Below are 54,889 nucleotides of genomic sequence, written 5' to 3'. Positions count from 1 at the left end.
GACGGGTTCTCGCGTTCGAGAAGGAGCCGGTAGGCGTCATCCACATGGCCGGTGCGGCTGAGCGCGTCCGTGATGAACGGGGTGCCGGCGAACCCGGTTGAGATGCGATAGCCGGCCTCGGCGGCCAGCTCGGCCAGGCGGTTGCCCGCAAACGTCTCGTCCGCCGGGTCGAGCAGATCGAACACGATCGCCAGAGCGTACACGGTCGTGCAATCGCTGCGGATGATGCCGTCGGCCACATACTCGTCGTTGAACGCGGCGCGCAGCCCCGCCGCGATGTCGTCGAACGCCAGTGCCTCCGCCTCGCGGCCCAGCACGCGCGCGATGTCTGCGACCAGCGCGGCCGACCGGTACGCGCACGCTGTCGCCACGACTCCCTTGTCCGCCTTTGCCGCGGCCGGATCTTCCGGTGGCGCGTCCGGGTCGAGCCAGTCGCCGAACTGGAAGTCACCCTCCCAGACCCCGGCGGGTGAGAGCCTGCTGTGCACCCGCCGCACGTGTCCGGCCATCGAGTCGAACTGGCGGCGCAGCACCTCCTCATCCCCGTACGCCTGATACAACGTCCATGGCACCCATACGGCCGCGTCGCTCCAGATTGCGGTGGAGTCGATGGGGCCGATCTCCTCCGGGACGCCGATCATCGTCAGGATGTCGGGGATGACGTATCCGACGACGCCGTCGTGGTGTTTCTGTTCCAGGTCGAGGTCGACCAGCCAATCGGCAAGGAATCCATCGACGTCGTAGAGGAAGGCAGCGGTCGGGGCGAAGGCGGCGATGTCACCCGTCCAGCCGAGGCGTTCGTCCCGCTGCGGGCAATCGGTGGGCACGTCGATGAAGTTGCCGCGCATGCCCCAGACGACGTTCTCGTGCAGTTGGTTCAGTAGCGGGTCGGAGGTGCGGAACTCCCCGATGCGAGTGAGTTCCGAACTGATCGCGACCGCCGTGAGGTCCTCGGGCTTCAGCTCTCCCGGCCAGCCCTCGACCTCGGCGTAACGGAACCCGTGGAAGGTGAAAGTCGGCTCGAACTCATCGACGCCGCCCGAGAGGATGTATCGGTCGGTCGCTTTCGCGCTGCGCAGCGGCCGCACGCCGAGCTCGCCGTGCTCGAGCACTTCGGCGTGCCGGATGACGACCTCGCTCCCCGCCGCCCCTTGGACCCTGACCTTGATCCAGCCGACCAGGTTCTGGCCGAAGTCGAGCAGCGTCTTTCCCGACGGAGATGTGGTGATCTCCTGCACCGGCAGCGCAGCCCACCGCTTCACGCTTGGGCCGATGTAGGGCTGCAACGTTGCGGTGTCGAAGTCGAGCACGCGTACGCCCGTCCACCCGGTGCCGTCGAAGCCCGGGCGCAGCCACGCGTCGTCACGCAGCCGCGCGTCGATAGTCTGCCCGTCGTACAGGTCGTTCGCCAGCACTGCGCTCGGGCCGCTGGACCACTGCTCATCAGTAGTCACGAGTTGGGTCGATCCGTCCTCGAACGTCACCTCGAGTTGGGCGAACGCGCCAAGCTCGTCGCCGTAGTAAGACCCGCCGCCAGTCCAGCCGAGGCGCCCGCCGAACCAGCCCTTGCCAAGCGCGAGACCCAGGACGCTCGTGCCCTCCAGCAGGGCGGTGACGTCGTAAGTCGCATAGCGGAGCCGCCACTGGTAGCTGCTCCATCCGGGAGTCAGCAGGTCCTCGGAAACGGCGCGCCCGTTGATCCACGCTTCCACTATCCCCTGCGCGGTCAAGGTGAGCCGAGCGTCCCTGACAGCGCCATGCCCCTCCTCGAGCGCGAACTCGCGCCGGAGCAACGGTGCCCCGTCGAAGGCGGCGTCAGGGGCGATCATGTGGGCGTGCCAGGTCATGTGTTGGTTCTCCAGTCGGTTGTGCATTCGGAGTGGATGAGGTCAGCCTTTGACCGCGCCGCTGGTGATGCCGGCAACGATCTGGCGGTTGAAGAAGATGTACGCGACGAGGGGCGGGATGGTGATCAGCAGAATGTCCATGAACAGCAAGTTGTAGAAGCTCAGGTTCTGCCCGGCGAAGGTGTACAGGGTCGTCTGCACAGTCGCGTTGTCCGACCCGGGGAGGAAGTACAGCGGGCCGGCGAAGTCGTTGAACACGAACACCGACTGGACGACGATCACCGTCACGATCACCGGGCGCAGCAACGGCAGGATCACCTGGAAGAAGAGGCGCACCCGGCCCGCGCCGTCCAGCACCGCCGCCTCGTCGAGCTCGCGCGGAACCGTGTTGAAGAACGCCCGAAACAAGAGGATGCAGAACGACAACCCGAAGGTCGTCTCGATCAGGATCATGCCCGGCATGGTCTTGAACAGCCCAAGGGCCTGCAGCACCCAGATCGTCGGAACCACCGCCGGGGGACGATCAGACCGGCGAGCACGAAGAAATTGACCACCGGCCCCCACTTGCTGCGCTTGCGGGCGAGAACATAGCCGGCCATCGACGACAGGATCACCATCAACGCAACCGAAGCGACTGTGAGCACTGCGGAGTTGAAGAACGCGCGCCAGATCTGGCCGTCACCGCTCTGCAGCACCGCGACGAGGTTGTCGAAGAAGTGCCATTCCTTGGGCCAGGTGAAGGCCAGTCCGGAGGCGTCCTCGGGCGTCTTTGCCGCCTGCAGCACGACGAAGGCGAACGGGACCAGGAAGACGACGATCGAGACCAGGATGGCAACGATGCCGACGATCCAAGCGCGAGTGTGCAATCTGTTCACAGCTCCACCTGCTTCCGGTTGAGGAGGTACGACAGCGGCACCATGATGATCGTCACGACCAGGAACAGCACCACGTTGCCCGCGGTCGACAGCCCGTAGAAACCGGCCTGGTACTGCTTGTAGATCACTGACGCGATCACGTCGCTGGTGAACCCGGGGCCGCCTCCGGTGGTCGCCCAGATGATGTCGAACGACCGCAGGCCGCCGATCAGCGACAGGATGATGACGGTCGCAGTGGCGCCGCGGCTCAGCGGGATGGTGATCCGCCGCAGGATCTGCCACGAGCTCGCCCCGTCGATCCGTGCCGCCTCGAAGTACTCGTGCGGGATGGCGACGATGCCGGCCATGAAGATGAGGGTCGCGATGCCCACCCCCTTCCAGATGTCCACACCCGCGATCGAGTACAGCGCGAGATTCGGGTCCGTGAACCAGCCCGGCTGCGCCAGCCCGAAGAAGCCGAGCACGCCGTTCACCATTCCGTGGAACGGGTCGAGAAGGGACTTCCATAGGATGCCTACGCCGATCGTGGACAACAGCACCGGGAAGAACACGACGGCGCGCAGGTACCCGCGGCCGACAACCGGGGCGGTGAGCAGCAGTGCAAGCAGGAAGCCCACGACGACCTTCACGCCGGACGTGAGGAACGCGTAGATCAGCGTGTGGATGAAGCTCGTGTAGAGCTGCGGGTCTTGGAAGAACTGAACGAAGTTCGCGAAGCCGATGAACTGCGAGTCGAAGAGCGACCAGCGAGTCAGGGAGAAGTAGAAGGACGCGAGGGTCGGCACCGCGAAGAACACGACGTAGAGCGCGATCGCGGGGATGAAGAACCACGTCGGGTAGATCGAGCGCACGCGTGAGCGCGGTCGGCCCGGGGGCTTGCGAACATCGGTGATGACGTCGCTTTCCTGCAGAGCCGTGGCGGGGCTGGSTGTCGACATGTCACTCCTCATCGAGTAGTCGGATCAGTAGGGCGCCCGGGTCGGCCGCCGACGGCAGACCCGGGCGGTGGACGGCTACCAGCCTTTGAGTCCCAGTTGCTGAGCCTGAGCCTTCACGTCTTGGTCGTAGAGCGCGGCACCCTCCTTGGCACTGGAGATGCCGGAGCCGACCTGAATAAGGATCTTCTCGAGGTTCGGACCCTTCACCGGCGACAGGAACTCCAGCGCAAGGCCGGTCTTCTTGTCCTCCTGGTACTTCAGCACGTCCTGCACCAAGGCCGGAGCATCGGACGGGAGCTTGCACGCGCTGGTCGGGAACGGGCCGGCCGGGACGCCTGCGCTGTTCTGAATGTCGCAGCCTTCGGGGGAGCTGAGGAAGGCGACGAGCTTCTTGGCAGAGGTCAGCTTGTCTCCCGTGGTGGTCTTCGGGATGTATGCGCCGTTAGGTTCCCACACCGTCGCGCGCGGGTCGCCGGCATCGCTGGGCAGTGCGAAATAGCCGATGTCGTTCACCTGGTCCGGGTTCGTCTGCACCACGTTGCTGATGAACAGCGTCAGCATCGGGTATTGGGCACCAGCACCGGTAGCGAGCATCTTCAGCGCGTTGACGTTGGTCAGCGACGCGTAGTCCGCGTTGGTCAGGCCCTTGTCGTGGATCTCCTGAGTGTGAGTAAAGCCCGCGAGCGCAGGAGGGTTGGAGTACTTGGCTTTGTTGTCCGTGTACTTCTCTGCCCAGTTCTCGTCCTGCGCGGTGACGTTGGCGAAGTCGGCGAGCACCAGGAGCTGGCTGGTGAACGTGTCACCATACGCCTGGATGATCGGCGCGATTCCCGCAGCCTTGATCTTCTCGCTGTTAGCGATGAAATCATCCCACGACGTGGGAACAGACAACGCCAGCTTCTCGTAGACCTTCTTGTTGTACAAGACGCCGCCGCCGAAGGTCGTACCCGTCGGGGCACCATACAGAGCCTTGTCTGTGCTGACCGTCTTCTTGAAGTCGTCCGTCAGATCCTTGGCCCACGGCTCGTCCGTCAGCGGCGTCAACTGGGAGTCCGGCTTGAGCGCCTGGAAAAGGGAACCGGAGTTGTACAGGAACACATCATTCATCTCCCCGGTCGCGAGTCGGGTCTTGATCAGGTTGTCGCCGTCGCCGCCGCCGGGTCGGGTTTCCACCTTCACCTTGATCGATGGATTTGCCTTCATGAAGCCCTTGGCCAGGTCGTTGGCGAACTTCGTTGCTGCGGGGTCGTTGCCGGCCGCCAGCAGCGAGATCGAGTCGCCGGATGAGCCGCCCGACGAACTACACGCCGCGAGCGCGCTGCCGATAAGGGCGACACCTCCGATGGCAGCGATCAGACGCGCCGCCTTCTTACCTGTGAACATCCAAATACCTCCTCGTATTTGCAGGGATCGATTCAGGATGCAGAACTATTAAATCGATTTGATAGGACCGTAGGCGACATCGCCCGACCAGGTCAAGGACGAAGTTGTATCGATTCAATCACGGCTGCGTGCTAGCGCGCCTGGAGCTCTCCCGGACGACGAGCCGTGGCGGAAGAGAGACGACCGCGATCCCCTCCCCGACGGCGTCACGTCGCTGCATCAATCCGAACAGCATCTCAACCGACTGACTTGCAAGTTCTGACACCGGTCTGCTGACCGAGCTCAGCGGAATGATGGCTTGCGCGGCGAACTCGATGTCGTCGAAGCCGACGATCGCTAGCTCTTCAGGTATGCGGACGCGGCCGAAGACGCCGTTCAGCACACCCACCGCAACCAGGTCATTGACCGCGATGACTCCCGTGGGCCGCTCCTGCTCGGGCAGAGAGGCCAGTTCGTCCCCGACCGTGCGCCCATTCGCGATGTTCCGCGTCTCGAACGGGTAGAGCTGCAGGGTGGCGCCGACCACCTTGGCGATCTCTTCCCGCACGCCCTGCACGCGCCGCGCGATGATGCCGATCTCGGGGCTGTAGCCCACGAACGCGAGCCGCCGGTGGCCGGACTCCAGCAAGTGGGCCGCCGCCAACCGCCCACCCTCCACATCGTCGTACGATACCGACGACGCCGACTTGTCCAGGCTGTCCGTGAAGATGAGCGGGATGTCGTGGTTCGCCAGCCGTGCCGCCGCGTCCGACATGTCGCCGACGGGGCTGAGCATCACTCCGTCGACTCGCTGCCGCGCGAAGAGATCGAGCAGCTCGGCCTGCAGCGCCTTATCGCCCTCGCTGCTCACGTTGAGGACAGTCAGGCCAAGTCGTCGTGCCTCACGCTCCACCGCGCGGACGAACTCCGCCGAATACGGGTTGGCCACCTCGAACGCGAGATGGCCGATGATCTTCGTCTCACGACGACGCAGCGATCGGGCCGCGTCATTCGGCACATAGCCGAGCTCGTCAATGGCTGCGCGGATACGTTCCGCAGTGGCCTCCGCGACTCGCCCCGGGTTGTGGAAGAAGTTCGAGACCGTGCCTGCAGACACGCCTGCGACCGCCGCCACATCTGCTGCTCGCACGAATCCCACCTGGCCATTGTCCAGCATGACCGCTGTCTTGCTCGGTGAGCATTGGCGGCAGCCCGCGTAGTTCGTGATGTACGCGTCGTCGATGCGGTCGTTCAGAAGACCCGTATCGCAACCGTGATCCTGGCACTGGCACTGGCACTGGCACTGGCACTGGCACTGGCACTGGCACTGGCACTGGCAACAGGCTGCACCAGAAACCCGGCCTCGCCCCCACCCGTCCACGCCCTCGGCATTCGCCTCTGCCTCCGCCGCACAGCATGGACAGGCCGCCACCTCACCACCGGAGATCGCCACGTCTGCAACCACCATCACCATCACCGTCGCGGGGCAGACCGTGACCGTCAGGCTCGAGGAGAGCGCCTGAGGCGAGGAGGCCGCCGACGGTCACGGGTGCTTCGTCGCGGGTGCGACGGTGGAGCCCCTGATCGTGGTCACCGATGCGGTTCCGGGATCCGTTCCGCGCTGGCACGGACCTGGACGGATGCCGCGATCCAACGGGGCAGGGCGAGATCTCCGCACACTCAGCCTCGCGCTCAGCGACGTCCACACCGTCGATGACGCCGTCACCTGCCGGCTCGGACTCGAAGCATGGTGGCATCTGCCTATAAGTCCGAGATGGGCGCATCCGGGCAGAAAAAACCCCCCGAAAATCAGTGGGATTCCGGGGGACACGTGGCGGAGACGGAGGGATTTGAACCCTCGGTCCCCTTAAAGAGGACTCCACCTTAGCAGTGCCTCGTCAGACACACGCGCTGCGTGATTCTGCGAGTGAATGCAGATCATGCACCCGACTTTTCGGCGTGCCCAGAGGCCTCCACTCCCCTGACGCTCCCCAGTTCGGCTGTACGGTCGATGGACCTACTGATCGTGGGTCGCGAGTTCTACAAGCCAGATCCGAGCCATTACTATGCCCGACCTCCATAACGCCCAGCACCAGCGCAGCTCGCGCGGTCGCTTGAAATGAAGTTGCGATCTACCTGCGACGTTTGGTGGTGACAAGCCGAATTCCGAGTGTGTGCAACGGCATCTGTCTGGCGCGGCAGTCCCTTGTACGCCGCATCGTTCCTGGATAGAGATTCGCGGCCCACTGCACTGTTGGCTCCGGATCCGAGTCCCGTCGACTCCCTCTCGCGCAGTCGTTTGCCGCGGCGACCCCGTCATGTCCGTGGCCCGCTCCACCATGGGGACTGCGCTGTGGCTATCCTGACGCGCACATCCAAAGGGGGACGAATTTGGTCGAGTTCTGGAATCATTGGTGGGCGCTGCTTTATTTCGCCTCCCTGTTGTTTGGCCTGCTGTGGGCATTCTGGGTGTACATCTCGGCACCTCCCGTCGAGAAGCCGGGGTCGTCCGCCCGTCTTACGGCGGCGGAGCTGCGATGGAATCGTTGGTGCGGTTGGCTAGCGGTGGTCGCCGGCCGTGGCGTCCGGCTGCGGGCTATCTCGAGTGGCGAGTGGGCTGCGCTGCTGCAGGAGAACGAAAAGAGTCTGAGTCAGGCAGAGAAAGCCAACCGGGCACGATTTGCCATCCCCATGGGGCTCGCGTGGCTGACGGGGATCTTCGGGATCGCGCAGGGAGCGCTTTCGATCATCTGCCTGGCCTTTGCACCCCTCACACCTTGGCTCATCGTGTCTGTGCTTCTTACCGCATGGGCGGCCGTGCCGTCCTGCGTCACGGCCGTCGTGATGTGGCGGTGGTGGGCGCGGAGGCGAACGTTCGAATGGCAGTTTCTGCAGGATGCAGGCCGGCTCGTGCGAGCATGTGAGCGGGCGAACCGGCGCGACGGCGACATCGGCAAGGCCACGGACGCGATCGAGGAGACCATGGTGTCTCGGCTCGCACGGACGCCTGTCGACCTCCCTTCCTACGCCGCGCGTGCGCGACGCTGGCAAGCCCGAAGCACACCAGTGCTGGAAGCCCGTCCACCGATCACTAGCGACGATACCCGCGCGGTTCTGGCTTGGGTCGAGCGGTGCAGCGAGATCATCCGCTCGCGATGGGATCGTCCACGTTGGACCCCCCGCCGCACGACGACAGAAATCACACGGCGAACTGACTTGCCAACAGGAATCCACATTCGATTCGGCTGGTCCATCACTGTGTTGTTCGTCAACACGATTCTCATTGCTGTCGGGATCGTCGCGGACGGTCTCCCGCCACGGATACATCTACTTCTCGAAGCACTCAAAGATCCGGCTCTCATAAATGGGGTCACGCTCGCCGCTCTTGCGCTCCAAGGAGCTGCGTTCGCGGCGCGGATGATCACACGCAGGCTCACGGCGCCGCCAACCATGGGCTGAGATTCTTTCGCGCGATCGTGATGACCTATCTATTCACTTTGAGGGCAGAATGCGTCCATGACAGTTTCCTCCAGTGCAGTCGATCCGAGTGTCATCGTCGTGATGCCAGGGCTACCAGGTTCGCTCTCGAGTCCAGAGAGCGGGCACCCCGGGTATCCGTCTTCGACTCTCGTCTTCGAGAAGGTTCTGCGCAGCGCAGGGTATCCGATCCGCGTCGCGCCACCTGAAGACATTCGGGAGCTGAGTCATCACGCGGCGGACGTATGGTTTCCAATCGCCGAGTTCGGCCTTCAGGTCCTCGCGGGTGGTGCGGGTAACGTGCTCGCCGACGTCCTCATGCGGGTGTTCGGGGCGTTCCCGCGCCGCAGGACAATTGCCCACATTCAATGGAAGGTACAGGCCCCGGATGGATCGAGACACGAGTTCAAGTTCGACGGCGATGGAGAGACAGCAATCGAAACCGCACGCGCCTTCGAACGCAGTCTGGGCTACGGCAGCGATGAAAGCTGACGACGGCGCTGCCGGCTTGCAGAGATTCAACGGCGACTTGCTGCGTTCCACGCACATCCGATGGACGTCTCGGACGACGATCTGCTCGCTCTCCGGCGGGATGCGAGAGCAGCGATCGATCGCCTAGACGATGAGCCTGAATTCGAAGAGGCTCATGTGACCCCGGATGAGGTCGGCCGACTCATACGGAGCACTCGACCGCATCTGTGCGTGATGACCGAAGACGGCGACGACTTCATGCAGGAGTGTCCCGTAGCCCTTGGTCACATCCGGCTCGGATTCAGCATCGGTGCCGAAATCGAGGAGAGCCACTGTTCGATCTGCGAAGGGGATCTCTGGGAGTGCCCCCACATCCCAGGACAGGTGTACGACGGCCAGCGGGCCAGTCGCATCATCACGAAGGCGAAGCTGTTTGAGGTCAGCCTCGTGGACCGGCCCGACTTTCCAGACGCCCGCATAACGAGTCGGCCGGTAGCTCGTGCGGACGTCGAGGTCGCGTTTGGTGGCCCGCTCCCGGCCAACGCGCGACCAGTATGCGACCGGTGCCTGACACCCTGCCCCGGAATCTAGTGATCCACTCTGGCGTAGCACCTCGCCGCGCGCCGCGCGGGGCAGTCAATAGTCCCGAGCAAAGATCCGTATCCGGTGCGACTCGCCCAGCTCGAAGTTCTGGCCATCAATCGTCAGAAATCGTCCCGCTCCTCTAATGGCTGCCAAGTCGACCATGTGGGGAGTATCAGCTGGCCCCTGGAACACGTGCCCCTCCGGGTGCCCATCGGCGAGCAGGTCGACACCAAGATAGAGCTGGACCCGCTCGGGCCATGGCGCGAAGAGAACTCCTCGGGTCGGAGCTCCGCGATCTCGCGAGGGTACCGATCTTGTAGGGTTGCTCTGCGGGGAGAACGCCGCCATTGGCTTTGGCGAGCTCGGCACGGAYCGCGCCGGGCGTGCTGCCCGGGCCCATGGACGTCATGTCACGGACAACCGCCCGTGCGCGGCGACCTGTGATCTGGGTCACGGGATGTCCGAACATGAGGATCAGCACCCGACGACGCCGCATCCAGGGAACGAGGAAATTGCGCCAGGTCAAGACAACGACCGCGCCATCTGACCTTCGGCTAGATCCCCATCGCGCTTCGTTAGATCTCACCTCGCCAGACCACTCGTGGACCTCCGCGTCGAAGATGTGCACGTAATAGCTCTCGCCAGGGTAAAGCGCCTGTACCAGCGGGACAGTGCCATCGCCCGCAAGGGGCTTGCCCGTCCGGGTGATCCACGCCCGGTGATACGCAATCTGCTGAACCGGATTCGAACCGGTGTCTGACAAGGTCAAAGAGAACGAACTTGAATTCGGCTCGCCATACACACCGATGCGAAGCTTGCCCCGCGCCAGAAAGGCTGAGAGCAATCCGACCAGTGTGATGACGAACGCGCCGATCGTGACCCAATCAGCGATTCCACCAATGATGCGTCCGACGTCGACAGAGGAAAGTCCGAGAGCGGTCGAAAGCACTGAGTCCATGACAGTAAGTTACGGTGACCGCCACTCATCGCGGCCGTGTACAACCCTTCCATGACCGGTCACCGATCCTACAAAGCCGTGCGTACCCGCCAGCGCCGCGGGTACGCCTCCCCGGCGGTACGCGCCGAGTGGGAGCGCGCGCCACACGGTGACGAGGGTGCCGGTAGCGCCCAGGGCGCCTGACCATCGGCCCGTGGTGAGCTCAGTCGAGCGATGCGGAAAGCCTGCACAACACGCGAGTATGTGCTGGGGCATCCTCGTTGACCTGCTCGGCCTGCAAGTTCAGATTCCATCCCTCACGGATCAGGTCGCTGACTTCGTTGCAGAGCCAGTCCGGCACCCAGCCCAGTTGAATCCCGTTCTCGACATCGACAATCACTGCGTTCGAGTTCTTCGGGTTCTCGGGGTCAGGGCGAAGCTCGAGCATATCGCCGGCCTTGACCCTGCGGAGCAAGTCTTCGGAAGCCTCCACGTGACGAAGTCCAGACACGAAGAATCGGCTCTCAAACGAATGCTCGCCCCGCACTGGCACATCGACGATGTGGAAGGTGTCGGTCGCACGCGCACCTCCGGTGCGCGCGAGAACCTCGATCGGAAGAAGCTTCGGGTCAGCAGTATCGAGCCCCAGCCATTTTAGGTAGCGACCATACGATGGCCGTTCCGAGGACATAACCCTGTTCGCGAAGAAGACTGGGAGAGAATCGCTCACATAGGACCGCTCAAGATCGGGATACTCATCCAACGCGAAGAAACGAGGGTTCGAACGCGCCTCGTCTCGATAGGTGAAGCTGTAACGACCGTCAGTGAGATGATCCAACACTGCGACAGGAACGAAACGTCGATCCGATGGGTCTTGCCACACGAGCAAGAGCGCGCGCTGCACCTGCAACTGAGGCCCGGGTCGGGCATCAACAGTCTGGGTAGTCACGGAGAACCCTCTCACGATTGGCGAAAATAATGCTGGTAGCGAAGGTACGCGTGGGGTCGGACATTACGTCTTTCGGAACGGATTCAACGATACTCCGCACATCCTGTGGCGAGAGCGAACGAAGTCTCTCCAGCCAGAAGCGTCTCACCTCCGCAGGAGTAGCGTTCAGTGCCTCCTGCGCGACCGTCAGCAGGGAAGGCTTACCCGCGAAATGATGGCTCTTCCCGCGCGCGAGCCAACGGTCGAACGCCGCGGCGTTGACCAGCAAGGAAGCGCGTCGTTCATCGTTCTCTTGAAAGCCGAGCGCGTTGCCGTGGTCAAATGACGGAGCGAGCCTGCGACCCGTCTGACTGCTGATGATGCCCCAGTTCTCATGATGACGGTCTCGACCCGCCACCAAGGCATCCATGACGAGGTAGCCCGCCCACACATCGAACCCGGAGAACTGCGGAGGGCCCGCGAACTCTGTGGGAGCTCCGACTCCCGTCAGCGCACTTCGAACAGCGCTTACCGTGTATCGAGGGTTAGCTCGCATCAGCTCGCCGTCATACGCGGGATCCACCTCGCTGAGGAGACTATTGCCGTGGACGAGTCGCTCTAGGTTGACGTGGTTCACGACAGACCGTGACACGATCCCTCGGTGACCTTCAGAGTGTGCTGGCCTGACGACCGCGGTCGGCACACCGATGAGGCTCGACACTTGGTGAACCACCCACTCGGCCCAGTCCTCACCACGCACGATACCGTCGCGCTCCCGTGTGAACTTAAACAGCCACGGGCGGTCATCGTCAGGGTTTGTGACCCAGAACTTGACTTTGGTACCCATCGGCTCGTCTTGGAGCTCGCTGCCCCCGATCACCTCAACGGGGTTCCAAGAATCAGGCACGCGCTGAGTGTATCGATGGAGGCGGGATCAGCCACGACGGCTCGCGACGGGTCCGCGAGCAACGCCGCAGCGGCGTTCGCGCCTAGGATCCGCAACCGCCGCGTGATCGCCGATGTCGCTTGAGACAAGCTTGCCGTCCAAGAACACAGCGTGCCGCAGCTCTGGATCCCTTAAAGGCTGCATCACCCCGGCGGCGAGGTGCACGCCGATGCCAACCAGGGATCGAAACCGCATGATTACGCGGCACGCTGCCCGCGCAGCGCGAGCCTTTACTCCCCGTCGTTGCCCTAGGGGAGTCTGCATGACCATTCCTCACGCCAAACAGAGCTCCGAATGGGCCGGACCAAAGAGCAGAAAAACCCGACTGACCAGGTAAACAGTGGCGGAGACGGAGGGATTTGAACCCTCGGTCCCCTTAAAGAGGACTCCACCTTAGCAGGGTGGTGCACTAGGCCACTATGCGACGTCTCCAGATGTCCGGCACGCCGAACACCAGGGTCCATCCTAACCGGTCCGCAGGCACCGCGCGAACCAGGCGCGTGCGCCCCGGGAGCGCTGCTCGATCCGTCGACGCCCCCTCTGAGCACCGACGCCCCCTCGCAGAGACGTCACCACGAGGGGGCGTCGGTGCTGCGAGGGGGCGTCGAGGCGGATGCGCCGAGGCGCCCGGGCGGAAGCGCCGCGCGCGTCAGCCGCTGAAGCCGTTGCCGTTCGAGCAGGTCTGCTGTGCGGCGGACTGGCCCGAGACGTTCTTCGGCAGCTGGACCGGGCCCGACGTCGCACCGGGCGTCGGCGTCGAAGATGGATCCGTCGTCGCGGGATCGGTCGTCGCGGGATCCGTCGGTGCAGGCGTCGCGGAGACGACGGCGTCGTCGCGCTGGCCGGCGACCTGGATCGCCTGGTTCGCGGCGATCGCGGCCCAGAGCTGGTCGGCGCTGTCCGTGTCGGGCACGACCTTGTTCGGGTTGTCCGGATCCGTGAGCACCGGGTAGTTCACGAAGTTGATCTGGTCCAGCGGCACGTCCTTCATCGCCAGCGCGATCTGCACGAGCAGGGTCGGGCTGGTCAGGGTCGTGCTGGGCGTGACGTTCGACATCACCGTGTTCGCGAGCTTCAGCAGCGTGCCGGGGTTGCCGAGCACTTCGCTCGAGACCATCTTGCGCGCGAGCGAGGACATGTACACCTGTTGGTTGCTGCCGCGGCCGAGATCGCTGCCGTCACCGACGCCGTGCCGCGTGCGGAGGAACTGCAGCGCCCAGTAGCCCTGCAGCGTGTGCGTGCCCGCGGTCAGCTCGAGCCCCGTGTCGGGGTCGCTCATGCCGTTCGCGACGCAGACGTCGACGCCGCCGATGGCATCCGTGATCTTCATCACACCGCCCCAGGTCACCTTCGCGGCGAACTGGATGTCGAGACCAGAGACCTCGTGGATCGTGCGCGCGACGCAGTTCAGGCCACCGGTCTCGAGCGTGACGTTGATCGGCTGCTTGGACATCTCGCTGGTCGCGTTCCCCTGCGCGTCAGTGCAGGACGGGATCGGGACCATGAGGTCGCGCGGGAAGGTGATGACCGTCACCCGGCGAGGACTGTCGGAGATGTGCAGCAGGAGGTTCGTGTCGTTGCGCTCGCCGGCGTTCTCCGGGTCGGAGCACCGGTCGCCGAACTCGGCGGCGAACTCCGGCTCGCACGCGTCACTGCCCACGAGCAGCATGTTCACGCCGCCCTTGATCGCGCCGATGTCCGGCGGCACCGACTTCTCGCCGTCCAGGGCGACCGCGTTCGCGCTGAAGGTGGTGCCGAGGTCGTAGGCGACGTAGGACGCGACAGCGACGCCGGAGACGAGCACCACGATCGCGGTGATGCCGAGCATCTTCATCAGCTGACTCCAGGCGCTCGGCCGGCGCAGCTGGCCGTGCCCGGCGACGGGGCGTCGGGATCGGGACGTCGCGCTCACACGGTGCCTTTCAGGATTCAGCGGGTGACCCGCGCCACCCTGCGCTCATTCAGCGGAGAGTGTGGGATTCGAACCCACGGGACATTGCTGCCCACTGGTTTTCAAGACCAGGTCCTTCGGCCGCTCGGACAACTCTCCTCGATGCGCATGCACACACCGAACAGGCGTCGAGTCTAACGGAGAACCGGGTAGCGCCCTGTGAGCGCTTCTCCATTGTGCCGCGAGCCCCTGGGCGGGCGCTGAGTGAAGGCCTGATCACGCCTGAGAAGGCGTCCTTCGTCTCGCTGCGCTCGCTCAGGAACCGGGGGCGTCGTCGCACAGGAACCGGGGGGCGTCGTTGGTCAATGAGCGGTGGGCGCGGCGGGAACGGTCAGCACGATCCGCTCGATCACGGTGGCGAGCCCGCCGTCCTCGACGTCGTCGGTGACCTCGCCGGCCGCGGCCTTGACCTCGTCCGGGGCTTGGCCCATCGCCACGGCGTGCCCGCCGAGTCCGCGCGCCCAGGCGAACATGCCGAGGTCGTTGCGACCGTCGCCGGCCACCAGCACTCGGTCGTCCAGCTGCCCGCGCGACTCCCGCACGCGCGCGAGCGCCGTGCCCTTGTCCACGCCGCGCGGAGCGATGTCGAGCCACGCGGTCCAGCCGATCGCGTAGGAGACCTCGTTGAGCCCGGCGTCCTGCACGAGGCGGTGGAAGTCGTCCTCATCGTGGCCCGGTGAGACCACGACCACGCGCGAGACCTGCTGGGCGCTCAGTTCGGCGAAGCCGACCTGACGTCCGCCGTCGAGCGTCCAGTCGTCGAGCTCCGCGGTGTACAGGCGCTGGCCGGATCCGAGCTCGACCATGTACCGCGCGTCCGGCAGGCGGTCGTGCAGCAGCCCGAGCACGGCGGAGGGGTCGAACGTCTCCACGTTCCAGCGCTCGTATGCGTCCGCCGCGGGAACGCCGTCCGTCGCAGTCTCATCCGGGGCGGATCCGATGCGGCGCATCGTGACCGCACCGTTCGAGCACACCACGAACTCGGGACGGATCTCGAGCTGGTCGAGGAAGCGGTGCGTGCCCATCCAGCTGCGCCCGGTCGCGAGCATGACCTCGTGCCCGGCGTCGCGGGTCCGGCCCACGGCGTCCACCACACCAGGGCTCATCGTCTCGTCCTGCAACAGGATGGTGCCGTCGATGTCGAGGGCGACGAGCCAGGCGTGCGTCATGCGCCCGCGCCCTCCCCTTCGACAGCCTGAGCGGCCGAAGCGCCCAGCGGGCGCAGCACCTCGAGTCCGCCGAGATAAGGGCGCAGCACCTCCGGGACGCGCACGGATCCGTCCTCCTGCTGATGCGTCTCCAGGATCGCGACGATCCAGCGGGTGGTCGCGAGCGTGCCGTTCAGCGTGGCCACGTGCTGCGTCTTAGCCCCGCCCTCGGACGCCGAGCCCGCCGAAGCACCCGGACGGTGCCGGATGTCGAGGCGGCGCGCCTGGAACGTGGTGCAGTTCGAGGTGGAGGTGAGCTCTCGGAACGCGCCCTGGGTGGGCACCCACGCCTCGATGTCGTACTTGCGCGCGGCGCTGGATCCCAGATCCCCTGCTGCGACGTCGATCACCCGGTAGGACAGGCCGAGCGCGGTGAGCATCTCCTCCTGCAGCGCGACGAGGCGGAGGTGCTCGGCCTCGGCGTCCTCAGGGGTCGTGTAGACGAACATCTCCAGCTTGTTGAACTGGTGCACGCGGATGATCCCGCGGGTGTCCTTGCCGTACGAGCCGGCCTCACGGCGGTAGCAGGTCGACCAGCCCGCGTAGCGCAGGGCGCCGCGGGTCAGATCCACGATCTCGCCGGAGTGATAGCCGGCCAGTGCCACCTCGCTCGTGCCGACGAGGTAGAGGTCGTCGTCCTTGTCGAGGTGGTAGACCTCGTCGGCGTGCTTGCCGAGGAAGCCGGTGCCCTGCATGATCTCAGGGCGCACCAGGGTGGGCACGATCATCGGGGTGAATCCGGCGGCGAGTGCCTTGTCCAGCGCGAGGTTCATGAGCGCGATCTCGAGACGGGCGCCGATCCCGGTGAGGAAGTAGAACCGGGCGCCGGAGACCTTCGCGCCGCGCTCCATGTCGATCGCGCCGAGCAGCTCGCCGATCGCGAGGTGGTCACGCGCCTCGAAGTCGAACGTCGGGGTCTCGCCGACCCGGCGCAGCTCGACGAAGTCGTCCTCGCCGCCTGCGGGCACCCCGTCGATCACGACGTTCTCGATCGCGGAGAGCGCGTCGGCGGCGATCTCCGCGGCCTCGTTCGACGCGGCCTGTGCCTGCTTCACGCGCTCGGCGAGATCCTTCGCCTGCGCGACAAGAGCGGCCTTCTCGTCCTTCGGCGCCTTCGCGACCTGCTTGCCGAACGCATTCTGCTCGGCACGCAGCTCCTCGAACGCCGCGAGCGCGGCGCGGCGCGATCGGTCGGCCTCGATCGCCGCGTCGACGGTCGAGGCGGAGTTGCCGCGCGCGGCCTGGGACTGGCGGACGAGCTCTGGCTCGTTGCGGAGAAGGGCGAGGTCGATCACCCGTCAAGTCTAGCCAGGCGGCGCACCGCGGTTCTCCGGGCCCGAGACCACCCGGACGGCTTCAATTCACCGCGCCCGCATTGCTGGATTCTCGGCCCCGATGCCGCCATTCACGCGCTGTGAATCCGGGATGCGGTCCCCCGGAATAGGCTGAGGCCATGAGTGACGATGACGGACGCCCGCGCGCCGCCCTCGTCGTCAACCCGGTCAAGGCCGATGCGCCGAAGCTCGTCGAGCTGCTGCGCACGCTGTCGGGGCAGGCGGACTGGGACGCTCCGCTCATCATCGAGACCTCCGTCGAGGATCCGGGTCAGGAGGCCACGCGCATCGCGCTGGCCGATGGGGTCGCCGCCGTGCTGGTCGCCGGAGGCGACGGCACGGTCCGCGCCGTGTCCGAGACGATGGCCGGCACCGGTGTGCCGCTGGCGATCGTGCCGAGCGGCACGGGCAACCTGCTCGCGCGCAACCTCGGCCTCGCCCTGGACACCCCGTCGGCCGTGATCGACGCGGTCTTCCACGGCGACCGCCACCCGGTCGACATCGGCTGGGCCGAGCTGACGCGTGTGGACGGCGCGGTGCAGAAGTACGGCTTCGTCGTCCTCGCCGGCATCGGTCTGGATGCGCACATGATCGCGAACACCCGTCCCGGCCTGAAGAAATCTGTGGGCTGGGTCGCCTACGTCGACGGCGCAGCGCGCTCCCTGCCCGGCGCGAAGCCGTTCCGGATCATGTATGCGGTCGACGACCTCAAGCTGCACTCGGTCAAGGTGCACAGCATGCTGTTCGCGAACTGCGGGGCGCTGCCTGCAGGCATCGCCCTGATCCCCGACGCCTCGATCACCGACGGCAGCCTCGACGTCGCCGTGATCCAGGCCCGCGGCCCGTTCGGCTGGCTCGCCGTCTGGCGCACCGTGTGGTGGCAGAACTCCGTGCTGCGGCGCAGCAAGGCCGGCCGGCGCGTGATCGAGCTCACCGGATCCGGCGGGTCGATCCGCTACCTCCAGGGCAGCGACGCGGACGCCGCGACCACCGAGCCCGCTCCCGTCGAACTCGACGGCGACGGGTTCGGAGAGGCCGTGCGGATCCGGTGCCGCATCGATCCGGGCGCGCTTCTGGTCGCCGTGCCGGCCGGGCACGTGATCAGCCCGGCCTGATCCGGCGTCAGCCGATCACCGTGACCTGGCCGTCCAGGTTGTCGCCCTTGAGCGTGAGGACGTAGCCGGCCGGATCCGCGGGCGCGTTGACTCCGAGCACGGTGACGCGGGGCACGAAGTCCTTGGTGCAGATCGCGGTGGCGTCGGTCTGGAACGTGACCGCCGCTCCCTTCTTGTCCTGGTTCTCGGCCAGATCGCTCACGACGGGCCGGCACGTCGAGGAGCCCCAGGTCAGCAGCAGGATGCCGGTGTCGGAGTACCAACCGGCGCTGGGCTTGCCGTCGCTGGTGCCACTGGCCGAGAGCGCGCTGTTCCCTGCGAGCGGCAGCCGCCCCTGGAACCCCCCGCCGTCGAACGACACCGTCACATCCTTGCCCGGATCCACGCTCTCCGGCACGTCGATGAACGTCGCCCGCGGCGCGAGGTCCGCCGTGCAGATGGCGTTCTGATCCGGCTCGGCGAGCATGACCGAGATCGTCTGCCCTTCGGCCTTGACGTCCTGAACCACCGGCGTACAGGCGAGGGACGACGAGCCGAAGGTGACGAGGCCGATCCCGCGCCCGCCGTCGAGCCAAGCCGCCGCCGGATCCATGGACGGCTCCGGGGCCGACGTCGACTCGGCCGTGGGGGCGGGAGCGCTGACCGGCTCGAGCTGGGCGCAGCCCGCCAGTGCGATCGTCGCGGAGGCGGCGAGAGCCGCGATGGCCAGAGCGGTGCGGATCCTCATGCGCTCATGCTATCCAGCACGGATGCCCGTCACCATGCCTCGGCGGCGACGTTCTCGGCGAGGTCTCGACGGCCGCACCCGCACCCGCGCGTGGCTACTGCAGCGACGAGGTGAGCCGGGCCAGGTTGTCCAGCACGGTGGAGCGCAGCGGCTGCTGCATCCACTCCTCGAGCGTCAGCTCGCGGCTGAGGGAGCGGTACCGGTCCTCGACCTCGCGCAGCTCCCGCACGAACTCCTCGCCGCGCACGAGCATCGAGATCTCGAGGTTCAGACCGAAAGAGCGCATGTCCATGTTGCTGGATCCGATGACCGCGACGTCATCGTCGATCGTCAGGCTCTTGGTGTGCAGGATGTACGGCTTGCGATACATCCAGATCCGCACGCCCGCCCGCAGCAGCGCCTCGTAGTAGCTGCGCTGTGCGTGGTAGACGATCGCCTGGTCGCCCTCCTCTGACACGAACAGCTCGACCTGCAAACCCCGGTCGCACGCCGTGGAGACGGCGAGCAGCAGCGCCTCGTCCGGCACGAAGTAGGGGCTCACGATCATGATCTTGCGTTTGGCGCCGTACAGCAGCCCCAGGAACAGGCGGAGGTTGTTCTCGGCCTCGAAGCCGGGGCCCGACGGCACGATCTGGCAGTCCAGGTCGCCGCTGCCGCTCTCGGTCGGCGCGAACGCGACCGACTCCGGCACGTCGTCGGTCTCGCTGTACCAGTCGGAGAGGAACACCGCGTTGACGCTCCCGACCACCGGCCCGTCGACGCGCACCATGAGGTCGACCCAGTGCAGGCCGCGCTTGATATTCTTCGGCAGGTTGTAGGTCGAGTCGGTGACGTTCTGGGATCCGAGGAACGCCACCTCGTTGTCGACGACGAGCAGCTTGCGGTGATTGCGCAGGTCGGGGCGCTGCGTGCGCCCCTTGAGCGGCTGCACCGGCAGCATCAGATGCCAGTCGGCGCCCATCGCATCCAGCCGCGCGATGGTTTTCCGGTAGCGCGGCTTCCAGCGGTTGGCCCAGTGGTCCAGCAGCACGCGCACGGGCACCCCGCGCGCGGCCACCTCCTCCAGGGCGCGGAAGAAGTTGTCGGTCGAGGCGTCCGACTGCAGGATGTAGAACTCCACGTGCACGAACTCCGTGGCCTCGCGGATCGCGTCGGCCATGGCGTCGAGCGACTCCTGATACTCGGAGATGAGGTGCGCGCCGTTGTCGCCGAACAGGGGCAGTGCCCCGAGGCGCTGATTCATGCGCACCAGCGACGCGAGATTCTCCGGCATCTGGATGTCAGAGCCGCCGAGGTGCAGGTCCTTCGTGACCTCGGCGATGGTCTCGTTGATGAGGTCCTGCTTCTTGCGCCGCGCCCGGGGCAGCCGCGGGTTCCCGATCAGCAGGAACAGCAGCACCCCGATATACGGGATGAAGTAGATCGCGAGAAGCCAGGCCGTGGCGGCCGTGGGACGCCGGTTGCGCGGCACGACGATGATGGCGATCGCACGGATCGTGAGGTCGACGAGGACGGCGAAGGCGACGACCCACCAGGGCCACGACTGAGACCACATGCCGCCTCTTCCGCACCGGATTCCGCCGCCGGACAGCGACTTCGTCCACAGTAGCGGCTGGGCAGGACAAAGCCCGGCGCGGCTCGGAGCCGTGCTGCCGGAGCCGCTGTCGGCGGGACGGTTGGCCTGGTGGTGCGCTCAGTTCAGGAGGAGCGGGGCGGGAGACCGCGCGCCGCGCGCTCTTCCGCCTCGATGCGCGCGTGCGTCTGCCGCTCTGTGCGATCGAAGCGCAGGATCCCGCGCAGCACGAACCAGAACACGATGCAGACGACGATCGTGGGGATCACCGACCACGCGGCGGCCACCCAGAATTCGTCCATGCCCCGATCCTACCCGTGGGTCCGGTGCGCCTGCTGAGAGGGGGCGGCGGTGCTGAGCGGGGCTCGGGGCGGGGCGGGGCTCGCGCTTTGCAGGACGTTTGCAACTCTGCAGGACGGATCTGCGGATCCTGTCCTGCAGAGTTGCAGACGTCCTGCGGAGTTGAGGCCCGCACGCGCGGGGCGCGGACCTCGCCGCCCTCCGCACGATCGGTCCACACATCCGGGATCCGCCGGAATCTTCCGCACTGTTCCGTTCCTGGTGCGAAGGGCGTTCCGCCGTACTCCGCAGGGTGGATCCATGACGACCATCGTTCACGCCGCGGGTGCCGCAGAGCTGCTCGCCGCCATCCCCGTGCTCACCGGCTTCACCCCGCGCGACTCCGTCGTGCTGCTGCCGTTCCGCGGTCCCCGCACCGCAGGCGCGCTCCGCTTCGACCTGCCGAAGGGTGCAGTCGGTACCGCGTCACCGCAGGGTGCGTCGGCTTCGCCCGCGCCCGTTCGGACCGCCACCGTCCTTGCGCCCGCCGCGGCTGCGCCCGTCACTCCGGTGCCCGCGGCTCGCACACCCACGGCGGCGGAGTTCGCGGCGACGGCGATCGGTCTGGCCTGCCGCGTACCCGACACGGATGCGCTCGCGATCGCGGTGTACGCCGACGGCGGCACGGCGCCCCAGGGCGGGATGCTCCCCGCCACCGCCCTCGTCGATGAGCTGATCGGGCGCGCGGAGGCGTGCGAGCTGCGCGTCGTCGAAGCACTGTTCGTCGGCGGCGGATCCTGGGCCGACTACCGGGATCCGGAGTCCGCAGCGCACCCTCTGACGGAAGTGCCGCCACCGCCCTCGGTGCCCGGGTTCGCCGGACCCGCTCCGGATCAGTTCAGCGGCACCGAGCTGCCCTCGCCGGGGCTGTTCGCGGCGGAATCGGTCGGCCGCGCGCTGCTCTCCACCGAGCGCGTGCTCGGTCCCGCCGTGCCGAGCCGCACGCGACCTCCTGCCACGGAGCGGGCGGATCCGAGGGCGCAGGAGACCGCGCTGCTGCTGGACGATCTGCCGTCGTTCCTGGAGGAGGTGCTGGACTCACCCGAGGCGCTCTCGCCGTTCGCCACCGCGGCGCTGGTGTGGATCCTGAACCGCCCGGCACTGCGCGACGTCGCTCTCGTGCAGTGGGCGAGCACCATTGACCGCGGCGATCGTGCGCTGGCCGCGCAGCTGGGACACAGCATGAGGGGATCCGCTGTGCCGTCGGACATCGGCGGCATCCTGATCGGGGACGGACCACGGCCGGACAGCGACCGCCTGGGCGTCGCGCTGACGCTCGTGCGCCGCACGGTCGCGCTCGCACCGCGCGAGACGCGCGGAGGACCGCTCGTGGCTGCCGCGTGGTTGTCCTGGGCCTGCGGACGCTCGACGCATGCCGCCCGATACCTGGATCAGGCGCAGACGGTCGATCCAGAACTCACGTTCGCGCAGCTGCTGCGCGCGGTCGTCGACGCCGGCATGTTGCCGCGCTGGTCCTTCCGCACGGCGGCGTGAGGGCCCGCCGGATGCGTCACTTCACGAGCGGGAACAGGATCGTCTCGCGGATCCCGAGGCCGGTGATGGCCATGAGCAGGCGGTCGATACCCATGCCCATCCCGCCGGTCGGCGGCATGCCGTGCTCGAGCGCGCGCAGGAACTCGTCGTCCACGCGCATGGCCTCGAGGTCGCCGCCCGCGGCGAGCTTGGCCTGTTCGACGAAGCGCTCGCGCTGGATGACGGGGTCGATGAGCTCGGAGTAGCCCGTGGCGAGCTCGAAGCCGCGCACGTAGAGGTCCCACTTCTCCACGACGCCCGAGATCGAACGGTGCTCGCGCACGAGCGGGGAGGTGTCGACGGGGAAGTCCATCACGAAGGTCGGCCGCTCGAGGCCTCCCTTGACGAAGTGCTCCCACAGCTCCTCGATGAGCTTGCCGTGGGTGGCGTGCGGGGGGATGTCGACGCCGTTGGCCTCGGCGAACACGATGAGATCCGCGACCGGGTCCGACGGGGTGAAGGCTCGCCCGGTCGCCTCCGACAGCGAGTCGTACATCGAGATGCGCGCCCAGTCGCCGCCGAGGTCGTACTCGGTACCGTCTGCCCAGGTGACCAGAGTGGATCCGGCGACCGCGATCGCGGCGTTCTGGATCAGCTCCTGGGTGAGGTCGGCGATGCCGTTGTAGTCGGAGTAGGCCTGGTATGCCTCGAGCATCGCGAACTCGGGGCTGTGCGTCGAGTCGGCGCCCTCGTTGCGGAAGTTGCGGTTGATCTCGTACACCCGCTCGATGCCGCCGACCACGGCGCGCTTCAGGTACAGCTCGGGGGCGATGCGCAGGTAGAGCTCGGTGTCGAACGCGTTCGAGTGCGTGATGAACGGACGGGCGGAGGCCCCGCCGTGCTGCACCTGCAGCATGGGGGTCTCCACCTCGAGGAAGTCGTGGCTGGTGAAGGTCTGGCGCAGGCTGGCGTTGACCGCCGCACGGGCGCGCACGGTGCTGCGAGCCTGATCGCGCAGGATCAGGTCGAGGAAGCGGCTGCGCACGCGGCCCTCCTCGCTGAGCTCGCCATAGGCGTTGGGCAGCGGCAGGATCGCCTTGGACGCGATCGTCCAGCCATCGGCCATGATCGACAGCTCGCCGCGGCGGCTGGAGATCACCTCGCCGTGCACGAACACGTGGTCGCCGAGGTCGACGAGTTCCTTCCACTCCGCAAGGGACTCCTCCCCCACGTTGGCGAGCGAGATCATCGCCTGGATCCGGGATCCGTCGCCCGCCTGCAGCGAGGCGAAGCAGAGCTTGCCGGTGTTGCGGCTGAACACCACGCGGCCCGCGACGCCGACGAGCACTCCGGTCTCGGCGCCGGGCTCGAGCTCGCCGTATTCGGCGCGCAGCTGCGGGATGGTGTGCGTGACCGGCACGGTGACGGGGAAGGCGCCGCCCGCCGCGTCCGCGCGATCGGCGATCAGCCGCTCGCGCTTGGCCAGACGCACCGCCCGCTGCTCGAAGGTGTCCTCGGTCACGGATCCCGAAACCGTCGATAAGAACGTCGGTTTCGGGACGCAGGTTCGGTCTCGCGGTCAACAGGTTCGGTCTCGCGGTCAGAAGGGGTCGGAGGGGGTGAGCGGATCCGGCGGGGTCGCCTCGCGCAGGGCGCGGTCGAAGGTCGACGAGACGAGCGCGGAGAGGAATCCGCCTGGGTTCTCTACGCCGATCCCCCGCAGGATCCCCGTCGCCTGGCCGACGATCGAGCGCGCGAACTCCGAGGCCGTCGAGATGGCCTCGGCATATGCTGGTCGGTCCGCTTCCTCGATCACCACGGGCTCGCACCCGAGCTCCACCGCGAGGGCCTGCGCGATCGGCAGCACCATGGCCGGCGCCGTCACGGCCGCGTACGAGGCCTGCAGCTGTCGCAGATCGAGCGTCGTGCCGGTGAACGAGATCGCCGGGTGCACCGCGAGCGGGATGGCCCCACTGCGCGCGGCGGGCTCCAGGACGTCGGTGCCGTAGGCGGGATCCGTATGCAGCACGAGCTGACCCGGCTGCCACGCACCGAGCTCCGCGAGGCCGGACACGAGCCCGGGCAACTGATCGTGCGGCACCGCGATCACGACGAGCTGCGAGGCGCGGACGAGCTCGGGCGTCTCCATCACGGCGACGCCCGGCAGCACCGCCGCCGCTCGATCCGGGTCGGATCCCGCGGAGATGCCGACGAGGGCGTGGCCGGCGCCACCGAGCGCCGCGCCGATCACGGGGCCCACATGGCCGGCTCCGACGATGCCGACGTTGAGACGCCCCGCGCGCGTCATGAGGTGCGCTCCGCGGATCCGCCGAGCCCGGCCGGCAGGCTGTGCCCCGAGGGAAGCCCGAGAGCCCCGGGCAGACCCTGACCCGAAGGCAGACCCTGACCCGAAGGCAGACCCTGACCCGACGGCAGACCCTGCCCCGACGGCGCAGGTTCGTGATCCTCGGCCCAGCGGTGCGCCCGGTCGGCCGCTGCCGCGCGAGCGGCCGACACCGACAGCGTGTTCAGCATGCCGAGCAGCACCTGGCTGTCCAGACCGGAGACATCGCCGCGCACGGGGCCGACGGCGGAGTGGGCCTGCGCCTTGGCGACGCGCTGCAGCCGATCGATCGGGCCCTGGTGCAGCGAGAAGCCCTGCAGCCGGGCGAGCGGGAACACGGCCAGCTGCCGCCAGACCCTGCCGCGGCGCAGCAGTAGCGCGAAGTCGGTGAGCGCCGCGCCGTGCCGGCGCCAGGACAGCGGACGCCGCCACCAGGCGCGCGGCGGGATCGTCGCATACGGATCGCCGGCCACGGGCCCCAGCACGCCCTGCTCCCAGATCAGCGGCAGCACCTCGGCGGGGACGTCGGGCAGGATCAGCCCCAGCACTCGCTCGACATCCGCGCGTGCCCCCACCGGCAGCACGATGTTGAACTGCTGCGCCTGGCTGGACTGCTGCTGGGAAGCGGCCTTACCGCTCATCCGGTTGATGCGCACCGACCACCAGCCGAACGGCCGCCACAGCAGCGGCTGCATCACTTCGACGGCGAAGATCCGCCCGGGAGGAATGGTCTCGGTCACCGTCGTGAACAGTCCGAACGTGATCCGCACGCCGTCGGGGGTGGGTGCGATCGAGTAGCGCAGCGCCCGGGCGATCCTGCTCCAGGTCACTGCGATCGACGCGAGCAGCAACGGGATGCCCATCGCGAGGGCGATGCCGATCGCGATCGCGCCTCCGGCCGGCCCCGCGTCGCCCAGGATCGCCGGGAGCGTGCCGACCATGCCGCCCACGAAGATCACCGCGAACAGCGCGAGCCAGGTGAGACCGGACAGCACATGCGAGCCGACGAGACGCCCGGTGGGGATCCGCAGCACGTGCTCCGGTGCGATGTCGTCCAGATCCACACCGGTGATCAACCCGGTGACGCCGGCGTCCATCGAGGCTGCGAGCTGCGCGCGCATCGTGCGAGCGGCTGCCGCGTCGCCGCTTCCGCGCGTCGCCTCACGGGCGTGCCGCGCACCGGAGGCGAGGCGCAGGATGTCCGCGCGCACCGACTCGGCCTTCGCCGTGGAGAGGTACTCGAGGGGCACGTTGGCGTCATTGCCGGCGCCGTCGACCTCGAGCTTCGCGAGCCCGATGAGGCGTGCGGGGAACGGGCGGGTGAGGTTCACGCCCTGCACGCGATCGAGCGGAGCTCTGCGGTGCGAACGGAACACCACACCCTTGCGGACCTCCACGTGCGCGTCGGTGATGCGGAAGTCGTGGAAGCGCCACATCAACCAGAACATCCCCACGAGCAGCACCGCGAGCGCGAGCACTCCCAGCAGCACCACGAGCACGAGGTGGTTGTTCACGACCCAGTCGACCGGATCTCCGCCGAGCTCCGGCACACGCGTCGGCGTGAACAGCGAGATGATCCAGTACACGATCCTCTCGCGCAGGTTCGCGATCAGATAGCCGATCACGATCACCAGCACCAGGCCGCCCTTCAGGAGCGGCGTGAGCGGGTGCATCCGATGCCACTCGCCGTCGGCGAGCGAGGGCGCGCCCGGCGCCCTTCCCTGCACGGCCGTCGGGAAGGGCACGGCCCCCGGCACGGGAGGCGAGCCGTACGGCTGCTGCTCCGGCGTGCTCACAGGCCGGTCCGGCGCATCTCGGCGACGTCGATGAGGGTGTCCCGCAGCGACTCCGCGGCGTCTTCGGTCATTCCGGGGATCTCGACGCCGGTGGTCGCGGCGGCGGTGACGAGCTTGAGCTTGGCGATCCCGAAGGCCCGGTCGACCGGCCCGCGGGTGATGTCGACCAGCTGCATGCGGCCGTACGGCACCGCGATCATGCGCTGCCACAGGATCCCGCGGCGGAAGACGATGTCGTCGGCGCGCAGCATGTAGCCGATCGCCCTGGCCTGACGCGGCAGGATCACCAACTCGAACAGGATCACGACCGCGATCACGCCCGCCACCGTCCAGGCCCATGGCCAGGGCTGGGCGAGGAGGGTCGTGGCGGCGTACGCGCCGACCGCGATCACCGCGAGCAGGATGATGCGCAGCAGCACCTCGGCGATCACGTACTTCGGCGAGATCTGGTGCCATGCGCCGTCCAGGGCGAGTGCTCCGCGCGCCGCAGGTGTGCGGAGCACCGGATATGTGCCGTCGTCGAGTACCGGAGCGGCCGCGGGCGCCGTGTGCACGGCGGGGACGGCGTTCGCCGACTGGGCACGCGCCTGGGCGCGCGTCGGCGGCACGACGGGATCAGTGCCCGGGATCTGCGGCGGTTCGGGAATGGTCGTCATCGTCGTCCTCCAGGCGCGGCCCGTTCAGGCCGTCGGGGTCGTGGGGCCCGTTTCCGGGCAGCAGGCAGAAGCTCTCCGCGATCACCGCCGCGATCGTGAGCACGAGTGCGGCGGCGGCGGTCGCGATGATCGAGCCTATCGGCGGCGTGATCGGCCGGGAGAGCAGATAGGCGATGAGCCCGATACCGAAGCCGGTGATCACGGCGCCGACCAGACTCGATGCCCTGGCGAGCATCGCGATGCGCAGCGCGCGGAACGGATTGACCGGCGGTCGATCGGCCGACCGCGTGCTGCGCCGGATCGGCCAGGCGAGAGCCAGCACCGCGAGCGCCAGCAGCACGAGGAAGATCGGCAGCAGGATCGACGGCGTGAACGTGGCCCTGCCCGTGGTGGTCATCGCGTGGTCGAGCAGGAACCCCGCCGCCGCGCCGGCGAGAGCCAGCACGGACAGCAGAACAGGGGAGATCCGCTTCATGAGCCGTCCTCGAGTGCGGCCAGCAGGTCGGCCACTCTGCCGCGTCCCGGCAGCACCGCATCAGGATCCACGTCGAGCCACGGTCTCAGTACGAAGGTGCGCTCGGCGGCGCGAGGATGCGGCAGCAGCAGATACTCGTCGTCGCTGCGCAGGTCGTCGTACGTGATCAGATCGAGGTCGAGGGTGCGATCACCCCAGCGCACGGCGCGGATGCGTCCGTGCTCCTCCTCGATCGCATGCAGCATGCCGAGCAGGACCTGCGGTGCGAGGCGCGTGGTGACGATCGCGACCGCGTTCGCGAACTCCGGGGCCTCCGGATCCGGCCCGTCCAGCCGCACCGCCACCGTGCGGAAGATCGTCGAGACGCGCACGTCGTCGACGAGGGGCAGGCGGCGGATCGCGTTCACGGCCTCCTCGATCGTGGCCGTGGTGTCGCCGAGATTGGAGCCGAGTGCGACGACCGCCTCGACCGGCTCCTCCTCGGGACGCGGGTCGATCGCGGGCAGACGCCGTCCGCGCGGGACCGGCGGGATCGGGTGCGTCGGTGTCATCCCTCGCTCCATTCGCGCTGCACGTGGCTCACGCGCTGCACCGTGACGGACACGTCCGCGAAGGTCAGCGGGATCGGCGCGTGCGGCTTGTGCACGGTGACCTCGACGCCGTGGATCCGCTCGTCCTCGAGGACCATGTCGGCGATGCGGGTGGCGAGCGTCTCCAGCAGGTTCACGGGCTCACCGGCGACGACCGCCGCGACCCGCTCTGCGAGCTCGCCGTAGTGCACGGTGTCGGCGACGTCGTCGCTGGCCGCAGCCTGACGCACGGAGAGGTGCAGGCGCAGGTCGACGATGAAGTCCTGACCGTTCTCGCGCTCGTGCTCGAACACGCCGTGCCGCCCGAACACCGTCAAGCCGGTCAGCGTGATCGCGTCGAGGAAGTCCATGCCCCCCAGCCTACGGCGAGGGACCGACGTGGACCGCGGCTGTCCGCGAAGGGCGAAGCACAGGCGCCCGAACCGCAGAAGGCCAGCATCGCGCCGGGGCGGGCGTCCGCCGTTCAGCCGTCCCAGGCGCCGAGCACCGCGAGGGCGTCGCGCGTGGCGGCGACGTCGTGCACGCGCACGGCCCATGCCCCGGCGCGTGCGGCGAGCGCGCTCGTCACGGCGGTCGCCAGATCCTTGCGCCGCTCATCGGCGTCGTCGCCCAGGGCATCGGCGAGGAATCGCTTCCGCGAGGTCCCCACGAGCACGCGTGGTCCGAGCGCGACGACGTCGGCGAGCTCGCGCAGCAGGTCCCAGTTCTGCCCCGCGGTCTTCGCGAAGCCCACGCCCGGGTCGACGATGATGCGGGAGGGGGCGATGCCGGCCGCGGCCGCGGCCGCCACGCGCTCGCGCAGCTCCCCGGCCACCTCGCGGCCGACTCGCGCGTACTCGGCGCGGGCGTACATGTCCGAAGACGGCCCGCGCCAGTGCCCGAGCGCGATGTCGGCGCCCGAGTCGGCAACCGCTGCGAGCATCTCCGGATCCGCGAGGCCTCCCGAGACGTCGTTCACGATGCGAGCGCCTGCGCGGACGGCGGCGATCGCGGTGGCAGCGTTCAGCGTGTCCACGCTCACGGGGATCCCCTCCGCGGAGAGGCGCTCGATGACCGGCAGCACGCGGCGTTGCTCCTCGGCGACGGGCACCCGCTCGGCGCCGGGCCGGGTGGACTCCCCGCCGATGTCGAGCACATGGGCGCCCTGTGCACGCAGCAGCAGGCCGTGCGCGACCGCGTGGTCGGCGTCGGCGTAGCGCCCGCCGTCGCTGAACGAGTCGGGGGTGGCGTTGACGATCCCCCAGATCGCGGTCATGACGGGGCGCCCGACCCGATCAGCGCGATCAGCTCGGCGCGCGCGACCGGATCCGTGTACACGCCCCGCGCCGCGATCGTGAGCGTCGACGCCTCGGTCTGACGGCCTCCGCGCATGGTGACGCAGCCGTGCACCGCGTCCATCACGACGAGCACGCCCTGCGCGTCGAGGTGGGAGGCGATCGCGTCGGCGATCTGCTCGCCGAGCCGCTCCTGCACCTGCGGGCGGGATGCGAGGATCTCGACCACCTTGACCAGCGCGCCGAGACCCACCACCTGCTCCCCCGGCAGATACGCGATGTGCGCGTGCCCGGCGAACGGCAGCAGGTGGTGCTCGCACACCGAGCGGAACCGGATGCCGCGCAGCAGCACCGCCCCGGAGGGCAGGGTGTCGGGCGCGGGACCGTGCGAGACGCTGATCGTGTGCGCGAGCGGTGCGCCGGGATCCTCACCGAGGCCGGCGAAGAACTCGGCGTACAGGTCGGCCATCCGGGCCGGGGTCTGCTTCAGCCCTGGACGCTCCGGATCCTCGCCGATCGCGAGGAGCAGCTCACGGGTCAGGCTCGCGACGCGGTCCCGATCGACGGCCATCGCTCAGGCCGTCGCGGGGCGCGGCTTCCCGCCACCCGCGGTGCCCGCCCGGCGCTCCGTCGACGRCTGCGCCGCCTCGGTCGCCGCGGTGCCGACCTCGACGCCGCGCTGCGGCATCTCGATCGGGGGCAGCAGCGACACCGGACGGTCCTCGCTCGAGAGCCACTGCGGGCGCTCGGGGAGCTTGCGGATCTCGGTGAAGATCTCCGCGATCTGGTTGTGATCCAGAGTCTCCTTCTCGAGCAGCTCGCGGGCGAGCTTGTCGAGGATGTCGCGGTTGGCGCTGATCACCGTGTAGGCCTCGTTGTGCGCCTGCTCGATGAGCGCGCGCACCTGCGCGTCCACCCGCTCGGCGACGGTCTCGGAGTACTCGCGTCCGCGGCCCATGTCACGACCGGCGAAGGGCTCGCCGCCCTCCGTGCCGAGCTTGACCGGTCCGAGCTCGGCGGTCATGCCGTATTCGATCACCATCTTGCGTGCGATGGACGTCGCCTTCTCGATGTCGTTCGAGGCACCGGTGGTCGGGTCGTGGAACACGATCTCCTCGGCCACACGGCCGCCCATCGCATAGGTGAGCTGGTCCTGCAGCTCGTTGCGGGTGACCGAGTACTTGTCGTCCAGCGGCAGCACCATCGTGTAGCCGAGAGCCTTGCCGCGGGGCAGGATCGTGATCTTGGTGACGGGGTCGGTGTAGTTCATCGCCGCCGCCGCGAGCGCGTGACCGCCCTCGTGGTACGCCGTGATGAGCTTCTCCTTGTCCTTCATCACGCGGGTGCGGCGCTGCGGGCCGGCGATGACGCGGTCGATCGCCTCGTCGAGGGCCCTGTTGTCGATGAGCTGCGCGTTCGAGCGCGCCGTCAGCAGGGCGGCCTCATTGAGCACGTTGGCCAGGTCGGCACCGGTGAAGCCAGGCGTCTTGCGGGCGACGACTTCGAGGTCGACGCCGTTCGCGAGCGGCTTGCCCTTCGCGTGCACCTCGAGGATGTGCTGGCGGCCCTTGAGGTCGGGCGCGTCCACGCCGATCTGCCGGTCGAAGCGGCCGGGGCGCAGGAGCGCGGGGTCGAGGATGTCGGGGCGGTTCGTCGCCGCGATCACGATGACGTTCGCGTTCGGGTCGAAGCCGTCCATCTCGACGAGCATCTGGTTCAGCGTCTGCTCTCGCTCGTCGTTGCCGCCGCCGAGACCCGCACCGCGGTGCCGGCCGACCGCGTCGATCTCGTCGATGAAGATGATCGCGGGGGCGTTCTCCTTGGCCTGCGTGAAGAGGTCGCGCACGCGGGAGGCGCCCACGCCGACGAACATCTCGACGAAGTCGGATCCGGAGATCGAGTAGAACGGGGCGCCGGCCTCACCGGCGACGGCGCGGGCGAGCAGGGTCTTTCCGGTTCCGGGAGGGCCGTACAGCAGGACGCCCTTGGGGATCCGCGCGCCGATCGCCTGGAACTTGCCCGGATCCTGCAGGAACTCCTTGATCTCGTGGAGCTCCTCGATGGCCTCGTCGGCACCCGCCACGTCGGCGAAGGTGACCGTCGGGTTCTCCTTGCTCACGAGCTTCGCGCGGGACTTGCCGAACTGCATGATCTTGCTGTTGCCGCCCTGGGCGCTGGATAGCAGCCACCAGAAGAGCAGGCCGAGCAGCACCATCGGGATGAGGATCGACAGGAAGCCGTCGAACCAGCTCGCCTTCGGCACGGCGTCGTTGTAGCCGTCCTTCGGCGCGGCATCGTCGATCGCCTTGACCACTTCCGCCGCACGGGCCTGGACGTAGTAGAACTGCACACTGTCCGCGCCCTTGTACGGCTTGGACAGCGTCATGTCCACGCGCTGGTCGCCATCGGTGTTGACCACCTTGGTGACCGTTCCGCCCTTGAGCAGATCCAGACCGTCCTTCGTCGACACCTGGGAGGAGGATCCGAGGTTCGAGATCAGCAGGAACCCGCCGATCAGGAAGAGACCGATCAGCACCACATACGTGAGCCAGCTGCGCGTGATCTTCTTGACATCCATGATCAGATCAGCGTAGCGCGAGAGCCTTAGCGCCCCCCTGGGGATTCGCCCACGGCGTACCCTTCGTCACGTGGTTCCTGAGCGAGCGCGGCGAGACGAAGGACGCTCCTCGCTCAGGGGCCGAAGTGTCAGGCGTATACGTGCGGCGCCAGCACCGCCACGTCGCGCAGGTTGCGGTAGCGCTCGGCGTAGTCGAGGCCGTAGCCGACGACGAACTCCGGCGGGATGTCGAAGCCGACGTACTTGCAGTCGATCACGACCTTTGCCGCCTCGGGCTTGCGCAGCAGCGCGAGCACCTCGATCGACTCGGCGCCGCGCGAAGCGAAGTTCTCCAGCAGCCAGCTCAGGGTCAGGCCGGAGTCGATGACGTCCTCGACGATGAGCACGTGCTTACCGTGCAGGTCGGTGTCCAGGTCCTTGCGGATCTGCACGACCCCGCTCGACTTGGTGCTGGCGCCGTAGCTCGACACCGCCATCCAGTCCATCGGCGCCGAGAACGGCAGCGCGCGGGCGAAGTCGGCCATGACCATGACGGCCCCCTTCAGCACGCCGACCAGAAGCAGATCCTTGCCCGCATAGTCTTCGGCGACCCGTGCGGCGAGCTCGTCGAGCTTGGTGCGGATCTCCTCCTCTGTGACGAGGATGTCGGTCAGGTCGTCGGGGATGTCCGCAGCGCGCATGGATCGATTTTACGCGACGGGATCCGTTCTCCCGCAGGCCCCCCTCGCCCGCTACTGTGAGCGGAGAGGCGGGGTTGCGCTTGGGGGAACCGAGCCCCCGTCGCGGACGGAAGGAGTCCCATGGACATCGACGAGATCCTCAACCAGGTGCCGATCGGCGACATCGCCCAGAAGCTCGGCGTCAGCGAGGACGTCGCGCGGCAGGCGGTGCAGGAGGGCGGTGCCGCGCTGCTCGGAGGCCTCGCCAAGAACGCCGAGACCGCGGAGGGGTCCTCCGCGATCGAGGCGGCGCTCGCCAAGCACGACGGCTTCTCCGGTGCGGCGTCGATCAACGACATCGACGAGGCCGACGGCCAGAAGATCGTGTCGCACGTGTTCGGCGACAACGCCGATCAGGTGGCGCAGACCCTGACGAGCGAGAAGAAGACCGCCGGCATCGACTTCGGCAAGCTGCTCCCGATCCTCGCCCCGATCGTGATGGGCCTCATCGCGAACAGCCAGAAGGGCTCGGCCGGCGGCAGCGGCGGCGGCGGTCTCGGCGACATCCTGGGCGGCCTCTTCGGCGGCGGCCAGCAGCAGGGCTCGGCGCCTGCCTCGGGCGGCACGGGCGGCGGCCTCGGCGACATCCTGGGCGGGCTCGGCGGCCTCTTCGGCGGCGGCCAGCAGGGCTCCTCGGCCGGCGGCGCGGGCGGCATCGACATCGGCGGCCTGCTGGGCGGCCTCCTCGGCGGCAAGAAGTAGGACGATCACGAGACGCGGCTCCCCCGGGGGCCGCGTCTCGTCGCGTCCGGGGGTGTGGATCCGGCGGGGCCGGGGGGGGGCCGGCGAGTGCACGGCTTGTTCACGCTACGCCCGCGGAAGCCGGCCGACTGCACGGGATCCTACCGAGTGCACGGCTTACCCACGCCAAGAAGCCGTGCACTCGGCAACAAGCCGTGCACCCGCGAGCCCCCACCGAGCGCGGCCTGTTCACGCTGCGCTCCACACGAGCCCGCCGAGCACACCGGATCCTGTCGAGCGCACCCCTTACCGACGCCGAGCCCCGTCAGATCCGGCCGAGCACACGGGATCCCGTCCAATGCACGGCTTACCCGCGCCAAGAAGCAGTGCACTCGGCAACAAGCCGTGCACCCGCGAGCTCCCACCGAGCGCACGGCGTATTCACGGACCCCTAGCGCGCGGCGAACACGATCCGGCCGTCGATGCGGGCCGCAGTGCAGCCCGGCAGATCGAGCGGGCCCTGGCCAGACCAGTCGGTCACCAGACGGGCAACCTCGACGGTCTGCGCGCGGGTCAGGCCGACGCCGAACTCGCTCTGCACGACGAGGCGGATCACGCGATTGCGCAGGGCCGCAGGGTTCGCGGCGAGGGCCGCGGCGCTGACGGAGATGCCCGCTTCGGCATGCTCCACGATGTCTTCGATGGTCTCGTGGATCATCTCGTCGAACGCTTCTGCGTCCTCGCGCAACTGCTCGGCCGTGCGAGCGAGCGCCTCGGCGATGCCCGGCCCCAGCTCGGCCTCGAGCACCGGCAACACGCGCTCGCGGACGCGCACGCGCAGGTAACGGGGATCGGCGTTGTGCGGATCGTTCCAGGCGTCCAGCGCCTCCGCGGCGCATGCGGCGCGCGTCGTCTCGCGCCGCACCGCGAGGAGCGGACGGATCCACGTCGTGCCGTCCTCGTCGATCCGCACCGGCGCCATGCCCTGCAGGCTGCCGGCGCCGGATCCGCGGGACAGCCCCAACAGCACCGTCTCCGCCTGGTCGTCGAGCGTGTGTCCGAGCAGCACCGGAGCGTCCTCCCCCTGGGCGGCTCGACGCAGCGCTGCGTAGCGGGCGGTCCGTGCGTCGGCTTCGGGGCCCTCCCCCGACTCGGCGACGACGACCCTTTCCACCAGCGCTTCTATGCCGAGCACGGAGGCCTTCGCGGCGGCCTCGGCCGCGACGAGCTCGGATCCGTCCTGCAGCCCGTGGTCGACCGTCACGCTGCGCACGCGGATCCCCGCGGCGCGCGCCTCGAACGCGGTGGCGGCAGCCAGCGCCAGGGAGTCGGCGCCTCCGGAGAGCGCCACGGTCACCGTGGCCGGCTGTTCGGGCAGAGCGGCCAGCGCGGCGCGCACGGCACGGCGGATCTCGGCGACGGCGGGAGAGAGGGACGGCACGCTCTCACGCTACCCGGGTCGGACTCCGCGTCCGCCGTCCCCTGACGCCGGCGGGCGCTCAGGGGCGCGCGCAAGTAGGCTGGTGCGCGGCATCCAACCGTCTTTCCTGAGGAGTACACGCATGGGCGCACACGACGCCGTCATCGAGATCCCGCGCGGCAGCCGCGTGAAGTACGAGGTCGACCACGAGACCGGGCGAGTGCACCTCGACCGGGTGCTCTACACGACCTTCGGCTACCCGGCCGACTACGGCTACTTCGACAACACCCTCGGCGAGGACGGCGACCCGCTGGACGTGCTGGTGCTGCTCGACCAGGCCATCTTCCCCGGCGTCGTGGTGAACGTGCGCCCGGTGGCCGTGCTGAAGATGAGCGACGAGGCCGGCGGGGACGACAAGCTCGTCGCCGTGCTGAGCAAGGACCCGCGCTGGTCGCACATCCAGGACATCGGCGACCTTGCCGAGTACACGAAGAAGGAGATCGCGCACTTCTTCGAGCACTACAAGGACCTCGAGCCCAACAAGTGGGTCAAGGTCGATGCATGGGGCGACGCCGCCGAGGCCCAGCGGATCCTCGACGAGGCCATCGAGCGCTTCAAGAACGACGGTCACTGAACCTTCGGACCTAGATCACGAGAAGACCCCCGGTGCCGCTCAGCGGCCCGGGGGTCTTCTCGTGAAGGATCCGAGGATCAGCCCATGTAGACGCCCTGGTTCTGCATGAAGTCGATGGGGTTGATGGTGCTGCCGTCCTGATAGACCTCGAAGTGCAGGTGGCAGCCGAAGGATCCACCGGTGTTGCCGGCATAGGCGATCACCTGGCCTGCGTTCACCCAGTCTCCGACGCTCACGTTGTATCCGCCATCAAGGATGTGTCCGTATCCCGTGCCGAGACCGGAGCCGTCGCTGTTGTCGATCTTGATGTAGTTGCCGTAACCGCCGCTATACCAGGCGACGACGACCTGGCCGGAGTGCGCCGCGAAGATCGGCGAGCCACAGCTGCCGTCGGCGAGATCGACGCCGGCGTGGAAGCTGGACGAGCATCCCCAGGAGGAACAGTCAGGAACGCGGTAGCCGTAGCCGGAGGACTGGTAGCCGCCGAACGGGCGCACCCAGCCGCCGCTTCCGGCCGAGCCGCCACCGCCTCCGCCGCCTCCGCCGCCACCGCCGTTCTGTCGAGCGGCTTCTTCGGCGGCCTGGCGTTCGGCCTCGAGCTGCGCCTGACGGGCAGCCTCCGCGGCAGCGCGAGCCGCCTCACCGGCCTGATACTGAGCGACGGTCTTGGCCGTGGTGTCGTGCAGGGCGGCGAGCTGCGCTTGCAGCTGGCCGAGGTGCGCCTGCTGATCCGCGAGAGCTTTGGCAGCGGCCTCGGCCGCCGCCTGGGCCTTCTTCATCTTGTCTTCGGCGACCTTCGCGAGGCGATCTCGCTCCGCCTTGGCCGTTGTGGCCTGATCGGTCAGAGACTGCGCGGTGTTCTTCGCCTCGAGGGCCTTGTCGTAGATCGCTTGAGTGCCCGAGAGCACGCGGTCCATCTGTCCCAGACGCTGCAGAAGCTCGTCCGTGTTGGCCGTGGACTTAGAGAAGAAGAGCTGCAGGGCCGTGGTGTCGCCCCCGTCGCGCGAGAGCTGCGCGGCGATCTGCCCGGCCTTGCTGGCACTGTCGTCCGCGACCTTCTTCTGCGTGTCGGCCTGCGTCTGCAGATCGGCCAGCCGGCGGGCTTGCGCATCGAGCGCCTGCTGGGCGACGAAGTATTCGTTGCCGGCGGCGTCGGCCGCGGCCTTGGTGTCCGCGACGTTCTGCGTCAGCGAAGCAATGAGCCCCTGGATGACGCTGACCTGGTTCGCGGCGGCGTCCTCATTGGCCTTCGCCGCCTGCACGTCGTCCCAGCTGGGGTAGTCGTCGGCGTAGGCAGCAGGTGCGCCGAGGAAGAGGCCCAGGATCAGCGCACCCACGGTGGCGAGGCTGAGCACGGCGCCGCCACGACGGCGTCCCTGGCGTGCCGCGCGGGCACGCCGAACGAGCGACGCCTGTCCGGAATGGCGGGCGTCTTCGATGTTCGGATGGTTCACGCGGCTCCCTTTCGCCGGTTTCACTCATGTCACACTAACAACATCAGCATCTTTCGCAACCCTCGGATCTCGCTCGGGATCGGGAATTCTTCAGGTCGTCATCTGCTGGTCGTGCGTTCGGTGGCGGGACGGGACCACCCTTCATTCTGCCCCCGGACACGCCCGGGATCCAGAGGGACGCGCGCTCGATTGGTGTTTTGCCTCAGAAACCCCTTATGCTTGAGCGTCGGCAAGGGAACCCCCGAGGTTCGCCTCCGGCCCCATCGTTTAGCGGCCTAGGACGCCGCCCTTTCACGGCGGTAGCACGGGTTCGAATCCCGTTGGGGTCACTCTTTCCGATACAATTTCATAGTTCTGGCCCTGTAGCGCAGTTGGTTAGCGTGCCGCCCTGTCACGGCGGAGGTCGCGGGTTCAAGTCCCGTCAGGGTCGCTCCAGCGACAGGCCTTTCTTCGGAAGGGCCTGTCGTGTAGGGCGCAGGTCAGAAGCTTCCACCTTCCGGTCTGTGCGGCTCTGTAGCTCAGTTGGTAGAGCGTTCGACTGAAAATCGAGAGGTCACGGGATCGACGCCCGTCGGAGCCACAAGGGTGATCGTTACAATCACCCCAGAAACCCTCGCGTAGCTTCTACATCGCGGGGGTTTCGCCTTTTCCCCGGCGAACCTCGGTTCCCACACGCTCCCCTGGGCTGCTCTTGCCTAGTCGTTGAGCGCGCGAAGTTCCCGGTTGCTGAGAGCGCCAAAGCGAGACGAAACGCGCCCCTCCGCACCTCGCCGCTGAGCCAACCAATCGAAGGTCGATTTGGCGCTAGCTCGGGTATGCTGAGAGTGCGGCGGGCAGTAGCCCCTCGGAGCCTGGCAGTCTTCCGGACGGTATGACGAGCCAGGCTCACGTGTTTCTACAGCCGCGTGACGCGGGACTCGACGATCGCCTCCGCTCGGCGGATCCAGTCCCCTCCGCTTGAGTAGCACCAGGCGACCGCATCGCTAACCCACAGCAGCGGATGCTCATGCGGTGCCGCATGCTGATACCGGAAGCCCGAGACGCCGTCGGATCGCAGAATCTCAGCGATCAACCGGCGGTCGGCGCGTTCCACGGACTCGTCACGCTCGATGATCATCTGATCGATGCCGTCGCGAGCAGCCTCCTCGACTAACGCACGAAACGTCAGTGGGCGGGCCTCCTTGTCGGACCGCTGCTTCACGATCCAGACGGACACCCGAACATCGAGAGCGCACATGCGCGACAGGATCAGTCGCCGTCTACCGTCGCTCTCGCTCTTGAAGTGGATTCGCCGCTGTCCCGGTTTGAGCAGCGCCCGCAGCGTTCGTTCGGAGGACCGAATGCCTCCGACAACCGCCGCTGTTGCAACGACGTAGTAGCCGCGCGCCTTCGACTCGTCGACATAGACGCGGTCAGAGGGACAGAAGGGCACGGTTCAAACCTAGGGATCACCACCGACTCAACCGCGACCTCATGAGTGCTCGACAAACGCGTAACTCCAGCGCCGCTGATCTGACGACGAACGGATCCCTCGGGCTCCTCGATTCGTTTCACCCCTAGGGGTGAAGACAGCGACCCCGCGGTTGGTTAGCGTGAATCTCAGCAAGTCAGTGACAGGGATCTCTCGACCACCTCCCTCGGCCGAGAGCGCAGGATCACTGAAGACCGAAGAAGGGCAGGACTGCCGTGACGGACACCGACGACAGTCAGCGCGAGCGGGAGAGCGATCCGAGGTTGCGCATCGCTTTGGTGAACGACTACGAGGTCGTCGTGCGCGGTCTCGCGGCCATGCTCCGTTCGTACCAGGACGTCATCCAGGTCGTCGAACTGGACCTCAACAAGCCCGTCAGCGGCTCGGTCCACATCGCCCTCAGCGACACCTTCGCGTCCACCCACGGCGACCGCGCCGACGTTCGAGAGCTTGCCGGGAACCCACAGGTCGACCGAGTGGTCGTCTACTCGTGGGCTCGCGACGAGAGCTCGATCCGCGCCGCGATCGCGGACGGCGCCGATGGCTACGTGTACAAGGGCATCCCCGCGAGCCAGCTGGTGACCGCCCTGCAGCAGATCTGCGCCGGCGGCCCGCAAGTGTGGATCGACACGCAGGGCAGACCTGCGATCACGGCGGGCGACTGGCCGGGCCGCGAAGAGGGACTCACGGTTCGCGAATCGGAGGTTCTGGCGCTCATCACCCAGGGTCTGTCGAACGCGGAGATCGCCGAGCGCACGCACCTGTCGATCAACTCCGTCAAGACCTACATCCGTTCCGGGTATCGCCGCATCCGCGTGATGTCCCGCACGGAGGCGGTCCTGTGGGGCGTCGAACACGGATTCCGCCCCGACCGCCTGCGCGTGCGAGACCCGGAGATTCCTGCATCGAACGAAGGCGGCGACGACGTGGGATCCGAACTTCCGCAGCCCGACGATGAAGTGAGCGTCACATGACGCCCGATACGCGGTTCGAGCTTCGACAGGTCTCCGGCAATGAATGGATCATCAGCGACCATCAGTACGACGCGCACGACGAGCGATCCACCGTGGCATGCATCTTCCGGGCCGACGACGAGTGCGAGGTGACCTGGCTGGTCGAGTTCGGCCTGCCCACACGGTTCGGTTGCCCGGCGAACGTCGTGGAAGAACGTCGCCGGACGCTGTCGCGCAGCACGAAACCGATCCCGATCCCACACTTCGCACCTCTGACCGCGCAGAGGATGCTCCGACAGGAGCGCTGAGCGCGTAAGCGCCATCCCCCACCGCGGGTTCGCCTCCTCGATCCCATCGAGGACCGCGCGCTCGCCACTGAACAACTGCGCTGTCTTCGCACGTCTTCGCGCGAAATACAGCAGACCGAATGAGAGAAAGACCGACATGGGCGCGCTTTTCTATGGCAGTTCCGAGCACCAGATTGAGATCGACGATGTGGCGCTCGCCCATCTCAAGGTCGTGATCGCGACCAAGCTGCGCCGCAACGAGAGCTTCACCCTGTCGTGGCGACACGATGAGGGGCAGCCGCGGGGCAGATCGACGATCTGGCTGCACCCGTCCGTCCAGCTGCGGTTCGAGTTCAACGAACCAGAGCCGCCGTCGCTGGATCCCGCGCGCATCCAGTCCTATGCGAGCTCGGCCAACACGTCCGGCGGGATCCTCATCCCCGACGAGCACATCCTCGGATAGGGCTCGCTCGCGGCGGAGCTATGCCTGCCGCACCACCGGCACAAAGACGTCGCCGTCGAGCGAGAACCAGCCGAACGGATGCTTCATCGTCGGCTTCCTTCGCCGATTCGGGCCGCCTGGCGCTTGCCCATCGTGGATCCTGGAGGCACACCCGGGTGCGTCGTCTCGCGGAGGTAGGGGATCGAGACCACCACGGCGAGGAGCAACGCGCATGCGACGACGAACACGATCGGCTCCGCAGAGCCGAGAAACCCGTTTCCTGGCGAGCGGGTGAGGTGAGCGATGAGATGGCTCACTCCGATCACCATCAGACCTCCTGCCGCGATCAGCCCGCAGACCATTCGGGCTCGCCTCAAAACGGTGATCATGTGGTCGAACTCGCCGCCGACCACATCAGCTTCAGGAAGACGGCGCCTACACCGATGACGACGCCTGCCATGAGGAACACCTGCGCCCACAGGAGGGTCGCGGTGAAGAGACTCGAGCCGCGCTCCAGTCCGACGAGCGCAAATGCGGTCATGACAGTCCCCGCGACGACGAGCACAGCCGTGAGGCCGATCGCGGCGAACGTCGCCGACTTCAGTTGATGGCGAGAGTCGGTCATGTCATCTCCTCACGGCGGCACGGCCTCACGAAGCTCGATCAGGTGCCGGTCTCGTCAAGGCGTGCAGACATGGCGCGAACGGGAACGCGCCAGGATCCATCGTCTCGAGCATGCGGCCCTGGGCGATAGGACGAAGGTGCAGATCTCGCTAGACGAACGTCTAGCTCGCGCGACGGATGTCCGGGTGCTCAGGTGAACGAGACGAGCCCGGAGCGGGCAGCGCGGATCAGCACCTGAACACGATCACGGACGCCCCACTTCGCGATGATGTTGCCCAGGTGCGCCTTCACGGTTCCTTCGGAGACATGCATCTCCAGGGCGATCTCCGCGTTCGAGAGGCCGGCAGCGAGGAGCCGGACCACTTCGATCTCCCGATCTGAGAGCTCCTCGAACTCCTCGAACGGCTCGACGGCCGGCGTCGAGGTCTCGCGGATCGAGGCGATGAGCCGCGTGGTGACCCGCGGAGACAGGACGCCGTTGCCCGCAAGCACTCCGTGCACGGCCGCGACGATGTCGTCGGGATCGGTGTCCTTGAGCAGGTATCCGGCGGCTCCCGCCCTGAGCATGGGCATGATCGACTCGATCGACCCGAACGTCGTGATCGCCAGAACCTTCGTGTCCGGCGAGTGCTCGATGATCCCTGCGGTGGCCGCGACGCCGTCGACGCCGGGCATCTGCACGTCCACCAGAGCGACGTCCGGACGCAGTCGGCGCGCGGCCGCGATCGCGTGAGCGCCGTCCGGCGACTCCTCCACGACCTCGATGCCCGCGGTGGTCAGGAACACCGCGAGAGCACGCCGCACCAGCGGATCGTCATCGGCGATCAGCGCGGTCGTCGAGGTCATGATCCGAGACTACGCGCGCGAGTGCTCGCCGAAGGTCAGAAAAGGACTGGCCAGAAGTCCTGGTAGCGCTGGCCGAAGGTCCAATGTGCGCGCTTCCCGCACAGATCCAGCATGCAGACACCCGACCGAGCGACCCGACGCCCGGCTCAATCTGCGAAGGAAGTGCGCCATGTTCATCGTCCAGACCTATTCCGGAATCTGGGACTGGCTCTGCAAGACGTTCGGCGTCTGCAACTAGTGATGGTGTCGCAGGCGAGGTGGGTCAGCGCCTCACCTGCGACCTTCACGGCTCACGGAGAGCGGCCCGCGATAATGAGGGCCATGCCTTCCGAGCCGTCGCCCCCGGTCCATCGGGTGACTCGTCTGCTCCGGCTCGGCGCGTCGATACCGCTCGTGACGGCCGAACGCCTGACGCTGCTCGCCCTGATCTCCGCGGGCGTCATCATCAGTCTTGTCATCGTGTTCGTCTCGCCCTCGGACGACATCGTCTCCTCGGTGTTCCAACTCGCCCTCACAGCCGCGTTCGCGCTGTTCGTATGGTCACCGCTCCTGGCCGTCGTCATGCTGCTGTCGGCGATGTGCGTCTCCTTCACCGTCGCGAACGAGGGCGCGACGCTTGTCGCGCTGGCGGTCGCCATGGGCTGCGTCGTGAGGACCGGGACCAGGCCACTGCTGGTCACCTTCGTCGGCGGCTTCCTGCTGTCGGGCGCGGCCGCCGCGACGTTCGCGGTGCCCGGGCTCACACTGACCAACTTCGCCGCGGCAATGGTCGTCGCGACAGTTTCGGGCGCAGTCGGCTATCTGCTCACCGTGGGATCCGCGCGCGAGCGGCGTCTCCAGCAGAGTCTGCGCGCGCAGCAGCTTGCCGAACAGGAAGCGGCCTTCGCCGAGCGACAGCGGATCGCCGACGAACTCCACGACGTCATCGCCCACGATCTCACCGTCATCGCGATGTACACCCGAGTCCTGGAGCAGCCCATCGACGAGGAGCTCCGAGAACAGTCCCAGCAGACGATCCGCGATGCCGCGCACAAGGCGCTCGGCGACCTGCGCCGGGTGGTCGAACAGGCGAAAGGCCCGGCGGTCCTCGCCGAGCCACCTCGTGAGAGTCTGGCCGACGCGCTCGAGAGTGCGCGGTCAGAGCTGCATGGCGTAGGGGCCACGCTCGTCGTCGACGGGGACGCGGCGGATCCCCGGGTTCCCCGCGTCATCGACGCGGCACTCGCCCGCATCGCGCGCGAGTCGATCACGAATGTGCTGAAGCACGGCGGCCGCGGTGCCGTCGAGATCGCCGTGCGAGTCAGTTCCGGCATCGTGCGAATGTCCGTGCGGAGCCCCCTGGCGACGAAGGCTTCGCGAGACGCTCTCCCCTCCGGCGGATACGGCATCATGYGGATGACGGCACGGGCGCAACAGCTCGGTGGCGAGCTCACGGTCGGCTCCCAACACCACTCCTGGGTGCTCGAGGTGCAGTTTCCGCTCGTCTGAAGTCCGGGGCGGGAGGCGCGAAACAGCTCTGCTCGATTTCGTGCTCGTGGTCAACCGAGGGACGAGACTTCGTGTCCTGGCCAGAAGTCCAGCGATCTCTAGACGTTTGTCCATTCCCGCAGCTGGAGCGTCTTGACAGGATCAGTTGCCGCTTCGGCTGTGTGAAGCGGCCGGTGACCCAGCACCTTCACGCCAGGCCACGGGACGGCTCGGGGGCATCGCAGCCTTCATCCCGCGGTCTTCGCGGTCATCGATCGACTGGAGGGCATGCAGGGAGGGGCGTTCAGCTCCTCCCTGCATCCACGCGCTCAGACTTCAGCACTCCCGGCACCGGGTATCGTCGCACCATGACGACGATGCTCACGCCGCCGCTCCGCGCGCGGGTCGTCGGGACGATGCGCCTCATCGCAGGCGCCGTGGTGATCGCGATCCTGCTCCTCACCTTCTTCCAGGGCGGAGCGGTCAACGGGTTCAATCCCTTCAACTACTTCGGCTTCTTCACGAACCTGACGAGTCTGTTCACCGCAGGCATCCTGATCCTCACGGGGGCCCGCGGCATGGCCGGCCGAGTCGCGCCGGGCTGGCTGTACGACGCGCGGGCAGTCGCGACCGCGTGCATGCTGCTGGTCGCCGTGATCTACAACATGCTGGTTCCAGGAACCGGATCCGCTCCGCCCTGGGTGAGCGTCACGCTGCACATCGTCTTCCCCACCCTGCTGGCGCTGGACTGGTTGCTGATCGGCGACCGCCGGCCGATGCAATGGTCCCGCCTGTGGATCCTGGCCCCCTACCCCGTCGTCTGGCTCGTGGTGGTCCTCGTGCGCGGGGCCACGGACGGATGGGTACCCTACGGGTTCCTCCTGCCCGAGCGAGGTGCCGGAACGATCGCCCTGACCGGTCTCGGTCTGCTGGCCGTGCTGGGCGTGGCGGGAGCGCTGGTCTGGTGGGCGAGCCGCCTTCCCGGGCTGGTCCCGGCCGCGGTAAACGCGCGCTGACCACTCCCGCCCCGGCTCGCGCGGTCGGTCCCGACGTGCGAGAGTTGAACGGTGATATATCAGAGCGGACGCGCGACGGCGCTGATCGGAATCGCTGCCGCTGCGGCCCTGCTCTTGAGCGCGTGCACTGCACACCCGCACGAGGAGAGCCCCCGCGCCGCAGTGCCGAACGGCGCCACGGCGCAGAAAGCCGAAGGGGCGGCTACGCAGCCAGCGACCGAGACGCCGCCCCCGCCGCAGGGCGCCGCTGACGCGTTCCGCGCATGGCTCGACGAATCTCGCATCCCTGACGCCGCGGCGTCGTGCGCCGCCCTCTCCCCCGAACTCGCGACGCGGATGATCGCCGAACTCAACGCGCGCGGCCCGATCCGGGTCTCGAGCTGCGACGAGATGATCGCCGTCACGGCAGAGCTCTATCGAGCCCTCGATCAGGATGCATCGGTGGACATCTCCGTGCAGCAGGAGACCGCGACCGACGCGACTCTCTTCGTCACCTATCTCGCGACCGGCAAGTGCGGCACCGTGGTGATGACACGACCCGCTTCCGACTGGATCATCACTGAGCAGTCCCAGGAGTGCGCCGCCTGAGCCGCAGTACTCCGAGCCGCAGCACCCGAACACCCGAGTCAGTCGCGCGCTTCGAAGTGCGCGAGCCACCCCGCCAGCGTCGCCTCCAGCGCCGCACGCTCCGACGCCGGCACCATCGCCAGCAGCCGCTGCTCGTTCCCGACGTGATCGGCGAAGGCGGCATCGATCAGCGCCTTGCCTTCGGCCGTCAGGGCGATGACGCGGCCTCGGGCGTCGCCGGATCCGACCCGACGGGTGACGAGGCCCGCCCCTTCGAGACGGTCGATGCGCTTGGACATCCCGCCACTCGTGATCATCGTCGAGGCGGCGAGGTCTGTGGGGCTGGCCTCGAAAGGCTCCCCTGAACGGCGCAGCGCCGCCATCACGTCGAAGTCGCCCTCGGACAGTCCGTGCGCCTGGTACACCGCAACGAGCTCTTCGGTCAGGGCGAGCGCCAGACGATGCAGGCGCCCGATCGTGCCGATCGGGGTCACGTCGAGATCTGGACGCTCCCGTCGCCACGCCTGCTGGATCCGTGCCACCTGATCATCGAAGTCCGTCACCTCTTCACTATATCTTCCAAGGAAGCTATAGTGTCTTCCATGGAAACTAATCGGAGATGGTTCGCCGTCGCGATGATCGCGCCGATCGCCTGGGGAAGCACTTACTTCGTCACGCGCGAGTGGCTCCCGGACGCGCCCGTCTGGGGTGCGGCTATCCGCGCCCTGCCCGCCGGGCTCGTGCTGCTGGCGCTGGTCCGACGACTCCCCCGAGGCTCGTGGTGGTGGAAGTCCGCCGTCCTCGGAACCCTCAACGTCGGCGCCTTCTTCGTGCTCGTGTATGCCGCGGCGCAGCTGCTGCCGACGAGCATCGCGTCGACCATCATGGCCACCTCCTCCGTCGCGATCGCAGTCGCCGCATGGGCGATCCTGCGCGAGCGTCCGGGGATCCTGCGCCTGCTCGGAGCGTTCGTCGGCATCGGGGGCGTCGCGCTCATGCTGCTCGGCACGGCCACCGCCGTCGACCCGAAGGGCGTGATCGCGTCGGTCGCCGCGATGGCCATGTCATCGATTGGCTTCGTCCTCGCCAAGCGCTGGAACAGCGAGGTCGGGATCCTGCCCTCCACCGCCTGGCAGCTCGTGTTCGGCGGCGTCGCGCTCATCCCGTTCGCCATCATCGTCGAGGGTCCGCCACCCGTGGTCGACGGCGCGGGCCTGGCGGCCTACGGCTACCTCACTCTGGTCGCGACCGCTGTCGCCAACGTCGCATGGTTCGCCGCGCTGAAGCATCTGCCCGCCGGCACGGTCGGTCTCGTCGGCCTGCTCAACCCGGTCACCGGCGTGCTTCTCGGCGTGCTCGTCGCGGGCGAGGTTCTCGAAGGACGACAGCTCGCGGGCCTGGCTCTGGCCCTCCTCGGGATCGCCGCACCTCTCGTCCTCGATGGACTCGTGGCACGGCGTCGGCAGGCACGCACCGCGGCGCTCGGTCAGCTCGCGAGCACCGGAGACGGATCCGTCGACGATGCCCCTGAGCCGGATCCGTCCAGTCCCAGCAACCGTCGCGGAGTGTTCCACAGGACGTCTGCGAGCCACCGATCCCCCAGCCCCCAGCCGTCGAGCACCTCTAGCTGATGCGCGTAGGGGTACGGGATCGAGGGGAAATCGGTGCCGAGCACCACCTTCGACCCGAGACCAGCGAGCGTCTCGGCGTAGCCGGGCGGCAGCGGCGCGATCCGCTCCATGTATGACGTGCCCACCATCGTCGTGTCGAGGTACACGTTCGGATGCTGCGCAGCCAGCTCGGCGAAACCGAGGTAGTCGGGAAGCCCCGCATGCGCGATGACGAGCACGAGCGACGGATGCCGCTCGACGAGCGCGCGCACCGGCTCGAGGCCCGTGTACCGGCCCGCGTGCGGACCGTTGCCGCAGTGGATCACGACCGGCGCCCCTGCCGTCGCGACCCGCTCCCACGCCTCGGTGAGGAGCGGATCCATCGGCGAGAATTCGCCCACCTGCACGTGGATCTTGAACACCTGCGCGCCGCGCTGCAAGGCGCGTTCCGTGACCGAGCCGGCATCCGGCTCCGGGAAGAACGTCGCCGACGGGATCGCGTCGGGATGCGCCGCCGCGAACTCCACGGCGTAGTCGTTGAGCCACTGCGCCATCCCTGGGCGGTGCGCGTAGCTCAGCGTCGTGAACCGGCTCACCCCGATGGTGCGCAGCTGCGCGACGCGCTCGTCGTCCGTGCCGCGATAGCGGATCGGCCAGGCCGGCACACCGCGCTCGACCACGCGATCGAAGAAGCCCCACACCTTCTGCTGCACCCGGTCCGGCATGAAGTGCACGTGCAGATCCACGATCCCCGGCATGCCCCGCTCCCGCAGCCAGGCGGGGACGGCGGCGTCGGAGAGCGGCTCAGCGGAGGCGGACATCACGGTCAGCCTATGCCGCCGGCGCGCACGTGTGCTGCGCGATCTACCGCCTGCGCACCGGCGCAGCCGCCGGCGTGAACAGCTCCTCGATGCGCTTGCCGAACAGCTCGGCGATGCGGAACGCCAAAGGCAGGGACGGATCGTACCGCCCTGTCTCGAGGGCGACGACGGTCTGGCGCGACACGTCCAGCCGCTCCGCGAGCGCCGCCTGGGTCCAGCCCCGCTCTTCGCGTTCGGTGCGGATACCGTTCTGCATCAGGCGTGGGGCGCGCCGGTGAAGAGGTTGGTGATCTGCCACGACAAGACGCCGGCTATGCAGATCAGCCACCCTCCGTTCGGCACCGCGAGATCGGCTGAGCTGAGCACGGCGAACACCACCGAAACCAGCATGGCCACGACGAATCCGACGGCGAGGCCCGGGAAGAACAGCTTCACCTGGTACTCGTCCATCTGGCGCACACGCAGCACGGTCGCAGCGACCATCCACACGAACGGGATCAACGGCAGCACCACGAGCACCCAGCGCCACGGCGTGGGCTGATGCCCCCACGCGGAGAGGGCGAAGAAGGTCAGGACGAAGAGCCCGGACCCGATCCACATGCGGATCTGGAATGCTCGGCGTCGCCGGAGCTCGGAGGGCGATTCCCCCTCCATGTCAAGGTCGCTTGTCATGGAGAGAGGCTACGTCGGCATATTCGGCATGTCAAGGAGACTTGTCACCATCGTGGGCCGACGGGACCGCTTCGGGCTCCATCATGTGCATTCCTGCACACTCCGTCCACCGCATATGGGCATTGTCGCAGCGCCGTGGTCGGCTCAGGCTGGAGAATCGACAGACGTCTCCGAGCGTGCAAAGGAGCACACACATGGCGTACGAGACAGCATCCCCCTCCGGCCTGCGTCGGGTCGTGGCCGCCTCCATGGCGGGCACGGTCGTCGAGTGGTACGAGTTCTTCCTCTACGCGTCGGCGTCGACGCTCGTGCTGGGCACCGTCTTCTTCCCGCCGTCCGACGATCCCTTCAGCGGCATCATCGCGGCCTTCGTCACGTATGCGATCGGCTTCATCGCCCGACCGCTCGGCGGGATCGTGTTCGGGCACCTCGGCGACAGGTACGGACGCAAGAAGCTCCTGCAGGCCAGCATCCTGATCATCGGCGCAGCCACCTTCCTCATCGGCTGCCTGCCCGGCTTCGCACAGGTCGGCTATCTGGCGCCGGCCCTGCTCGTACTGCTGCGCTTCGCGCAGGGATTCGCGATCGGCGGCGAGTGGGGCGGGGCCGTGCTCCTCGTGGCCGAGCACAGCCCTCGAGAGCAGCGCGGCTTCTGGGCCAGCTGGCCGCAGGCGGCGGTGCCGGTCGGCAACCTGCTCGCCACGCTCGTCCTCTTCGCGCTCTCCTCGACCCTGCCGCAGGACGCCTTCCTCAGCTGGGGCTGGCGGATCGCGTTCTGGCTGTCCGCTGTGATCGTGCTCATCGGCTGGTACATCCGCACCAAGGTGACCGAGGCGCCGATCTTCCTGGAGATGAAGAAGGCGCAGGAGCAGGAGGCGTCCACGAGCTTCGGCCCCCTCGAGGTCGTGCGCCGCTACCCGCGCGGCGTGCTCGTCGCGATGGGGCTGCGCGTCGCCGAGAACATCCTCTACTACGTGGTCGTCACGTTCTCGATCGTGTACCTCACCCAGACCGTCAAGGAGGCGACGTCGGCGACGCTCCTCATCCTGGCCGGTGCCCACGTCGTGCACTTCGTCGTCATCCCGCTGTTCGGCCGGCTGTCCGACCTGTGGGGTCGCAAGCCCGTGTACGCGGCCGGCGCTGTGCTCGGCGCCACCTGGGGCTTCTTCGCGTTCCCGATGATGAACACCGGCAACCCCGTCATCATCTGGGCGGCCATCGCCCTCGGGCTCGTCTTCCATGCCGCGATGTACGCGGGGCAGCCCGCGATCATGGCGGAGATGTTCCCGACCCGGATGCGGTACTCCGGCGTCAGTCTCGGCTACCAGGTCACGTCGATCTTCGCCGGCTCACTGGCCCCGATCATCGCCACCAGCCTGCTGGCGCAGTCTGGATCGAGCGTCCCCGTCGCGATCTACGTGGCGATCGCCTGCGCGATCACGCTCATCGCCGTGGCCGCCGCGCGCGAGACGAAAGGCACGGATCTGCGGGCGCTCGACGCGGACGATCGCACACGGCTGGCGGAGCGGACCGGATCCGCGAACCCCGTTCCCACGCGGCGCTGACCTGCGGGCTTCGCGCGGCGGCGCTTCTTCGGAGCGCCGCCGCTCGGCGTTCCGGCACCGGGCGGGCTACCGCGGGGCGAGGTCACCCCGCGGACCCACCGGCACCAAGCGACCGGCGAGGAACGGGCGATAGGACGCGGAGTGATCGTGCCCGCAGGCGCAGCGTTCCACGTCGCCGTGCAGCAGTTCCCGCGGTGTCTGGCCGGTCAGCCGCAGACACTCGCGACCGAGGTGCGCCTGATCCGCATAGCCGGCATCCACGGCGAGGCCCGCGATCCCGTCGCCGTCGCGACGGCCACTCGGGGCGGCTCCGGCCTGGGCGAGGGCGAGGAAGCCCTGGAACCGGAGAGTACGTTGCAGCACTTTGGGGCTGAGGCCGACGGCGCGCAGGGAACGTCGACGCAGCTGGCTCTCGGACAGCCCCACCCGCGCTGCCACCTCGCCGACGTCGACCGGGCGCCACGGCATGAGCGCCTCGACCGCGGCGCGGAGCAGCGGATCCGCCGGCCGACCCACCCGGAATCGCTGCAGCAGGAACGCCTCGAGCACGGGGATCGCGCGCTCGACCGCACCGGCGGTGGCGAGCTCGTCGAGGAGGCGCTCGGCCAGGGCACCCCACAGCTCGACGAGCGGAACGCTCCGGTCGACGAGATCCTCGAGCGGGACCGGCAGTGGCGGTGCGCCGCCCGGCCGGAATCGCACCCCGAGGATCGTCGTGCGCGGCGGGATGGCCTCGAGCCGGTACTCGGTGAGCGGACCCCTCAACCATGCGCCGCGGCCTGGCACCACGTGGAGCTCCACTCCGCCCGTCGGCAGGTGACGGTGAAGGTTAGGCCCCTCGCCCGTCCGCTGCACCCAGATCGTGCGCACCGCGCCGGCCAGCGCCGCGGTCGGCGCCTGCTCGCGGTACGTGTCGGCCATGCTCGCTCAGCCTGCTTTGGGGAACGCTGCCCGCGTCTGCCGACGATTCAGCAGCACGGCGATCGCAACGATGAGGATCCCGATCAGCCCCTGCTCCGCCTTCATCCAGAGGGGGTATCCCGAGTCCGGCGACACGATGATCAGGCCGATGCCGATCGGAGCGATGATCGAGATCCATCGCATCCGCGTGAAAGCTCGGCGACTGCCGCGCGAGGCCGCCGCGGTCACGGCGACGAACACGAGGCTCGCCGCGGCGACGACGGATCCGCGGAGCCACACCACCCAGTTCACGTCCGCCGGGTCGATGACAGAGAGAAGCGCGGCGACGGCCAGCGCGATCAGCGACACCGCGGCGCACAGCCACCAGAGCCGGCGCACCGTGTCCAAGGTGGGACGGACCGCCGCAAGACGGTCGGCGGTCAGGGACGAGGTCATGGTCTGACGCCTCCTTCCGGGCGCGTGGCCCGGTGATAGAGGGCGACGATCTCGTCGATCGCCGCCGCGGTGGCCGCCTCTTCCGACGGCATGGTCATGGCGAATGCGTCGATGGTCGCGCGGATGGAGCGCGCCATCACCAGGGGGTCGAAGGCCCGGAACTCGCCGGCACGCTGCCCCTGAGACAAGAGCACCGAGAGCAGCAGCGCCGAGGTGTCCTCGCGCAGATCGTTGTCCACCCGCGGTGCGTTACGGATGATCTCGATCACGGCTCGCGCGGCGAGCCGGTTGTCGGCCAGGAAACGCAGATTGGTGCGGACATACGCCGCGAGCTTTCCCGCCCAGGTGGGCTCGGCCTCCATGGCCGGGACCATGACGGCGGCGGCCTGCTGCACGACGTGCTCGACCAGCGCCGACATGAGCGCCGCCTTGTCGGCGAAGTGGTACGAGATCATCCGGGTGCTGCTGAGCTCCGCGACCTCCCGGATCCGGGCGAAGGACGCGCTCGCGAAGCCCTGCTCCGCGAGCACCCGCACCGTCGCGTCGATGATCTCGGCGCGGCGCTCCTGCGTGGTGCGATAGCTGCGGGTCGGTGTCATGTCTAGATATTTACTTACTCAAGTAACTTTGTCAACCGGGCGTGTGATCCGGATCCGGGCGCCACGACGTTCAGGTCGCGATTCCGGCTCCAAGATTCGACGTACAGAGCAGTTCTTGCGACCTGCGTGGCCGGAGTGCAACCTGAACGGCTCAGCGCGAGTTCGTGCGGCGCCAGCCGACGTAGTGCGACACGGCGCCGGGCAGATCGAATGCCGGCTCGAAGCCGGTCTCCGTGCGCAGCCGGGTGATGTCCAAGTACGGCGCATCGCCCGCCTCTCCCTCCCCCGAGGCGGGCTCGACCACGGATCCGGGCAGCGCGGCGTTCAGCGCCTCGGCCAGCGCGCCGACGGTGAACGGAACCCCGCTCGACACGTTGTAGGCGGTGTGCGCGAGTGAGGGCACGGTCATGAGCAGGGCGATCGCCCGGCCCGTGTCCGGCGCATAGCCGAAGTCGCCGCCACCTGCGGGCAGAGCACGAGGGCGCTCCCCGCGCAGCGCCGCGCTCACGGTCGCCGGGATCGGGTTGAACGGCGACTCCGGGTCCATCAGCGGCCCCCAGGTGCTGCCGATCCGCAGCAGCACCGGCTGCACGCCCGTGCCCGCGAGGGAGAACATCGTCAGCGGCTCGACCGCCTTCTTGAAGGCGGCGATCGGGTGCGGGGGAACGGAGAGCGGCAGGGCGAGATCCTCGGTCCACGGCCGCTCGTCCCGTCCCTCGTAAGAACTGATGCTGCCTGCCACGGCGAACCGGCTGACCTTCCACAGCCGCGCGGCCTCGAGCGCCGTGAGCAGCGCGGCCGTGTCCCTTCGGAAGTACGGAATCGGATCCGGCTCGGGGATGCTGCCGGCGAGATGCACGATGCCGCCGATGTCGTGCCGCTCGCCGATGGCGAGGAACGCCGCCCGGTCGGCGACGTCCACGGTCTCGACGGCGACCCGGCCGGCGAGGAACGACGGCGCCTGCGTGCGCCGGTGCGCGGTCACCACCACCTCCTCGCCGAGCTCGGCCAGTGCCGAGGCGGTGTGCGCTCCGATCATGCCGAGTCCGCCGGTGACCAGGATCATCGCGCATCCCCCTGCTTTGCGGCCCGTGCGGCGTGATCGACGAGGTAGTGCAGATGCGTGACGTCGGGCGCGGATACGACCTCGTGGATCCGCAGCGCGATGTGCTGCGGGAGCTCGTGGAAGAAGCGCCGCCCGGCGCCGAGCAGCACGGGCACCTGATGAAGGATGAGCTCGTCGACGAGCCCGGCCTTGAGGGCCTCGGTGACGAGGACGCCGCCCATGAGCCCCACATCCTTGCCGTCGGCGAGGCGCTTGGCCGTGTCGACCGCATCGGCGAGGCCCGTGCTGACGATGGTCTGGCGCTCGTTCGCTGCGGGGAACGCGGTGTGCGACAGGACCACGAGCGGCGCGGTCGGGTGCGGCGCTCCACCGGCGAAGTCGTCGGAGTCGGAGTAGGTGGTGTGCCCCGCCAGGCTCGCCCCGACGCGCGATGCGAGCGCGTCGAAGACCTTCGCGCTGGGCGCGGACAGCTGGAAGCCGGCGAAGACCGCGCTCGCCACGTCACCGCTCCCGTACCAGTCGAACAGCACGCCGCCGTCGCCGAGCCCGCGTCCGGCACGCGGATCCCTGCCCGTGATGAAGCCGTCGACGGAGACGGACAGACCGCAGATGACCTTGCTCATGATCGAACCTCCTGTTCGTGGGTGATCCCGACGGTACGGAAGGGCACGGGCCCGGCGATTGAACAGAACGCGCATCGGCCGGCACGCCGGCGACGCTCAGCCGTGCCGCGCTCACTCCCGACGCGGGACTCCCGCTAGTCTCATCCTGGGATATCGGTCTGGGGACTCGACGAAGGAACACAGATGAGAGTCGCCTCGAAGCGAACCCCCACGGCCGATCGGCTCCGGACGTCCGCCGCCCCGCGTGTCGGCCTGCCCGCCCTGGCCCTGATCGCGTGCGCGACGCTCATCGTCCCATCCGCGGCGAGCGCCGACGATGCCGCCCCTCTACTGTTCGCGACGAACGCGCCGGCGCACGACAACACGATCCGTCCGCTCATGCCGATCAGCGACCTCGCGATCGTCGGCGGCCAGCTGTACACGGGGTACGGCGACTACGGCCTGAACACGGGGCCGACCGAGATCATGTCCTACGACCTCGCCACCGGCGCGGCGACGGATCGCTTCACCCTCAACGGGGAGGCCGTGGATCACTTCCGCACCTTCGACGGCGATCTCTACGCCCCCGACATCGATCCGAAGCTCGCGTGGGATGCGAACGTCGGCTACGCCACCGGCTCCGGCGGAGCCTGGCACTACGTGTTCGGGACGCCGTTCGAGCACGTGTTCGACGTCGCCAAGATCGGCAGCACCCTCTTCCTCGCCGGCCAGATGCTCAATCCGGACAAGGCGAAGTACGGTCCCGCGAACGAGCTCGCCGTGATCAAGAAGTCCACGGACGGCGGAGCGACCTGGACGATCGAGAAGGCGCGCGACTCGGGCAGCGCGGCCATCGGCTACGACCGCTACTACCAGCTGACGGTCGCCGGCGACACGCTCTACGCCCAGGCGACACTCGACAGCGGCGTGGTCCAGCCGGTCGATGTGTGGAGGGCGGGCAGCTGGACCACGTTCGCGCAAGGCGGCGGGGTCACCTTCACCGGGAGGGACGTCCCCGGCGTGCTCGGCGGGACCCGCTTCGACGGCGCGAGGACGATCGTGTTCAACGGCAGCCTCGTGCAGGGCGGCTCCCGGTTCGCGCTCAGCGGCTCGGGCTACGGCGTCTGGGTGCAGGCGCAGAGTGCGCGGCCGTCGGGGAAGTACGCGCCGACCTACGTCCCCATGCCGGGCCAGGTCGTCGATCTCACTCAGGACGGCGGCGTCCTGTATGCGCTGAGCCAGAACTCGTCCGGCACCACGTCGTTCATCTCCTCGTCGACCGACGGGGTGACGTGGCAGACCAGGGCGAACTTCCAGAACCCGCTCGGCGAGCCTTTCGCGCACGGGACGACGACGATCCAGAACCCGGTGAGCTCGTTCTCCCTCGCCGTGAACGGATCCGATGCGTATGTCGGCACATCCGAGTCCACGGTCTACCGCGTGGCTCTGGGCGGATCCGCCGCGCCGTCGACTCCCGCGCCGACGACCCCGCCGCCGCCAGGCAAGAAGAACAAGTAGTGCGCACAGACGGCGACGCGACACCATCGCGGGGCGACGCCGGCAGAATCGCTCCGCCGAGTGTGCGCATCGGGCCCCGTCCAACGGGAGGATCCGATCGATCCCGTCAGGACTTTCCCGGGTCTCGCGCCGGACCACCCTGTGGATAACTTTCGAAGCTATCTCCGAAATTCGGTAAACTTGGGGGCATGAGCAGCACACTCGATCCACTCCTGGAGGCGACCCGCGTCCTCCAGGACGCGTGGGGTGCCGCTCGGACTTCTGCGGACCTGAGCCGCGCGCAGATGCTGGCCGTCAACGAAGCCCTCGGTCTGGTGAAGCGGGTCTCCGAGGGCCTGCACTCCGAGGTCGGCAGCAGGATCTCCTACGAGTCCCGCGCCGAGCTCGGCCCGCAATCGCTCGCCAAGCAGCAGGGCTTCCGCAATGCGGCGCAGCTCATCGCTACCACGACCGGTGCTTCCACGGGAGAGGCCGCACGACTCGTGAAGGTCGGAGAGGCGATCGCTCCGCGGACGAACCTCCTCGGGGAGGCGCGCCCCTCGCGGTTCCCGCTGGTGCAGGCCGCGGTGCACGACGGGCGGCTGAGCGCGGCCTCGGCCGGTGCGATCATCACGTTCCTGGAGAAGATCCGTCTCGCGATCGGCGCGACGCGGGTGGCGGACGCCGAGCGGACCCTCATCGAGCGGGCGCCCGGGCTTTC

Annotated in this window: 56 protein-coding genes, 5 tRNA genes and 1 pseudogene (2 of these 62 cut by a window edge); 20 read left to right on the top strand and 42 right to left on the bottom strand. The window is 68.0% G+C overall.

Annotation, left to right across the window (positions count from 1 at the left end; genetic code table 11):
• From AC1DG4_RS11475 to AC1DG4_RS11450, 6 genes are all read right to left on the bottom strand, one after another.
• Window positions 1–1,847: the 5' portion of an alpha-L-rhamnosidase gene (locus AC1DG4_RS11475; RefSeq protein ID WP_477421245.1), read on the bottom strand. Its footprint begins 439 nt before the window's first position; only the first 1,847 of its 2,286 coding nucleotides appear in the window; the start codon lies at window positions 1,845–1,847; the stop codon falls past the left edge of the window.
• Between the two features lie 42 nt (window positions 1,848–1,889).
• On the bottom strand, window positions 1,890–2,339 hold the full coding sequence (locus AC1DG4_RS11470) for a carbohydrate ABC transporter permease (RefSeq protein WP_477420239.1): 450 nt from the start codon (window positions 2,337–2,339) through the stop codon (window positions 1,890–1,892).
• Entirely contained in the window at window positions 2,297–2,722 is a 426-nt protein-coding gene (locus AC1DG4_RS11465; protein WP_477378257.1) for an ABC transporter permease family protein, read from the bottom strand. The genes AC1DG4_RS11470 and AC1DG4_RS11465 overlap by 43 nt, the downstream gene beginning before the upstream one ends.
• Entirely contained in the window at window positions 2,719–3,660 is a 942-nt protein-coding gene (locus tag AC1DG4_RS11460; RefSeq protein WP_477421244.1) for a carbohydrate ABC transporter permease, read from the bottom strand. Before AC1DG4_RS11460 ends, AC1DG4_RS11465 begins: the two co-directional genes overlap by 4 nt.
• A gap of 75 nt (window positions 3,661–3,735) precedes the next feature.
• Window positions 3,736–5,043 carry an ABC transporter substrate-binding protein gene (locus AC1DG4_RS11455; protein WP_477378253.1) on the bottom strand — a complete coding sequence of 436 codons (1,308 nt, stop codon included), beginning with the start codon at window positions 5,041–5,043 and terminating at the stop codon, window positions 3,736–3,738.
• Between the two features lie 118 nt (window positions 5,044–5,161).
• Complete coding sequence (locus AC1DG4_RS11450; protein WP_477378251.1) at window positions 5,162–6,199, bottom strand: LacI family DNA-binding transcriptional regulator; 1,038 nt, start codon at window positions 6,197–6,199, stop codon at window positions 5,162–5,164.
• 1,214 nt (window positions 6,200–7,413) lie between these two features.
• Between AC1DG4_RS11450 and AC1DG4_RS11445 the strand changes: the two genes are divergently transcribed.
• Genes AC1DG4_RS11445 through AC1DG4_RS11435 form a run of 3 tightly spaced genes read left to right on the top strand, consistent with a single transcriptional unit; the run spans window position 7,414 to window position 9,561 of the window.
• A complete protein-coding gene (locus AC1DG4_RS11445) occupies window positions 7,414–8,481 on the top strand; it encodes a hypothetical protein (RefSeq protein WP_477378250.1) in 1,068 nt (355 codons plus the stop codon).
• Between the two features lie 57 nt (window positions 8,482–8,538).
• On the top strand, window positions 8,539–8,991 hold the full coding sequence (locus tag AC1DG4_RS11440; protein WP_477378248.1) for a hypothetical protein: 453 nt from the start codon (window positions 8,539–8,541) through the stop codon (window positions 8,989–8,991).
• 60 nt (window positions 8,992–9,051) lie between these two features.
• Complete coding sequence (locus tag AC1DG4_RS11435) at window positions 9,052–9,561, top strand: hypothetical protein (RefSeq protein ID WP_477378246.1); 510 nt, start codon at window positions 9,052–9,054, stop codon at window positions 9,559–9,561.
• Window positions 9,562–10,715: 1,154 nt separating this feature from the next.
• Here the strand turns inward: AC1DG4_RS11435 and AC1DG4_RS11430 are convergent.
• The 7 genes from AC1DG4_RS11430 to serS form a co-directional block, all read right to left on the bottom strand.
• Window positions 10,716–11,441: an HIRAN domain-containing protein gene (locus AC1DG4_RS11430; RefSeq protein ID WP_477378242.1), complete on the bottom strand. Its 726-nt coding sequence runs from the start codon at window positions 11,439–11,441 to the stop codon at window positions 10,716–10,718.
• Complete coding sequence (locus AC1DG4_RS11425; protein WP_477378240.1) at window positions 11,422–12,327, bottom strand: HipA domain-containing protein; 906 nt, start codon at window positions 12,325–12,327, stop codon at window positions 11,422–11,424. The genes AC1DG4_RS11430 and AC1DG4_RS11425 overlap by 20 nt, the downstream gene beginning before the upstream one ends.
• 380 nt (window positions 12,328–12,707) lie before the next feature.
• Window positions 12,708–12,798, bottom strand: a tRNA-Ser gene (locus tag AC1DG4_RS11420).
• 217 nt (window positions 12,799–13,015) lie between these two features.
• Window positions 13,016–14,278 carry an LCP family protein gene (locus AC1DG4_RS11415; RefSeq protein WP_477420235.1) on the bottom strand — a complete coding sequence of 421 codons (1,263 nt, stop codon included), beginning with the start codon at window positions 14,276–14,278 and terminating at the stop codon, window positions 13,016–13,018.
• A gap of 53 nt (window positions 14,279–14,331) precedes the next feature.
• Window positions 14,332–14,416, bottom strand: a tRNA-Ser gene (locus AC1DG4_RS11410).
• Window positions 14,417–14,619: 203 nt separating this feature from the next.
• Window positions 14,620–15,486, bottom strand: coding sequence for an HAD family hydrolase (locus AC1DG4_RS11405; protein WP_477378237.1), 867 nt, complete (start codon window positions 15,484–15,486; stop codon window positions 14,620–14,622).
• A complete protein-coding gene (serS, locus tag AC1DG4_RS11400; RefSeq protein WP_477378235.1) occupies window positions 15,483–16,820 on the bottom strand; it encodes a serine--tRNA ligase in 1,338 nt (445 codons plus the stop codon). Before serS ends, AC1DG4_RS11405 begins: the two co-directional genes overlap by 4 nt.
• 158 nt (window positions 16,821–16,978) lie before the next feature.
• Between serS and AC1DG4_RS11395 the strand changes: the two genes are divergently transcribed.
• A complete protein-coding gene (locus AC1DG4_RS11395; protein ID WP_477378233.1) occupies window positions 16,979–17,974 on the top strand; it encodes a diacylglycerol/lipid kinase family protein in 996 nt (331 codons plus the stop codon).
• Window positions 17,975–17,981: 7 nt separating this feature from the next.
• Here the strand turns inward: AC1DG4_RS11395 and AC1DG4_RS11390 are convergent, their stop codons facing one another.
• The 3 genes from AC1DG4_RS11390 to AC1DG4_RS11380 all read right to left on the bottom strand — a co-directional run bounded on the left by AC1DG4_RS11390 (window position 17,982) and on the right by AC1DG4_RS11380 (window position 20,576).
• Complete coding sequence (locus AC1DG4_RS11390) at window positions 17,982–18,701, bottom strand: hypothetical protein (RefSeq protein ID WP_477378231.1); 720 nt, start codon at window positions 18,699–18,701, stop codon at window positions 17,982–17,984.
• Window positions 18,702–18,795: 94 nt separating this feature from the next.
• Complete coding sequence (gene cls, locus AC1DG4_RS11385) at window positions 18,796–20,256, bottom strand: cardiolipin synthase (RefSeq protein WP_477378229.1); 1,461 nt, start codon at window positions 20,254–20,256, stop codon at window positions 18,796–18,798.
• Between the two features lie 143 nt (window positions 20,257–20,399).
• Window positions 20,400–20,576: a hypothetical protein gene (locus AC1DG4_RS11380; protein ID WP_181158261.1), complete on the bottom strand. Its 177-nt coding sequence runs from the start codon at window positions 20,574–20,576 to the stop codon at window positions 20,400–20,402.
• A gap of 298 nt (window positions 20,577–20,874) precedes the next feature.
• Between AC1DG4_RS11380 and AC1DG4_RS11375 the strand changes: the two genes are divergently transcribed.
• Complete coding sequence (locus AC1DG4_RS11375; protein WP_477378227.1) at window positions 20,875–22,107, top strand: DUF4192 family protein; 1,233 nt, start codon at window positions 20,875–20,877, stop codon at window positions 22,105–22,107.
• Between the two features lie 16 nt (window positions 22,108–22,123).
• Here AC1DG4_RS11375 and lysS read toward each other — a convergent pair whose 3' ends face one another.
• The 11 genes from lysS to hpt all read right to left on the bottom strand — a co-directional run bounded on the left by lysS (window position 22,124) and on the right by hpt (window position 32,479).
• Window positions 22,124–23,608, bottom strand: a complete 1,485-nt coding sequence (gene lysS / locus AC1DG4_RS11370; protein WP_477421243.1) for a lysine--tRNA ligase — start codon at window positions 23,606–23,608, stop codon at window positions 22,124–22,126.
• A 78-nt stretch (window positions 23,609–23,686) separates the two neighbouring features.
• On the bottom strand, window positions 23,687–24,394 hold the full coding sequence (locus AC1DG4_RS11365; protein WP_477378223.1) for a DUF2520 domain-containing protein: 708 nt from the start codon (window positions 24,392–24,394) through the stop codon (window positions 23,687–23,689).
• Complete coding sequence (locus tag AC1DG4_RS11360; protein WP_477378221.1) at window positions 24,391–26,226, bottom strand: PH domain-containing protein; 1,836 nt, start codon at window positions 26,224–26,226, stop codon at window positions 24,391–24,393. The genes AC1DG4_RS11365 and AC1DG4_RS11360 overlap by 4 nt, the downstream gene beginning before the upstream one ends.
• Window positions 26,223–26,729 carry a PH domain-containing protein gene (locus tag AC1DG4_RS11355; RefSeq protein WP_477378710.1) on the bottom strand — a complete coding sequence of 169 codons (507 nt, stop codon included), beginning with the start codon at window positions 26,727–26,729 and terminating at the stop codon, window positions 26,223–26,225. The genes AC1DG4_RS11360 and AC1DG4_RS11355 overlap by 4 nt, the downstream gene beginning before the upstream one ends.
• Before the next feature lie 112 nt (window positions 26,730–26,841).
• A complete protein-coding gene (locus AC1DG4_RS11350) occupies window positions 26,842–27,357 on the bottom strand; it encodes a DUF3180 domain-containing protein (RefSeq protein WP_477378219.1) in 516 nt (171 codons plus the stop codon).
• Window positions 27,354–27,908, bottom strand: a complete 555-nt coding sequence (folK, locus tag AC1DG4_RS11345) for a 2-amino-4-hydroxy-6-hydroxymethyldihydropteridine diphosphokinase (protein WP_477378217.1) — start codon at window positions 27,906–27,908, stop codon at window positions 27,354–27,356. The genes AC1DG4_RS11350 and folK overlap by 4 nt, the downstream gene beginning before the upstream one ends.
• Window positions 27,905–28,297: a dihydroneopterin aldolase gene (gene folB, locus AC1DG4_RS11340; protein WP_292717006.1), complete on the bottom strand. Its 393-nt coding sequence runs from the start codon at window positions 28,295–28,297 to the stop codon at window positions 27,905–27,907. Before folB ends, folK begins: the two co-directional genes overlap by 4 nt.
• Before the next feature lie 113 nt (window positions 28,298–28,410).
• Window positions 28,411–29,202, bottom strand: coding sequence for a dihydropteroate synthase (gene folP / locus AC1DG4_RS11335; RefSeq protein WP_477378215.1), 792 nt, complete (start codon window positions 29,200–29,202; stop codon window positions 28,411–28,413).
• Window positions 29,199–29,792, bottom strand: coding sequence for a GTP cyclohydrolase I (gene folE, locus AC1DG4_RS11330; protein WP_477378213.1), 594 nt, complete (start codon window positions 29,790–29,792; stop codon window positions 29,199–29,201). Before folE ends, folP begins: the two co-directional genes overlap by 4 nt.
• A gap of 3 nt (window positions 29,793–29,795) precedes the next feature.
• Window positions 29,796–31,799: an ATP-dependent zinc metalloprotease FtsH gene (gene ftsH / locus AC1DG4_RS11325; protein ID WP_477421242.1), complete on the bottom strand. Its 2,004-nt coding sequence runs from the start codon at window positions 31,797–31,799 to the stop codon at window positions 29,796–29,798.
• Window positions 31,800–31,927: 128 nt separating this feature from the next.
• Window positions 31,928–32,479, bottom strand: a complete 552-nt coding sequence (gene hpt, locus AC1DG4_RS11320) for a hypoxanthine phosphoribosyltransferase (protein ID WP_477378209.1) — start codon at window positions 32,477–32,479, stop codon at window positions 31,928–31,930.
• 120 nt (window positions 32,480–32,599) lie between these two features.
• Between hpt and AC1DG4_RS11315 the strand changes: the two genes are divergently transcribed.
• On the top strand, window positions 32,600–33,220 hold the full coding sequence (locus AC1DG4_RS11315) for a DUF937 domain-containing protein (RefSeq protein ID WP_477378207.1): 621 nt from the start codon (window positions 32,600–32,602) through the stop codon (window positions 33,218–33,220).
• Between the two features lie 430 nt (window positions 33,221–33,650).
• Here the strand turns inward: AC1DG4_RS11315 and tilS are convergent, their stop codons facing one another.
• The gene (gene tilS, locus AC1DG4_RS11310; RefSeq protein WP_477378205.1) at window positions 33,651–34,640 is read right to left on the bottom strand and encodes a tRNA lysidine(34) synthetase TilS; all 990 of its coding nucleotides are present in this window, start codon (window positions 34,638–34,640) and stop codon (window positions 33,651–33,653) included.
• A gap of 121 nt (window positions 34,641–34,761) precedes the next feature.
• Here tilS and ppa point away from each other — a divergent pair, with 121 nt between their 5' ends.
• Window positions 34,762–35,253, top strand: a complete 492-nt coding sequence (gene ppa / locus AC1DG4_RS11305) for an inorganic diphosphatase (protein WP_477378203.1) — start codon at window positions 34,762–34,764, stop codon at window positions 35,251–35,253.
• Between the two features lie 77 nt (window positions 35,254–35,330).
• On the opposite strand, the gene AC1DG4_RS11300 is transcribed toward ppa, so the two are convergent.
• A complete protein-coding gene (locus tag AC1DG4_RS11300) occupies window positions 35,331–36,707 on the bottom strand; it encodes a peptidoglycan DD-metalloendopeptidase family protein (protein WP_477378201.1) in 1,377 nt (458 codons plus the stop codon).
• Between the two features lie 256 nt (window positions 36,708–36,963).
• On the opposite strand from AC1DG4_RS11300, the gene AC1DG4_RS11295 reads away from it, so the two are divergent.
• The 3 genes from AC1DG4_RS11295 (at window position 36,964) to AC1DG4_RS11285 (ending at window position 37,287) form a co-directional block, all read left to right on the top strand.
• Window positions 36,964–37,036: transfer RNA gene (locus tag AC1DG4_RS11295), tRNA-Glu, on the top strand.
• Window positions 37,037–37,063: 27 nt separating this feature from the next.
• Window positions 37,064–37,137: transfer RNA gene (locus AC1DG4_RS11290), tRNA-Asp, on the top strand.
• Window positions 37,138–37,214: 77 nt separating this feature from the next.
• A tRNA-Phe gene (locus AC1DG4_RS11285) sits at window positions 37,215–37,287 on the top strand.
• Between the two features lie 315 nt (window positions 37,288–37,602).
• Here AC1DG4_RS11285 and AC1DG4_RS11280 read toward each other — a convergent pair.
• On the bottom strand, window positions 37,603–38,139 hold the full coding sequence (locus AC1DG4_RS11280; protein ID WP_477378199.1) for a hypothetical protein: 537 nt from the start codon (window positions 38,137–38,139) through the stop codon (window positions 37,603–37,605).
• A 254-nt stretch (window positions 38,140–38,393) separates the two neighbouring features.
• Between AC1DG4_RS11280 and AC1DG4_RS11275 the strand changes: the two genes are divergently transcribed.
• The 3 genes from AC1DG4_RS11275 to AC1DG4_RS11265 all read left to right on the top strand — a co-directional run bounded on the left by AC1DG4_RS11275 (window position 38,394) and on the right by AC1DG4_RS11265 (window position 39,881).
• On the top strand, window positions 38,394–39,152 hold the full coding sequence (locus tag AC1DG4_RS11275) for a response regulator transcription factor (RefSeq protein ID WP_477378197.1): 759 nt from the start codon (window positions 38,394–38,396) through the stop codon (window positions 39,150–39,152).
• Window positions 39,149–39,439 carry a hypothetical protein gene (locus tag AC1DG4_RS11270; RefSeq protein WP_477378195.1) on the top strand — a complete coding sequence of 97 codons (291 nt, stop codon included), beginning with the start codon at window positions 39,149–39,151 and terminating at the stop codon, window positions 39,437–39,439. The genes AC1DG4_RS11275 and AC1DG4_RS11270 overlap by 4 nt, the downstream gene beginning before the upstream one ends.
• Window positions 39,440–39,575: 136 nt before the next feature.
• A complete protein-coding gene (locus tag AC1DG4_RS11265) occupies window positions 39,576–39,881 on the top strand; it encodes a DUF7882 family protein (RefSeq protein ID WP_477378193.1) in 306 nt (101 codons plus the stop codon).
• An 83-nt stretch (window positions 39,882–39,964) separates the two neighbouring features.
• On the opposite strand, the gene AC1DG4_RS11260 is transcribed toward AC1DG4_RS11265, so the two are convergent.
• The 3 genes from AC1DG4_RS11260 to AC1DG4_RS11250 form a co-directional block, all read right to left on the bottom strand.
• Window positions 39,965–40,189, bottom strand: a complete 225-nt coding sequence (locus AC1DG4_RS11260) for a hypothetical protein (RefSeq protein ID WP_477378191.1) — start codon at window positions 40,187–40,189, stop codon at window positions 39,965–39,967.
• Between the two features lie 56 nt (window positions 40,190–40,245).
• Window positions 40,246–40,485, bottom strand: a complete 240-nt coding sequence (locus tag AC1DG4_RS11255) for a hypothetical protein (protein ID WP_477378189.1) — start codon at window positions 40,483–40,485, stop codon at window positions 40,246–40,248.
• 188 nt (window positions 40,486–40,673) lie between these two features.
• Window positions 40,674–41,330, bottom strand: a complete 657-nt coding sequence (locus tag AC1DG4_RS11250; RefSeq protein ID WP_477378187.1) for a response regulator — start codon at window positions 41,328–41,330, stop codon at window positions 40,674–40,676.
• Window positions 41,331–41,651: 321 nt separating this feature from the next.
• Here AC1DG4_RS11250 and AC1DG4_RS11245 point away from each other — a divergent pair, with 321 nt between their 5' ends.
• The 3 genes from AC1DG4_RS11245 (at window position 41,652) to AC1DG4_RS11235 (ending at window position 44,401) form a co-directional block, all read left to right on the top strand.
• Complete coding sequence (locus tag AC1DG4_RS11245) at window positions 41,652–42,818, top strand: sensor histidine kinase (RefSeq protein WP_477421241.1); 1,167 nt, start codon at window positions 41,652–41,654, stop codon at window positions 42,816–42,818.
• Window positions 42,819–43,165: 347 nt separating this feature from the next.
• Window positions 43,166–43,813: a Pr6Pr family membrane protein gene (locus AC1DG4_RS11240; protein ID WP_477378184.1), complete on the top strand. Its 648-nt coding sequence runs from the start codon at window positions 43,166–43,168 to the stop codon at window positions 43,811–43,813.
• Between the two features lie 51 nt (window positions 43,814–43,864).
• Window positions 43,865–44,401 (top strand): hypothetical protein, encoded by a 537-nt coding sequence (locus AC1DG4_RS11235; RefSeq protein WP_477378182.1) that lies wholly within the window; start codon window positions 43,865–43,867, stop codon window positions 44,399–44,401.
• Between the two features lie 38 nt (window positions 44,402–44,439).
• On the opposite strand, the gene AC1DG4_RS11230 is transcribed toward AC1DG4_RS11235, so the two are convergent.
• Entirely contained in the window at window positions 44,440–44,943 is a 504-nt protein-coding gene (locus AC1DG4_RS11230) for a MarR family winged helix-turn-helix transcriptional regulator (RefSeq protein WP_477378180.1), read from the bottom strand.
• Between AC1DG4_RS11230 and AC1DG4_RS11225 the strand changes: the two are divergent.
• A pseudogene (locus AC1DG4_RS11225) lies at window positions 44,842–45,744 on the top strand (EamA family transporter); the annotation flags it as partial. The gene AC1DG4_RS11230 and the pseudogene AC1DG4_RS11225 sit on opposite strands and share 102 nt — an antisense overlap.
• A gap of 122 nt (window positions 45,745–45,866) precedes the next feature.
• On the opposite strand, the gene AC1DG4_RS11220 reads toward AC1DG4_RS11225, so the two are convergent.
• The 3 genes from AC1DG4_RS11220 to AC1DG4_RS11210 are packed head-to-tail and all read right to left on the bottom strand — an operon-like array spanning window position 45,867 to window position 47,483.
• On the bottom strand, window positions 45,867–46,811 hold the full coding sequence (locus AC1DG4_RS11220) for an amidohydrolase family protein (protein ID WP_477378178.1): 945 nt from the start codon (window positions 46,809–46,811) through the stop codon (window positions 45,867–45,869).
• Between the two features lie 43 nt (window positions 46,812–46,854).
• Complete coding sequence (locus AC1DG4_RS11215; RefSeq protein ID WP_477378176.1) at window positions 46,855–47,067, bottom strand: helix-turn-helix transcriptional regulator; 213 nt, start codon at window positions 47,065–47,067, stop codon at window positions 46,855–46,857.
• Window positions 47,067–47,483 carry a hypothetical protein gene (locus AC1DG4_RS11210; RefSeq protein WP_477378175.1) on the bottom strand — a complete coding sequence of 139 codons (417 nt, stop codon included), beginning with the start codon at window positions 47,481–47,483 and terminating at the stop codon, window positions 47,067–47,069. The genes AC1DG4_RS11215 and AC1DG4_RS11210 overlap by 1 nt, the downstream gene beginning before the upstream one ends.
• A 194-nt stretch (window positions 47,484–47,677) precedes the next feature.
• Between AC1DG4_RS11210 and AC1DG4_RS11205 the strand changes: the two genes are divergently transcribed.
• Entirely contained in the window at window positions 47,678–49,048 is a 1,371-nt protein-coding gene (locus AC1DG4_RS11205) for an MFS transporter (protein ID WP_477421240.1), read from the top strand.
• A 66-nt stretch (window positions 49,049–49,114) separates the two neighbouring features.
• On the opposite strand, the gene AC1DG4_RS11200 is transcribed toward AC1DG4_RS11205, so the two are convergent.
• From AC1DG4_RS11200 to AC1DG4_RS11180, 5 genes are all read right to left on the bottom strand, one after another.
• Complete coding sequence (locus AC1DG4_RS11200; RefSeq protein ID WP_477378171.1) at window positions 49,115–49,969, bottom strand: helix-turn-helix domain-containing protein; 855 nt, start codon at window positions 49,967–49,969, stop codon at window positions 49,115–49,117.
• Between the two features lie 6 nt (window positions 49,970–49,975).
• Window positions 49,976–50,404 carry a hypothetical protein gene (locus AC1DG4_RS11195; protein WP_477378169.1) on the bottom strand — a complete coding sequence of 143 codons (429 nt, stop codon included), beginning with the start codon at window positions 50,402–50,404 and terminating at the stop codon, window positions 49,976–49,978.
• Window positions 50,401–51,003 carry a TetR/AcrR family transcriptional regulator gene (locus AC1DG4_RS11190; RefSeq protein WP_477378167.1) on the bottom strand — a complete coding sequence of 201 codons (603 nt, stop codon included), beginning with the start codon at window positions 51,001–51,003 and terminating at the stop codon, window positions 50,401–50,403. The genes AC1DG4_RS11195 and AC1DG4_RS11190 overlap by 4 nt, the downstream gene beginning before the upstream one ends.
• Before the next feature lie 151 nt (window positions 51,004–51,154).
• Complete coding sequence (locus tag AC1DG4_RS11185; protein ID WP_477378165.1) at window positions 51,155–52,069, bottom strand: NAD-dependent epimerase/dehydratase family protein; 915 nt, start codon at window positions 52,067–52,069, stop codon at window positions 51,155–51,157.
• The gene (locus AC1DG4_RS11180; protein ID WP_477378163.1) at window positions 52,066–52,692 is read right to left on the bottom strand and encodes a dihydrofolate reductase family protein; all 627 of its coding nucleotides are present in this window, start codon (window positions 52,690–52,692) and stop codon (window positions 52,066–52,068) included. The genes AC1DG4_RS11185 and AC1DG4_RS11180 overlap by 4 nt, the downstream gene beginning before the upstream one ends.
• 183 nt (window positions 52,693–52,875) lie before the next feature.
• Between AC1DG4_RS11180 and AC1DG4_RS11175 the strand changes: the two genes are divergently transcribed.
• Window positions 52,876–54,189: a hypothetical protein gene (locus AC1DG4_RS11175; protein ID WP_477378161.1), complete on the top strand. Its 1,314-nt coding sequence runs from the start codon at window positions 52,876–52,878 to the stop codon at window positions 54,187–54,189.
• Window positions 54,190–54,377: 188 nt separating this feature from the next.
• On the top strand, window positions 54,378–54,889 hold the start of the coding sequence (locus AC1DG4_RS11170) for an HNH endonuclease (RefSeq protein ID WP_477378160.1). 832 nt of this gene lie beyond the right edge of the window; the window shows 512 of its 1,344 coding nt (coding positions 1–512); its start codon is at window positions 54,378–54,380; its stop codon lies off the right edge, out of view.

The organism is Microbacterium sp. 05N427 (assembly GCF_056397105.1).
Note: the sequence above shows the minus strand (reverse complement) of the source record. Positions and strands in the feature narration are given on the sequence as shown.

What these genes read in the sequence shown, in the direction of transcription:
- AC1DG4_RS11455 (WP_477378253.1), bottom strand. Translation starts at nt 5,043, where the DNA reads ATGTTCACAGGTAAGAAGGCGGCGCGTCTGATCGCTGCCATCGGAGGT.
- AC1DG4_RS11450 (WP_477378251.1), bottom strand. Translation starts at nt 6,199, where the DNA reads ATGCTGGACAATGGCCAGGTGGGATTCGTGCGAGCAGCAGATGTGGCG.
- AC1DG4_RS11440 (WP_477378248.1), top strand. Translation starts at nt 8,539, where the DNA reads ATGACAGTTTCCTCCAGTGCAGTCGATCCGAGTGTCATCGTCGTGATG.
- AC1DG4_RS11435 (WP_477378246.1), top strand. Translation starts at nt 9,052, where the DNA reads ATGGACGTCTCGGACGACGATCTGCTCGCTCTCCGGCGGGATGCGAGA.
- AC1DG4_RS11405 (WP_477378237.1), bottom strand. Translation starts at nt 15,486, where the DNA reads ATGACGCACGCCTGGCTCGTCGCCCTCGACATCGACGGCACCATCCTG.
- AC1DG4_RS11395 (WP_477378233.1), top strand. Translation starts at nt 16,979, where the DNA reads ATGAGTGACGATGACGGACGCCCGCGCGCCGCCCTCGTCGTCAACCCG.
- AC1DG4_RS11390 (WP_477378231.1), bottom strand. Translation starts at nt 18,701, where the DNA reads ATGAGGATCCGCACCGCTCTGGCCATCGCGGCTCTCGCCGCCTCCGCG.
- cls (WP_477378229.1), bottom strand. Translation starts at nt 20,256, where the DNA reads ATGTGGTCTCAGTCGTGGCCCTGGTGGGTCGTCGCCTTCGCCGTCCTC.
- AC1DG4_RS11380 (WP_181158261.1), bottom strand. Translation starts at nt 20,576, where the DNA reads ATGGACGAATTCTGGGTGGCCGCCGCGTGGTCGGTGATCCCCACGATC.
- AC1DG4_RS11375 (WP_477378227.1), top strand. Translation starts at nt 20,875, where the DNA reads ATGACGACCATCGTTCACGCCGCGGGTGCCGCAGAGCTGCTCGCCGCC.
- AC1DG4_RS11365 (WP_477378223.1), bottom strand. Translation starts at nt 24,394, where the DNA reads ATGACGCGCGCGGGGCGTCTCAACGTCGGCATCGTCGGAGCCGGCCAT.
- AC1DG4_RS11350 (WP_477378219.1), bottom strand. Translation starts at nt 27,357, where the DNA reads ATGAAGCGGATCTCCCCTGTTCTGCTGTCCGTGCTGGCTCTCGCCGGC.
- folK (WP_477378217.1), bottom strand. Translation starts at nt 27,908, where the DNA reads ATGACACCGACGCACCCGATCCCGCCGGTCCCGCGCGGACGGCGTCTG.
- folB (WP_292717006.1), bottom strand. Translation starts at nt 28,297, where the DNA reads ATGGACTTCCTCGACGCGATCACGCTGACCGGCTTGACGGTGTTCGGG.
- folP (WP_477378215.1), bottom strand. Translation starts at nt 29,202, where the DNA reads ATGACCGCGATCTGGGGGATCGTCAACGCCACCCCCGACTCGTTCAGC.
- folE (WP_477378213.1), bottom strand. Translation starts at nt 29,792, where the DNA reads ATGGCCGTCGATCGGGACCGCGTCGCGAGCCTGACCCGTGAGCTGCTC.
- hpt (WP_477378209.1), bottom strand. Translation starts at nt 32,479, where the DNA reads ATGCGCGCTGCGGACATCCCCGACGACCTGACCGACATCCTCGTCACA.
- AC1DG4_RS11315 (WP_477378207.1), top strand. Translation starts at nt 32,600, where the DNA reads ATGGACATCGACGAGATCCTCAACCAGGTGCCGATCGGCGACATCGCC.
- ppa (WP_477378203.1), top strand. Translation starts at nt 34,762, where the DNA reads ATGGGCGCACACGACGCCGTCATCGAGATCCCGCGCGGCAGCCGCGTG.
- AC1DG4_RS11270 (WP_477378195.1), top strand. Translation starts at nt 39,149, where the DNA reads ATGACGCCCGATACGCGGTTCGAGCTTCGACAGGTCTCCGGCAATGAA.
- AC1DG4_RS11265 (WP_477378193.1), top strand. Translation starts at nt 39,576, where the DNA reads ATGGGCGCGCTTTTCTATGGCAGTTCCGAGCACCAGATTGAGATCGAC.
- AC1DG4_RS11260 (WP_477378191.1), bottom strand. Translation starts at nt 40,189, where the DNA reads ATGGTGATCGGAGTGAGCCATCTCATCGCTCACCTCACCCGCTCGCCA.
- AC1DG4_RS11255 (WP_477378189.1), bottom strand. Translation starts at nt 40,485, where the DNA reads ATGACCGACTCTCGCCATCAACTGAAGTCGGCGACGTTCGCCGCGATC.
- AC1DG4_RS11250 (WP_477378187.1), bottom strand. Translation starts at nt 41,330, where the DNA reads ATGACCTCGACGACCGCGCTGATCGCCGATGACGATCCGCTGGTGCGG.
- AC1DG4_RS11240 (WP_477378184.1), top strand. Translation starts at nt 43,166, where the DNA reads ATGACGACGATGCTCACGCCGCCGCTCCGCGCGCGGGTCGTCGGGACG.
- AC1DG4_RS11220 (WP_477378178.1), bottom strand. Translation starts at nt 46,811, where the DNA reads ATGTCCGCCTCCGCTGAGCCGCTCTCCGACGCCGCCGTCCCCGCCTGG.
- AC1DG4_RS11215 (WP_477378176.1), bottom strand. Translation starts at nt 47,067, where the DNA reads ATGCAGAACGGTATCCGCACCGAACGCGAAGAGCGGGGCTGGACCCAG.
- AC1DG4_RS11210 (WP_477378175.1), bottom strand. Translation starts at nt 47,483, where the DNA reads ATGACAAGCGACCTTGACATGGAGGGGGAATCGCCCTCCGAGCTCCGG.
- AC1DG4_RS11205 (WP_477421240.1), top strand. Translation starts at nt 47,678, where the DNA reads ATGGCGTACGAGACAGCATCCCCCTCCGGCCTGCGTCGGGTCGTGGCC.
- AC1DG4_RS11200 (WP_477378171.1), bottom strand. Translation starts at nt 49,969, where the DNA reads ATGGCCGACACGTACCGCGAGCAGGCGCCGACCGCGGCGCTGGCCGGC.
- AC1DG4_RS11195 (WP_477378169.1), bottom strand. Translation starts at nt 50,404, where the DNA reads ATGACCTCGTCCCTGACCGCCGACCGTCTTGCGGCGGTCCGTCCCACC.
- AC1DG4_RS11190 (WP_477378167.1), bottom strand. Translation starts at nt 51,003, where the DNA reads ATGACACCGACCCGCAGCTATCGCACCACGCAGGAGCGCCGCGCCGAG.
- AC1DG4_RS11185 (WP_477378165.1), bottom strand. Translation starts at nt 52,069, where the DNA reads ATGATCCTGGTCACCGGCGGACTCGGCATGATCGGAGCGCACACCGCC.
- AC1DG4_RS11180 (WP_477378163.1), bottom strand. Translation starts at nt 52,692, where the DNA reads ATGAGCAAGGTCATCTGCGGTCTGTCCGTCTCCGTCGACGGCTTCATC.
- AC1DG4_RS11175 (WP_477378161.1), top strand. Translation starts at nt 52,876, where the DNA reads ATGAGAGTCGCCTCGAAGCGAACCCCCACGGCCGATCGGCTCCGGACG.